This window comes from Nocardioides nematodiphilus, assembly GCF_020216525.1.
Lineage (GTDB): Bacteria > Actinomycetota > Actinomycetes > Propionibacteriales > Nocardioidaceae > Nocardioides > Nocardioides nematodiphilus.
On record NZ_JAIWOY010000015.1, the window covers coordinates 1 to 54,315 of the forward strand.

Below are 54,315 nucleotides of genomic sequence, written 5' to 3' on the forward strand. Positions count from 1 at the left end.
GGAGACCGCCGGGCGTCACCTGAAGAAGGTCGTCCTCGAGCTGGGTGGGTCGGATCCGTACATTATCTTGGACACCGACGACGTCGAGGACGCCGCCCAGACCGCGTGGGCCACCCGGATGGAGAACACCGGCCAGGCCTGCAACTCCAACAAGCGGATGATCGTGATGGACGAGGTCTACGACGACTTCGTCGCCGCGCTGACCAAGCGCGCCGCCGCGATGCGCCCGCGCCAGCCCGGTGAGGACGCCGACGACACCTACTCCCCGATGGTCTCGCGCAAGGCCGCCGAGGCCCTGGCCGCGCAGGTCCAAGACGCCGTCGAGAAGGGTGCGACCCTGCACGCCGGCGGGACCCTGGGCGAGGGCGCCTACTTCGCCCCCGCGGTCCTGACCGGGGTCACCCCCGAGATGCGGGCCTACTCCGAGGAGCTGTTCGGACCGGTCGCGGTGGTCTACCGGGTGTCCAGCGACGAGGAGGCCGTGGAGCTGGCCAACGGCGTCGAGTTCGGCCTGGGCGGTGCGGTGTTCTCCACCGACGAGTCCCGCGCAATCGCGGTCGCCGGCCAGCTCGAGGTCGGCATGGCCAACGTCAACACCCCCGCCGGGGAAGGCGCCGACCTGCCCTTCGGCGGCACCAAGCGCTCCGGCTTCGGCCGCGAGCTCGGCCCCCTGGGCATCGACGAGTTCCTCAACAAGCGCCTCTTCTACGTCCAGCAGTGACGCGCAGCGTCAGTCCGCCTCCGGACGCGACATCCGGAGCCAGGGACGCTCGAGACTGAACGCCCGACCGGTCAGAACGGTGGGCTGCAGTTCGACGACGTCGTACTTCTCGTTGCCGACCCAGGGACGCAACGGGACGAGCTCCGCGCGGTGGGCCTCGTCCTCCTCCAGGAGGCGGGCCCGCCCGCGGACGATGACGCTGCGGGCCTCGTCGTCGCTGAACTCGTCCACCTCGAAGGCGACCGGCGACCCCAGCACGACGGCCAGCAGCTTCTCACCGGGCGCAGTGCGGAAGAGCAGCGTCCGTCCGTCGACCGCATAGTTGATCGGGACGATGTGCACCTCGTCGTCGAGCCGGAAGCCCAGCCGGCCGAGCTCATGGGTCTTCAGGAACGCCCAGCACTCGTCGTCATCGAGGCGGTGCACGCGGTCGTCGTACGTCTCTTCCATGCTGACCTCCATCGGACCAGGACCTTCGTACACCGTAATGCGTCGACAGCGGGGGAGTAAGGGCCAAAGGCCCGGGCATCGCGTCGTTCGCTGGGCGCCGATGCGTGGGACGATGCCTCATGACCTACGACCTGGGCCGTACACGGCACAGCGCCCATCCCGCGATCCAGGCAGTGCGCGCGGCGCGCGCTGCGGACGTACAGCTCCGGCTGGCCGATGCAATCACCCGATTCGCCGGCTCGATGCAGTTCGTCTACGTCCACGTCGTGCTGTTCGCGGCCTGGATGGTGTGGATGGAGCACAACCCCTGGCCGACGCTGACGCTCGTGGTGTCGCTCGAGGCCATCTTCTTGTCGACATTCGTGATGATCGGCCAGAACCGCCAAGCGGAGGTCGCCGCGGCGAAGGCCGACCACGACTTCGTCGAGCAGGAGCTGGAGCTGAAGACGAACACGGAACTGACCCGGGCCATCCACCACCTGACCACCGAGCTCCACCGCCGCCTCATCGACGAGCCCACGACCCCGGCTGAGGACCAGAGCCGGTAGCGCGTCGCCTCGGGAGACGAGAATCGCTCCGCGCGCCCGTTGCGTGAAGCGGGCGGCGGAGCGACGTCGATGTACTCCGTTACCCGCTGTCCGCGCGTCCATGCGCGATCACACCACCATTTTCAGGGATCCGGTCGCGAAGCGCCGGACGAGCGCGCATGTGTGCCGCGCCACCGGGTATTCCGGAGGGATGAACGCACCGCCTTCTCGGCTGGCCGAGCTCGGTGCGGGGCCCGGTGCACCGGACACCGGCCTCCTCACGGTCGCCTCGGTGCCTGCCTCTCACGTGTACGTACGCCACATCGCCGCCGAGCGACCCGACGGTGTCGTGCGGCTCCCGGACCCCGACCCCGACTCGCCGCAGCGCTCGACGGAGCAGCGATGGTGGCCGCCGGTCATGCTCGATCCCCACTGGATCGAGACCCACGACTTCGACGTCTTCCACGTCCAGTTCGGCTTCGACGCCTGGACGCCGAACGACCTGCGCCAGATCGTGGACGCCGTGCACGCGCGTGGTCGTGCGTTCGTCTACACGGCGCACGACCTGCGCAACCCCCATCACGACACCCGGGACCTGCACGATGCGCAGCTGGCCGTCCTGATGGAGCGCGCCGACGCGGTGGTGACGCTGACGCCCGGTGCCGCCGACGAGATCGCGTCGCGGTGGGGCGTCACGCCGATCGTTCTGCCCCATCCGCACGTCGTGGACGTCGAGACGATGGCGCGCCACGCGTCGACCGAGGCGTCCGCCGGGTCGTCTGGCGGGTCGGCGCCGTTCCGGGTCGGCCTGCACGTGAAGAGCCTGCGAGCGAGCATGGATCCGCTGGCCATCCTGCCCGCGCTGGTCGAGGCCGTGCGCCTGCTCCCGGACGCCGTGCTGCAGGTCAACGGTCACTGCGACGTCCTGCAGCCCGACGGTGCCCGCTACGACGCGGCCCTCTCGTCCTTCCTGCGGGACGCGCACGAGCGCGGTGAGCTCGAGCTCCGGGTCCACGACTTCCTCAGCGACGCCGATCTGTGGAGGTACCTGGCCTCCCTCGACGCCTCGGTGCTGCCGTACCGCTTCGGGACGCACTCGGGGTGGCTGGAGGCGTGCCTTGACCTCGGCACCGCGGTCGTCGCGCCGACGTGCGGCTACTACGCCGACCAGGGCCCGGTGCACTCGTACGTCCTCGACGAGAACCGGTTCGAGCCGGCGAGCCTGATCGATGCGGTGCACGCGGCGTACGACGTCGGCCCACAGCCCGCCCTCACGGTCGAGGAGCGCCGTGGGCAGCGCGCGACGGTGGCGGCGGCGCACCGCACTCTCTACCGGTCGCTGACATGAGCCGGCCCCTCAACGTCTGCCTCGTCGCATCGTCGAGGTTCCCGGTGAAGGAACCGTTCGTGGGTGGCCTGGAGGCCCACACCTACGCGCTGGCCGACGCGCTGGTGCGCCGCGGGCACCACGTCAGCCTGTTCGCAGCGCCGGGATCCGATCCTGCGCTGCGCGCCACCGAGCTGCCTCGGTCCACCTTCTCGGTCAGTCCCGCGGCGCGTGCCGACATCGGTGCCGGCCCGGAGGCGTGGATGGAGGAGCACCACGCCTACCTCGACCTCATGCTCGGCATCGCCCGGGGCCGGTACGGACCCTTCGACGTCGTGCACAACAACAGCCTGCACCACCTGCCGATCGCCATGAGCGAGGCGATCGACGTGCCGGTCGTGACGACGCTGCACACCCCGCCCGTGCCGTGGCTGGAGTCCGCCGTACGGTTCGCGGCGCCGAGCAGTAGCTTCGTCGCGGTGAGCGCCTGCATGGCGCGGGAATGGGCGCACGCCGTCGACGCCCAGGTCGTGCACAACGGCGTCGATCTCGACCGCTGGCGTCCCGGCCCCGGCGGCCGCGGCGCGGTCTGGTCGGGCCGCATCGTGCCCGAGAAGGCGCCGCACGAGGCCTTGGACGCGGCTGCCCGAGCCGGGGTCCCGATCGACCTCGTCGGTCCGCTGCACGACCCGGCGTACTTCGAGCGCGAGATCGTCCCGCGCCTCGGGGACTCCGCGCGCTATCTCGGGCACCTGGACGGGTGGGCGCTGCAACGGCTCCTCGGACAGGCCTCGGTCGCGGTGGTGACGCCGCAGTGGGACGAGCCGTTCGGACTGGTCGCCATCGAGGCGATGGCGTGCGGAACGCCGGTCGCGGCCTACGACCGCGGCGCGCTGCGCGAGATCGTGGACGAGCGGGCCGGCGTGCTGGTGCCGCCTGGGGACATCGACGCGCTGGCTGCGGCACTGGTCGCGGCGGCACGTCGCGACCGCGGGGACACACGCGAGCACGCGGTGCGGCACTTCTCGCTGGAGCGGATGGTGGCGGCCTACGAGGCGATCTACTGCCGCTCCGGGGGATTGGTCGACGCCGCGTGATCGGCTACTACGTCCACCATCACGGACGGGGACATCTCCACCGGGCGCTCGCCCTCGCGAGCGCCGCGACCGAGCCGGTCACGGGTCTCTCGTCGATGCCTCGACCTGCAGGGTGGCCCGGGGACTGGGTCCAGCTGCCACGCGACGACGACCAGGAGTCCCCGCGGGACGTGACGGCCGGCGGGGTCCTGCACTGGGCGCCGCTCGATGATCCGGGGGTACGCGGCCGCTGCGCCGCGCTCTCGGCGTGGCTGGAGCGCGCCCATCCACGCCTCGTGGTGGTCGACGTCTCGGTCGAGACGGCGCTGCTGGTCCGGTTGCACGGTGTCCCGGTCGTATCGGTGGTGATGCCCGGCCGTCGTACGGATGCCGCCCACCTCATGGGCTACCGCGCCTCCTCGGCCCTGGTGGCGTTCTCGTCCGAGCCGGCCGGCCGGCTCGTTCCCGGGCTGCCCACCGACATCGCGGATCGCGTGGTCAGCGTGGGGGCGGTGTCCCGCTTCCGTCCGGTGCCGGAGCGTCCGCGTCCCGCCGGCCACGCCGGGCACGTGGTCGTGCTGGACGGCAACGGCGGGGAGGCGCTGACCGGACTGGACGAGGAGTCACTGCGTCGACTCGCCCCCGGATGGCGCTGGACGGCCGTCGGAGGCACCCGCCGGTGGGTCCGTGACGTGGAGGCTGTGCTGAGGGCGGCCGACGTGGTCGTGACCCGCGCCGGTCAGAGCGGCCTTGCCGACGTCGCCGCTCACCGCGTGCCGGCCATCGTCGTCCCGGGGGAGCGGCCCTTCGACGAGCAGCGGGTGACCGCGGACCTGCTCCGTACCGGCGCGTGGCCGGCGATCGTGCTGCCGCAGTTCCCGCACCAGGGCTGGCCCGAGCTGCTCGATCGGGCGGCACGACTGGACGGACAGCGGTGGGGGTCCTGGTGCGACGGTCGCGCGGCCGAGCGGTTCGCCGCGGTGCTCGCAGGCGTCGGCTCCACCGAGGTGTGGTCGGCGTGACCCGCCGCGCGGCGGTGGTGACCATCGCGCACGGGCGCCACGAGCACCTGCGGCGTCAGATCCGATCGCTGCGTGCCGGAGGACCAGGCGGGGCTACGACGCCGCACGTGGTGGTCGCGATGGCCGACACGGAGCTGCTCGACACACACTGGGGTGAGGACGTCCACGTCGTGGCGATGGAGGCGGATCCGGCTGCGCTACCCCTGGCGGCCGCCCGCAACCTCGGCGCCCGCCGCGCGCTGGATCTCGGCGCGCACACCCTGGTCTTCCTCGACGTGGACTGCCTGGCCGGGCCCGGACTCGTCGCCGGCTATGGGGAGGTCGTGGCCCGGTGGCCCGACACCGTCTGGTCCGGCCCCGTCACCTACCTCCCGAGCGGGCTGGGCGAGACACAGCTGGCCCGGCCGGATCTCCTGGACGCTCCCCATCCGGCTCGTCCCGCGCCGCGGCCCGGCGAGGTCGTGCACGGGGCCGAGCCCCACCTGTTCTGGTCGCTGTCGTTCGGGCTGGATCGCGAGGCGTGGCTACGCAGCGGCGGGTTCTGCGAGCGCTATGTCGGCTACGGAGGAGAGGACACCGACTTCGGCCTCCAGGTCACGGCCTGCGGGCTCGACCTCGGTTGGGTCGGCGACGCGCGTGCCTACCACCAGTACCACCCGACCCAGAACCCGCCGGTCCAGCACCTGCACGACATCCTGCGCAACGGCGCGATCTTCCACGAGCGGTGGGGTCGTTGGCCCATGGAGGGCTGGCTGGAGGCCTTCGAGCGGCAGGGTCTGGTCGAGCGCGTCGGCGACGGCTGGCAGAGGCGCTGTGCGTTGACGCAGCCCTGAGCGGGGATACCGGGTGTGCGCCGTACCTCCGCCGCACCCTAGGAGAGCCCGTGAGCGACCATCCCCGGCTGCTGCAGACCGTCATCGACGCCACCGACATCCGTGCCCTCGCGGAGTTCTACCGCGAGCTCCTCGGGCTGACCTATCGGCCGGGGGACGCACCGCCGGTGGACGGGGCGGACGAGGCCGACTGGCTCGTGCTGACCGACGCGAGCGGCACGCCCCAGCTGGCCTTCCAGCAGGTCGACGACCTGGCGCCGACGACCTGGCCGGACCCTGCGGTCCCGATGCAGCTCCACCTCGACTGCGCGGTCCCCGACATCGCGGCACTGCAGCGCCACCGCGAGCGCGCCGAGAAGCTGGGCGCGACGCTGAGGCTGGACCGGACGAGCGACCCCGACGAGCCGCTCTACGTGCTCGCCGACCCGGCCGGTCACCCCTTCTGCATCTTCGTCGCCCCCTAGTGCGAAGGTCCCTGGAAGAAGCGGGCCGAAAGACTCCGGTGTCAGGGACCCCTCCAGGGGCAGGATGGGCGCATGAGCACCGCGGCCCCGATGGTGATGTTCTCCGCCCGGAGCTACGACCGCGAGTCGTTCGAGACCGCTCCTCGTGACCACCGGGTCGCCGTCGAGGTCCAGTACGTCGATGCCCGGCTGACGGTCGACACCGCGCCGCTCGCCGCGGGCGCGACGGCCGTCTGTGCGTTCGTCAACGACGACCTCGGTGCGCCGGTCCTGGAGCTCCTGGCCGCCGGGGGCACCACGATCGTCGCCCTGCGCAGCGCGGGCTTCAACCACGTCGACCTGGGGGCAGCAGCCCGCCTCGGGCTCACCGTGGTGCGTGTGCCGGCGTACTCGCCGCACGCGGTCGCCGAGCACACGCTGGCGCTCATCCTCGCCCTCAACCGCCACATCCCGCGCGCCTACAACGCGTGCGCGACGGCAACTTCGCCCTCGACGGCCTGGTCGGATCCGACCTCGCCGGCACGACCGCGACCGTCGTCGGCACGGGCCAGATCGGGGCCCTGGTCGCGCGCATGCTGTGGCACCTGCGCTGCCGCGTCCTTGCGGTCGACCCGTGTCCCGACGCAGGCCTCGTCGACCTCGGCATCGAGTACGTCGACCTGGCGGCCGGGCTGGCGCAGGCCGACCTCATCTCCCTCAACTGCCCGCTCACCACGGAGACCACGCACCTCATCGATGCCGAGTCGATCGCCACCCTGCGACCCGGAGTGATGGTGGTGAACACCGGCCGCGGGGCGCTGATAGACGCCACGGCAGCCATCACAGGGCTCACGTCGCACCGGATCGGCTCGCTCGCGCTCGACGTCTACGAGGAGGAGGAGGCCCTCTTCTTCGAGGACCGCAGCGACCAGCTGCTCGACGACGACGTGTTCGCCCGGCTGCTCACCTTGCCCAACGTGATCATCACCGCGCACCAGGCGTTCCTGACCCACGACGCGCTCGCCGCGATCGCCGAGACCACCCTGCGTAACGTCCGCGACGTCGTGTCCGGTCGTCCCTTCGACAACACGATCCGTTGAAAGGCCCGACGACCGATGACTAGTCTCCAAGAGCAAGCCGGCTCAGTCCCATCGATGGCAGGAGTAGCCCGCGTGACGATCAGTGAGCCCATGACGACGGGAGTGTCCGCGGAGCTGGTCCAGCGCCTCGCCCATCCCAGCGACGACGACGTCGCGGCGGTCGACGCCTGGTGGCGTGCAAACAACTACCTCACCGTCGGGCAGATCTACCTGCTCGACAACCCTCTGCTCAAGAAGCCGCTGAGCGCCGAGCACATCAAGCCCCGCCTCCTCGGCCACTGGGGCACGAGCCCGGGCCTCGGATTCATCTACGCGCACGCCTCGCGGCTGATCAAGGAGACCGGCCAGGAGATGGTCTACATGGCCGGCCCCGGCCATGGTGGCCCGACGATGTACGGCGCGGCCTACCTCGAGGGCACGTACACCGAGACCTACCCCGAGGTGACCGTCGACGAGCGCGGGATGCAGCGCCTCTTCCGGCAGTTCTCCGCACCCGGTGGGGTGCCCAGCCACGTCTCCGTCCCGACGCCGGGCTCGATCCATGAGGGCGGCGAGCTCGGCTACGTCCTGGTCCACGCCTTCGGGTCGGTGATGGACAACCCGGACCTGATCACCCTGGCGGTCGTCGGCGACGGCGAGGCCGAGACGGGCCCGCTGCAGGGCTCCTGGACCGGCATCTCCTTCCTCAACCCCGCCCGTGACGGCGCCGTCCTGCCGATCCTGCACCTCAACGGCGCGAAGATCTCCGGCCCCACGCTGCTCTCGCGCAAGGACCCGGAGGAGGTACGGGCCCTCTTCGCCGGGCACGGCTACGAGGTGATCGAGGTCTCCGGTGGTGATCTGCCCGGCATGCACCACCGCTTCGCCGAGGCCCTCGCCACCGCCTGGGCCACGATCAAGGAGATCCAGGCCGCCGCCCGCGGTGGCGACTGGAACGGCGCCCGCCCGCGCTGGCCGATGATCATCCTGCGCAGCCCGAAGGGCTGGACCGGTCCTGCCGTCGTGGACGGAGTCCAGATCGAGGGCACGTACCGCGCCCACCAGGTCCCGCTCTCCGGGGTCAAGGAGGACCCCGACCACCTGCGGATCCTCGAGGAGTGGATGCGGTCCTACCGGCCGGAGGAGCTCTTCGACGACCAGGGCGTGCCGACCGAGATCGTCACCCGGATCAGCCCCCAGGGCCGGTTGCGGATGACGGGCACCCCGCACGCCAACGGCGGCCTGCTGACCACCGACCTGGACCTCCCCGACTTCCGCGACCTGGCGATCCCGCTCGAGGCGCCCGGGAGGCTGCTGGCGGAGTCGACCCGCAAGCTTGGCGAGCTGATGCGCGATACGTACGAGCGCAACCCGCACACCTTCCGGCTCTTCTGTCCCGACGAGACCAACAGCAACCGCCTCGGCGCGGTCTTCGAGGTCACCGAGCGGGCCTTCGCCGAGCGGGTCGAGCCCACCGATGTGCGGATCTCGCGCTACGGGCGGGTCATGGAGATCCTTTCCGAGCACGCCTGCCACGGCTGGCTGGAGGGCTACACCCTCACCGGGCGGCACGGCTGGTTCGCCACGTACGAGGCCTTCGCGATGGTCTCGGCCTCGCAGACCGTGCAGCACCTCAAGTGGCTCCAGGAGGCCCACCACCTCCCGTGGCGGGCGCCGGTCCCGAGTCTCAACATCCTGCTCACCTCGACCGCCTGGCGCCAGGACCACAACGGTTTCACCCATCAGGGTCCCGGCCTGATCCAGAACGTCATCGCCCACCATGGCAGCGTCAGCCGGGTCTACCTCCCGCCGGACGCGAACACCCTGCTCTCGGTCGCCGACCACTGCATGCGCTCGCGCTCGAAGGTCAACGTCGTGGTCATCGACAAGCAGCCGCAGCTGCAGTGGATGACGATCGACGAGGCCGTCACGCACTGCGAGGTCGGTGGCGGCGTGTGGGAGTGGGCCGGCAACGAGGCGGCGGCGAAGGCCGCGGGCACCGACCCCGACATCGTGCTGGCGTGCGCGGGTGACGTCGTCTCGATGGAGACGGTGGCCGCGGCCGAGATCCTCAAGGTCAAGCTGCCCGAGCTGTCGACACGGGTCGTCAACGTGGTCAATCTGATGTCGCTGCCGCTGCAGAAGGTCCACCCCAACGGCATGGACGAGACCGTCTTCAGCGAGATCTTCACCGACCAGACCGACGTGCTGTTCGCCTTCCACGGCTACCCGGGCGCGGTCCACCAGATGATCCACGGCCGCCCCAACCCGGGCCGGTTCCACGTGCGCGGCTTCATCGAGGAGGGCACCACCACGACCCCGTTCGACATGGTCGTGCGCAACCGCGCCTCGCGCTATCACCTGGTGATCGACGCGCTGAACAACGCGAAGCGCATGCCCGCCGGCTCGGCCGACCTCAAGGCGTGGTGCGAGGCGCAGATCGAACGCCACAAGGCGTACGTCGTCGAGCACCTGCAGGACATGCCGCAGGTGCGTGACTGGAGCCTGGGCGACCTGGCCGCGGAAGCCTGAGCCAGCACCGTGGATGCGACGGTGGGCGCGCCGGTCACGCGGGCGGACTTCGACGCGGTCCTCTTCGACCTGGACGGCGTGCTCACCACGACGGCGATGCTGCACGAGAGCGCGTGGCGGTCGACCTTCGACGCGTTCCTCGATGACTGGGACGCCGCTCACGCCACCCACACCCATCGCTTCGGCGCCGACGACTACACCGCCCACGTCGACGGCAAGCCCCGCCAGGACGGCGTCCGCGACTTCCTGGCCGCTCGGGGGATCACGCTGCCGCTCGGCGCCCCCGAGGACCCGGCCTCGACCGCGACGGTCTGGGGACTGAGCAACCTCAAGCAGGAGCGCGTCCTCGCGGAGCTGTCCGCCGGTCTCGCGGAGGCGTTCCCCGGCTCGATCGCGTGGGTGCGCGAGCTACGCGCTGCTGGTCTGCGCACCGGCGTGGTGTCCAGCAGCCAGAACGCTGCGGCGATCATGGCGCAGGTCGGCATCACCAACCTGTTCGACGTCCGCATCGACGGCCAGACGGCGCTCGACGAAGGCATCCCCGGCAAGCCGGCACCCGACATGTTCCTGGCCGCCGCTGCGCGTCTCGGCGTGCCACCGGCGCGCTGTGTCGTGATCGAGGACGCGCTGGCCGGCGTCGCCTCGGCTCGGGCCGGCCGCTTCGGGCTCATCATCGGCGTCGACCGCGCCGGCCACCGCGAGGAGCTCCTCGCCGCGGGCGCGGACGTCGTCGTCGACGACCTGAGCGCCCTCCTGGCCGACGTCACGGCCGGGGTCCACCGAGCGGGCCCACGCGCGCACCGTCTCCAGGCGGCGGCTCGCCGGATCCTGGCGGCCAGCACCGAGGACCTGATCGATCCCTGGCGCCTGGTCGAACGCGACCCCTCGCCGGCCGACGCCGGACGGACCGAGTCGCTCTTCGCGGTCTCCAACGGCTACCTCGGCATCCGTGGCGCGCACGAGGAGGGCGCGCCGGCGTACAGGCCCGCGACCCTGCTCAACGGCTTCCACGAGACCTGGCCGATCGTCTATCCCGAGGCGGCCTTTGGGCTCGCAGAGAACGGACAGACGATCGTGCCGGTCCCCGACGGCACCGGGATCCAGCTCCTCGTGGACGAGGAGGCCGTGGGGCTGGCGAGCACCGAGGTGGTCGCGTACGAGCGTGCGCTCGACATGGCCACCGGCACCCTGACGCGCAGCATCACCTATCAGCTGCCGCGTGGCGGTCGGGTGCGGATCGACTCCGAGCGGTTCGCGTCGCTGGCCCACCGCCACCTCGCCTGTCTGCGCTACCGGGTGACCGTGCTGGAGGAGCCCGGCCCGAGCGGGCCGATCGACCTGGTGCTCTCCTCCGAGCTGGTCCGGGATGCGCCCAGCATCGGCGACACCGGGGTCGACCCGCGGCGCACCCGCTCGCTCGGCGAGGACGTGCTGCGCCACGAGGGCGACCGGGTCGCGGGCGTCCATGTCGTCCGCACGTACGGGACCGCCCGCAGCGCGCTCGGGCTCGCCGCGGCGATGGACCACACCTTCGACGCCGACGACCTGACACACCTGCGCACGCAGGTGGAGGGTGACCGTGCGTTGGTGACCTTCGCGGTGCACGCGGTGCCCGGGCGCAGCGTGACGCTGACGAAGTGGCTCGCGTACCACTTCGGCGCTGTCGGCTCGGAGACTCTCGCGGACCGCGCCGAGACGACGCTGGACCGCGCGATCGCGGCCGGCTACGACGCAGCGCTCGCGCAGCACCGGCGCGAGGTGAGCGCCTTCTGGACGGTGAGTGACGTGGAGTGGGTCGGCTCCCGGGCCGCGCAGCAGGCGCTGCGCTTCGGGCTGTTCTCGATGCTGCAGGGGAGCGCGCGCTGCGAGGGTCACGGCGTCCCGGCCAAGGGCCTGACCGGCACCGGGTACGAGGGGCACTACTTCTGGGACACCGAGACCTACCTCCTGCCGTTCCTCATCCACAGCCGTCCCGAGATCGCACGCAGCCTGCTGATGCAGCGCATCGACGCGCTGCCCGCGGCCCGGGTCCGCGCCGGGCAGGTGGCGTGCGACGGCGCGCTCTTCCCGTGGCGCACCATCAACGGCTCGGAGGCCTCGCCCTACTACGCAGCGGGCACCGCGCAATACCACATCAACGCCGACATCTCCTACGCCCTGATGCAGTACGTCGAGCTCACCGGCGACCGTGAGCTGCTCTACCGCCACGGTGCCGAGCTGCTCGTCGAGACCGCCCGGATGTGGCTCAGTCTCGGATTCTTCTCCGAGCGCTCGGGCGGCGAGTTCGTCATCCACGGCGTCACCGGTCCCGACGAGTACTCCACCGTCGTCGACAACAACCTCTTCACCAACCTGATGGCCGCCGAGAACCTGCGCGCCGCCGCGGAGGCCGTCACCGAGCTGCGTGAGAACGACGCCAGCCTCTACGAGCGGCTGCGCGAGCGCATCGGGCTGCTCGTGGAGGAGCCGGACGTGTGGCGCCGCGCGGCGGCGAGGATGCACGTTCCGTACGACGAGCGTGCGGGTGTGCACGCCCAGGACGACGGCTTCCTCGACCGTGAGCCGTGGGACTGGGCGGGCACGCCCCCGGAGAAGTATCCGCTGCTGCTCAGCCACCACCCGCTGGTGATCTACCGCCACCAGGTGATCAAGCAGGCAGACGTGGTGCTCGCGACCGTGCTGCTGCCCGAGCGGTTCACCGTCGAGGAGCGCCGCCGGATCTTCGATCACTACGACGCGCTGACCACCGGCGACTCGTCGCTCTCCGAGTGCATCCAGGCGATCGCGGCCGCCGATGCCGGCAAGTACCGAAGCGCGGAGGAGTACTTCGTCGATGCCCTCGCCGTCGACCTGTCCGACACGGCCGGCAACCTGCCCGACGGGATCCATCTCGCCTCCGCGGCCGGCACCTGGATGGCCGTGGTCTACGGCTTCGGCGGCTACCGCTGGCGGACCCGCGAGTTCGCCCCGTTGCTGCCCACGCGTGCGCAGCGGATCCGCTTCTCGCTGACCCTGGCCGGCTCGGTGCTCGAGGTGACGATCGAGCCCACCTCGGTGACGTACACGCTGCGCAGCGGCGAGCCCCTCACCGCTCGCCACCACGGCCGGGAGTTCACCGTCACGGTCGCTGCGCCGGTCTCCTTCCCCGGTCAGTACCGCACCCACGACGGCGCGCCCGCCGCGCTCGCGGTCTAACGGCGGACGCCGCGCTCGTACGCGGCGAGGGAGATCCGATGGTTGGCGTGTGCGGTGACGGTGCCGCCCGCCGTGAGCTCGCCCCGTCCTGCGATCAGGTTGTGGCGCAGCACCCCGCGGGCGCCGGCGGCGAGGTTGACGAACGTCCCCGAGCCGAGCCGATTGACCAGGGTGTTGTGGACGACGCGCAGGGTGTGGGACGGCTGGGTCAGTCCTTCCGCGCCGTAGGAGACGAGCGCGGAGTTCTGTGAGTGCGGGCCCTGGATGATGACGTTGTCCTTGATCAGGGAGCGGCCGCCGTTGGGCAGGTCGATGGAGTAGCTGGCGGAGGCGTCGCCGTCGGTGATCCGGTTGCCGACGATGGTGTTGCGAGCCGCCCGCGACTTGAGCTCGTGCCCCACGTCCGCGGAAGCCAGGTAGCTGCGGGTGACGGTGAGCGAGCGGACCTCCCCGATGTAGAGGTTGTGCGTGTAGCCGTCACCGGCCCCGTTGGCCACGAACCGGGTCCGCCGGATGACGATGTCGCTGTCCGGGTCCGCGCCGCTGAGCAGGCCGTCCTGGTTGCCACGGAAGACGCTGCGGGTGAGGGTCAGCCCGGTGCCCTCCTGCCGGATCCCCGCGCCGTTCCCGTCCGGGACGACGGCTCCGCTGAACGCGATCCGGTCCACCCGGGCGCGGTCGCCGGCGATCACCCAGATCGCCTTGCCCTCGGCGCTTCGGCCGGCGGCCTGCAGCCGCGCCTTCCCGCCCGCGCCGCGCAGTGTCAGGTCGTCCTGGGTCCACACCGCCACGTCGCCGACGTACGTCCCGGCGTCGATGAGCACGGTGTCGCCGTCGCGCGCGACCGCCGCCGCGGCGCTGGGCGTGGCGAGGGCGCGATGCGGTCCGACGCGCCACGTGTGGTGCCCCGGCGCCGCTGCGGCGGGGACGTTGAGCGCGCCGGCCACGGGCAGAAGGAGGCTCACGGCGGCGATCCACCGGCGTCGGCGGGCGGGAGCGGGGCTGGTGAACATGGGCACTCGGACATTGTGCGCGATCGTCGCGTAAGGTGACTGCGCCAGTCGTACTCCACTCGTGGGGTCAGGGAACCCGGTGAGAATCCGGGACTGACGCGCAGCGGTATGGGTGACGGGCGGAGCACGTAGCGATACAGCCACTGGATCGAGTCTGATCTGGGAAGGCGCCCCGTCCGGTCGATCCCGAGTCCGAAGACCTGCTGGCCCAGGCGACGCCCGTCGCCCGGTCATCGCGGACCCCGCGCACGGGTCCCAGGCCCGAAGGACCCGGCAGGTGCCCACCCCATCGCGTGTACGCGCGGACCGCTGCCCCGGCGCGCTGCGCCCCTGGCCGGCCGACGACGGCATGCTCGTCCGGCTGCGCCTCATCGGTGGCCGCGTCGCCTCGAGCCAGCTGCGCGCCGTCGCCGAGGTCGCCGAGACGTACGGCGACGGGCACGTGCACCTCACCTCGCGCGCCAACCTGCAGGTACGTGGACTGCCCGGCCGCGACGGCGCGCTGGCTCCCGAGGCGCTCACCGCGCTGGCAGCCACCGGGCTGATCCCGGCTCCCAGCCACGAGCTGGTCCGCAACGTGCTCGTCTCGCCGCAGAGCGGACTCGACGGCGCGAGCGGCGGCGGCCGCGCCGACCTGCGTCCGATCGCCGCGGAGCTCGACCGGCTGCTGTGTGCCGAGCCGGTGCTCGCCGCCCTTCCGGGGCGCTTCCTGTTCGTCCTCGACGACGGGCGCGGTGATCTGGTCGCCCGCCCGTGCGACCTGGGCCTGGCCGTCCTGGACGCCGAGACCGCGCAGCTGCGGATCGGCGACGGCTGGGGACCGCTGACGCCCCTCGACACCGCCGCCGACACGATCGTCGCACTCGCGATCATGTTCGGCTGGAGGCGTGGCGAGGGCCCCGAGGCGCCGTGGCACGTCGGCGAGCTGTCCGAACCGCTGCTGCCGCCCACCCCAGCCGATCCGCGCCTGCCCACCGAGCGCGACCCGCTGCCGTACGGGCACGTGCCCGGCGGGCGCCACGTCGAGATCCCCGGCGGCCTCCTCGACCGCTCCTTGGTCGATGAGCTCACCGCCGCCGCTCCCACCCTCATCGTCACGCCCTGGCGTGGCGTGCTGATCCCGCAGGAGAACCGATGACGATCCAGCGCCCACCCCGCCGCTACGAGTACGTCGACAGCGGGCCCGCCATCTACGTCGACTCCTTCGCCACCATCCGGCGTGAGGCGGATCTGTCGCGGGTGCCCGCGGACGCCGAACGGCTCGCGGTCCGGATGATCCACGGCAGCGGCCAGGTCGACCTGGCCGACGACCTCGTCGTGCACCCGAGGATCGTCGCGGCGGCCCGCGGCGCGCTGGAGGCCGGCGCTCCGATCCTGTGCGACGCCACCATGGTCGCCACCGGCGTCACGAGGACACGGCTCCCCAAGGACAACGACGTGCTGTGCCTGCTGAACGACCCGCGCGTCCCGGAGCTGGCGCGGTCGATGGGCACGACCCGTACGGCCGCCGCGGTCTCGCTGTGGGCGCCGCTCCTGGAGGGCGCGGTCGTGGCGATCGGCAACGCTCCGACGGCGCTGTTCCACCTGCTCGAGATGATCCTCGACGGGGGACCGCGCCCGGCCGCGATCGTCGGCTGTCCGGTCGGCTTCATCGGCGCCGCCGAGTCCAAGCAGGCGCTCGTCGACCTCGCCGCCGAACACGGCATCGACATCCCGTACGTCACCGTGCGGGGCCGCCGGGGCGGCTCGGCGATGACCTCCTCGGCACTCAACGCGCTCGCCCAGGAGGTCGAGTGATGCGGGGCGGCTTCACCGTGGTCGGGATCGGCCCGGGCGACCCGGAGCTCATCACGATCAAGGCCGCCCGCCTCATCGGCGCGGCCGACGTGGTCGCCTTCCACGCCGGGGTGCGCAAGCAGTCGCACGCGCGCCGGATCGCGGCCGACCTCATCCCGGCCGGCGCGCTCGAGGAAGAGCTGCGCTACCCGGTCACCACGGGGACCACCGACCACCCGGGCGGCTATGTCGGTGCGCTGGCCGACTTCTACGAGGAGTGCGCCACGAGGCTCGGCGCGCACCTCGACGCGGGCCGCGACGTGGTCCTGCTGGCCGAGGGCGACCCCCTGTTCTACGGCTCCTCGATGTACCTGCACGATCGTTTCAAGGAGCGCTACCCGAGCGCCGTGGTCCCGGGCGTGCCCGCCTTCGCCGCCGCCACGGCGACGATCGCCGGCGCGGCGGGCCCGCTGGTGCGGCAGAGCGACGTGCTCACCGTCCTGGCCGGCACCCTGCCCGAGCCCGAGCTGGCCAGGCGCCTGGCCGACACCGACGGCGCGGTCATCATGAAGCTCGGCCGCACCTTCCCCGCCGTGCGCGCCGCGCTCGCCGCCGCCGGCCGGCTCGAGGGCGCCTGGTACGTCGAGCGTGCCTCCCAGCCCGAGGAGCGCTGGCTCCCGGTGGCCGAGGTCGACCCGGACTCGGTGCCGTACTTCTCCCTGATCGTGGTGCCCGGCGACAGCGGGCAGCAGACGAGCGCCGAACGGCTGCGAGCGGGGCTCGACACGTCCGGCGATACCGGTCGGGTGGCGAACGCGGGCGAGCGCATCGAGACCCCCGGGACCTCCGCCGAGGTCCTCGTAGTCGGCCTCGGCCCGGGGCCGGACGGCTGGCTGACGCCCGAGGCCGCCGAGGCGCTGGCCGGCGTCGACCACGTCGTGGGCTACGCGCCGTACGTCGCGCGCGTCCCGCAGCGGGCGGGACTCCAGCGGCACGCCTCGGGCAACACCGTCGAGGTCGACCGGGCCCGGCATGCCCTCGAGCTGGCGCGGTGCGGCGAGCGGGTCGCGGTGGTCTCCGGTGGCGACGCCGGCGTCTTCGGGATGGCGTCGGCCGTCTTCGAAGCCGCCGAGGACCCCGCGTACCGCGACGTGGCGGTCCGCGTCCTGCCGGGGGTCAGCGCCGTCCAAGCGGTCGCCGCCCGCGCCGGCGCGCCGATCGGCGCCGACTTCGCGGTGGTCTCCCTCTCGGACCGGCTCAAGCCCTGGTCGGTGGTCGAGGACCGGCTGCGCGCGATCGCGCAGGCCGACCTGGTGCTGGCGATCTACAACCCCCGCTCACGCTCGCGCACCACCCAGGTCGCCGAGATGCAGCAGCTGCTGCTCGAGCACAGGAAGCCGGACACGGTCGTCGTCGTGGGCCGCGACGTCGGGCGCGCCGAGGAGTCGCTGACCGTGACGACGCTCGCCGGGCTGGACCCGGAGTCGATCGACATGAAGTGCCTGCTCATCGTGGGCGCCTCGTCCACCCGCGTCACCGGATCAGGGCAGGTCTGGACGCCGAGGTTCGTCCGATGAGCAGCGCGCAGGTCTGTTTCGTCGGCGGCGGCCCGGGTGCGGCCGACCTGCTGACCGTACGGGCGACGCGTCTGCTGGCAGAGGCCGACGTGGTGCTCTATCCCGGCACCTACCTCGATCCCGAGGTGCTGGCGCACTGCAGCCCGGACGCGGAGCTGGTCGACACCCAGGACCTGGACCTGGATGCCATGGTCGTCGTGATGGTGGCCGCCGTCGCCGCGGGCCGATCAGTGGTCCGGCTGACCTCCGGCGACCCGTCGCTCTACTCGGCCCTGACCGAGCAGACCCGACGCCTGGACCTGGCCGGCGTGCCGTGGTCGGTCACCCCGGGCGTACCCGCCTACGCCGCCGCAGCGGCCCGGATCGGCAGCGAGTTGACCGTGCCGTTGGTGGCGCAGTCGGTCGTGCTCACCCGCACCCAGGCGCGGTCCACCGCCATGCCGGACACGGAGACGCTCGCCGCCTTCGCCGCCACCCGCGCGACGCTGGTCCTGCACCTGGCGATCACCCGGGTGCGCGAGCTGATGGACGAGATCGTGGGGGAGTACGGCGCCGACTGCCCGGTCGTGGTCGTCCACCGCGCCAGCCAGCCCGGTGAGCTGACCCTGCGCGGCACGGTCGGCACCATCGCCGACCTGGTCGACAGCGCGCGCCTGCGTCAGGCGGCGGTCATCCTCGTCGGTCGCGCCCTGGCGCGCGACGGTGGCGAGTCCTACCTCTACGACGCGGCCCGCGACAGGAGCGCCAAGCGATGAACGACCTCTACGACGTGATCAACCGGCGTCGCGACACCCGCCGTGAGTTCACCGGCGCGCCCATCGCGCCGGAGGTGCTCGAGCGGGTGCTGTCCGCGGCACACTGCGCGCCCAGCGTCGGGATGAGCCAGCCGTGGGACTTCGTGCTGGTCCGCTCGCCGCGGACCCTGGAGGCCTTCGCCGCCCACGTGGGCACCGAGCGCGACGCCTTCGGCGCGACGCTGTCGGGTGAGAGGGCGCAGACCTTCGACCGGATCAAGGTCGAGGGGATCCGCGAGTCCGGGCTCGGCATCGTGGTCGGCTACGACCCGACCCGCGGCGGCCCCCACGTGCTCGGCCGGCATGCGATCGCGGATGCCGGGCTCTATTCGGCGGTCTGTGCCATCCAGAACCTCTGGCTCGCCGCCACCGCGGAGGGCCTCGGCGTCGGCTGGGTCTCGTTCTACCGCGAGGAGTTCCTGCGCTCCCTGGTCGGGCTTCCGGAGCACGTACGGCCGGTGGCCTGGCTCTGCGTCGGCCACGTCTCCGAGCTGCCCGAGGTGCCGGACCTGGAGCGGTACGGCTGGCGGCACCGCTCACCGCTCGCCTCGGTCCTGCACGAGGAGACGTACGGCGTGCCCGTAGCCTGAGCCCGTCATGATCACCGTGCGCGGCCACACCGTCCCCGACGCCGAGCTGGCGTGGAAGTTCTCCCGTGCGTCCGGCCCGGGCGGGCAGCATGTCAACACCACCGACACGCGGGTCCAGCTGACCTATGACCTCGCCGCGTCCGACGTCTTCCCGGAGGCGCTCAAGCAGCGCCTGCTCGCGCGACTCGGCGAGCAGGTCGTGGTGGTCGCCTCCGAGCACCGATCCCAGCATCGCAACCGGCAGGCGGCCGAGGAGCGGCTGGCGGCAGTGCTCGGCGACGCGCTCAAGCCGCCGCCCGCGCGACGCGTGCCGACCAAGCCGTCGAAGGGCTCGCAGCGCCGTCGGGTGGATGCGAAGAAGCGCCGCTCGGAGACCAAGCGGTTGCGTGGTCGACCGACCGACTGACCCGCCGTCGCCCGACGGATCTGACAGTCCGCTGACAGTGTCGGCGTGGATTCCGGATCGACGCCGCCGGGCACGTACGGTCTTGCTCGCCCGTCCCGCGCCCGACCCGGAATGCCTTGTCTGTGAACCACTTCGTCTCGGTCGTCCGACGCCGTCTGATCGCCGGCCTCGCCACCCTCGTGGTCCTCGCCGCGACCTGCGCCCTCGTCTCCGGAGGCGACCTGCAGGCGGCCGGCACGCTGCTGCGCCCGGAGATCGCGACGGTCACCGTCAACGGCGTCCACGTGCGCGCGCGCAACGGCGGCGAGAGCACCGTCGCTCTGTGCCCGCGCGACACGACGATCGCGGCACGCCTGCGTGACCGCCGCACGAAGCTGCCCAAGGGCCGGAGCGACTACGCGGTCTACTGGCAGAGCGCGCGGAGCCCCGAGTGGCACGACCAGCGCGGCACGACCGGCCCGGCGGGGCGCATCCATCCCGTGCACCTGGCCCAGCGCCTGAGCGCGTTCGAGGTGAGCGGCGACGGCTTCAGCCACGTCTTCCACGTCCGCTACCGGCGCTGCGCCGCCACCGTCAGCGACATCACCACCTCCACGCCGTACGGTGTGCGCGGCGAGCGGCGTCCGTACGTGCGCGTCACCGGCACCCTGCACGCCCAGCGCAGCGACGGGACCACGCGGGTCTTCGGCGGCGGCCGGGTCGTCGTGCGCGACGCACGCTCCACGAAGGTCCTCACCACCCGCCAGACGAGCGCCGACGGCACGTTCGCGGCCGTGGTGCCGGTGACGGCCTCGACCCGGCTCGCGATCACGCCGGTGGCCGGTCCGGGCGTCTCGACGGCCCACCCGGTCACCTACGGGCGGACGTGGCGGCTGCGCACGGCGCTGAGCGCGCACATCGCCGTGCCGGCGTGGATGCGGCGACACGTGAGGTACACCCCGAGCGTGTCCTTCTCGCCGCGGCTCGACCGCTATACGGGCAACTTCGCCGACCCGACCGTGATCCGCATGGGGAAGCGCTACTACGCCGCCGCGACGACGAGCTCGAACCTCAACCTGCCCGTGCTGACCAGCACGAACCTGCGGGCGTGGCGACCGCGCGAGGCGCTGCCGAACTACTACGACTACACCAGCTGGCCGCACTACAACGACGCGCTCCCGTCCGCGCCGCGGTGGGCCGCGCGCACCCACACCCGGGAGAACGTCAAGCGGATCTCGCAGTGGGCGCCCTCGCTGGCCCGGCTCGGGAAGCACCGCTACCTCGCGGCGTTCAGCGCGGCGACGCGTGCCACCGCGGGACAGCACCGGCACTCGTGCATCGGGCTCGCGGTCGCGTCCGGTCCGGCAGGTCCGTACTGGCCGCTCGCCCGGCCGCTGCTGTGCGACCCCACGACCTTCTTCGGTGTGATCGACCCGAACATCTTCGTCGACCCGCGCACCCATCACGTCTATCTGACGTGGGCCGCGGAGGGGATCCCGCACCATCGCAAGGGCCGACTGGCGATGCGTCGGCTCAACGACCGGGGGACCGGCTGGGCGCGCGGCAGCCGCCGGCACGACCTGCTCACCTTCACGCAGCGGTGGGAGAGCGTGATCGTGGAGAACCCCTCGATGATCCGCTACCGAGGCACGCTCTACCTCTTCTACTCGGCGAACCACTTCAGCACCAGCCGTTATGCGACCGGCTACGCGATCTGCCGTACGCCCGCCGGGCCCTGCACCAAGCCGCGGCGTGGGCCGCTACTCGCCAGCAGGGGCCGGATCGCCGGTCCGGGCGGTGCGTCAGCCTTCACCGACGCGCGCGGCCGGCTGCGGTTGGCGTACGCCGCCTGGCAGCGCGGTCACGTCGGCACCGGCGGGCGCCGGCTCCACATCGCCACGCTGGCGCGCAGCACGCGCCACCACACGCTGAGCGTTCGGAGGATGTCTCAGTAGATCCCGTGCGTGCCACGCGTTGCGGCTGCGCCGAGGGGGAACCGAGGGGGACAGCCCGACGAGAGGGGGATCCCGTGGCCCGACCGTCGGGTGGTTCCGGTGATGTGGTCGCGCCGAAGGGCGCTCGCTCCGAGCCGGCGTTGGAGGAGGCGTACGAGCGTCTGCTCGACGAAGGGCACGAGCGCCTCGACCGGCCGTTGCTGCCGCTGCTGTCCACCGGCCTGCTCGGTGGCGTGGACGTCGGGATCGGTGTGCTCATCTACCTCGTGGTGGAGGCGAAGACCGGCAATCCGCTGCTGGCGTCGATGGCGTTCCCCATCGGATTCGCGGCCCTGCTGCTCGCCAGCAGCGAGTTGTTCACCGAGAACTTCCTGGTGCCGGTGACTGCCGTGGTCGCCAAGGTCGGCACGCTCACGCAGCTGATCAGGCTGTGGGTGGTGACCCTGGTGGCCAACCTCGTCGCGGGTCTCGCGATGGCGGCGATGACCGTGGTGGCGCTGCCCGAGGTGCGTGCGGTCGCGGTCGAGGCCGGATCTCACTATGCCCACCTCGGGATCTCCTGGCGATCGTTCTTCCTCGCCGTGCTGGCCGGCGCGGTGATCACCCTGCTGACCCGCATGCAGCACGCCACCGACAACCTCGGCGTGCGGCTGGTGGCGGCGGTGCTCATGTCGTTCGTGCTCGTCGGCGCCCAGCTCTTCCACTCCGTGCTGGACTCGATCCTGATGTTCGCCGGGCTTCTCACCGGCGATGCCGACTACGGCTATCTCGACTGGCTGCAGGCCTTGGGGTGGGCGACGTTCGGCAACCTGATCGGCGGGCTCGTCCTCGTCACGGGCATCCGTCTCCTGCGGGTGCCGCACCGGGTGGCCGAGAGCCGGGCGGAGAACGACGACGACTGAGTGGTGTCAGTGGTCCTCGCCCCAGTTGGCGACGATCACCGCGACCGGCGCCAACACGGCGGCGAACACCGACATCACGACGGCCGCGGTCGTCGACCACAGCCGCACGACGTTCCACGCCAGCACGATCAGGACCACACACGTGCCCATCAGGACGACGTACCAGCGCCGGCGCACGCGCAGGCGCTCGCTCTGCGCCCGCCGCACGCCGGTGACGGTGTAGGACCGCCGCGCTCGTGCCATCCGTCCACGATGGCACGAGCGTCAAGCGGTCAGGCCCGGCGCGATCAGGCCTTGTGAGCGAGGGCCTTCGTACCGGCCGCGGTGACGGTGTAGGCGACGTGCTTGTGCAGGTAGCGGTTGGTGCCGGTGATCCGGACGCCGCCGGCGATGGACCGGGTGCTGAAGTCCTTCGCCCCGATGGCCCTGTTCGCGAGCTTGGCACCCCGCTTGGCCGCGGTGCGGATGGCGTCCGCCGTCACGGCGTGGTGGTGCGCGCGTCGGGTCGCCTGCTTGGCGACCTGGGTCGCCGCGCCCTTCACCGCACGCGGCAGGTCCGCGAGGAAGGAGCCCTCGGTGAACAGCTGCATCGTGATGGTGCTCGCGGCCGACGGCAGCGTGACCTGCTGGGGCCCGTAGGTGAATCCGGCGGTGTCGGTCTCTGTCGCCGTCACCACCGTGAAGGCGGTGCAGACGCCGTCGGCGTCGATCGTCATGCTGACCGACCCGGAGTTCGCGTCATCCTTCAGGTCCTTCTGCACGAAGGAGTACGTCGTCGACCCGTCCGCGGCGACGGTCTTCGACGGGGTTCCGGTCACCCGCGTCCGAGCCGGATCGACGGCCTGCGCCAGCAGCAGATCGGGGGCGGCGCCCGCGATGACGCTGTCGCGTGCCGGATCCCGGAGATCGAGGCTGCGGTCCGGCACGAAGATCCAGGTGGCGTGCGGCTTCTTGACCGCCCTGAGCGACCGCATGACCACGCGCGGGGTGCCGAGGGTGCTGAGCGGCATGTAGGTCCCCGAGTGCTGGGCCTCGAGCATCGTGTAGTCGTCGACGTTCACCGAGCCCCGGTCGACCGCGTAGATCGCCTTGATGCTGACGCTCGGGCTGCCCTTCGCGGCGTCGGTGCCCTGAGCGACCCAGCCGCCCGTGGCCGCTCCGGCGGTGGGCGCCTCGGCGGCCTTCAGCGCATTGACGAGCTCGGTGGTGCTGATCGTCGTCGTCGCGGTGTCCGCGTACGCGCCGACGGGGACGAGAGCTGCGCCGAGAGCCAGGGCGGGGACGGCGAGCAGGGCGGAGCGGTACGAGCGCATGGTGGGACTCCGGAGGAAGGGCCGTCGGGACGTGCGTGTCCCGTCTGGCGTGGAGGTCAGGATGCTAGACGGTGAGCGCCAGGTTTGGATCAGGGTCGATCGGGCACTGGGTCCTCGCCCGTTACGCACGTGGCACAACACGCCGAGCGCCCCAGCGACCCCGAAGTCGCGGGGCGCTCGTGTGCGTCGGGGCACGGAGAGGGGCGCTAGCCCGCGGCGAGGACGGCCTTCGTGCCCGTACGGGCGTGGGCGCGTGTTGGTGAGGCGTCGGAACGGGGCACCTGCATCGCAGCCTCGCGAAAGGAGCGCACGATCATGCCGCACGGCGACATCGAGACCTTCCACCAGGACGACAGGTGGCACAACCGCGTCGAGGGGACCACGGAGGTCTTCGGCTCGCACGACCGCAAGGAGGACGCGGTCGCCGAAGGACGCGATCGGGCCCGTGACCTGAAGGTCGAGCACATCATCCGCAACCTCGACGGCACGATCGGGGAGCGCAGCACCCACGGTCACGACCCGCGCGACATCCGCGGTTGAGGGGCGGCGAGATGAGCGACGAGCAGCAGCAGGCCTCGGAGCGGGACGAGGCGTCCAAGCGTGACGAGATGGACGACGTCCAGGAGCGGCTCGACGCCGACTCCGAGGGCGACGGGCTGGCCGCGGAGGCGGACCGCGGAGAGGAGACCGGGCTCGCCGAGGGGTGAGCGTCAGCCCCGGGCGTGCGTGTAGACGATGTGCAGGTCGCACTGCGCCTTGCGGGCGACCTCGGTCGCGATGCTGCCGAGGATCCGCGACGCGCCCTGCACCCGCTTGTTGCCGACCACGATCATGTCGGCGTCGACGCTGGTCGCGACCTCGAGCAGCGCGTCGGCAGGCTTGCCGCCCGCTGCCTGCGCGGAGACGTCGAGGTTCGGGTAGACGTTGAGCAGGCGCGCGATCGTCTGCTCGGCCACCTGGGTGGCCGGCTCGACGGTCGTGAAGACCAGGTCGCGGTCCTCGGTGATGCGCTCGACCTCGTAGTTGCCGTAGGCACACACGACGCGGAGCTCGGCGTCCAGAGCCACCGCCAGACGTGCTGCCGCCAGAGCGGCCTGCGCGGCCGGCTCGCTTCCGTCGACTCCGACGACGATGACGCCCATGGTGTGCTCCCTCAGTGAGTCCGATGCGAACGCGCCGAGCCTAGCGCCATGCGTCAGCGGCTGTACTCCTCCTCGGTGACCGGGTCCAGCCAGGTGACGACCCGGCCCTGCTCGTCCGCCTCGTTGAGGGCGACGTGTGCCATGAACCGGTCCGGCGTGGCACCGTGCCAATGCTCCTCGCCGGGAGCGATGAACACGACGTCCCCGGGACGGATCTCCTGCACCGCCTCGCCGCGGGTGCCGACGTAGCCGATGCCGTCGGTGACGTACAGGGTCTGGCCCTTGGGATGGGTGTGCCAGACGGTACGGGCGCCCGGGGTGAATCGGACGTGGGCGCAGCTGAGTGGGGAGTCCTCACTCGGGCTCTGCACGCCGTCGATGTAGACGGCGCCGGTGAACCAGTCGGCGGGGCCGGTGGCGGTCGTTCCGCTGCTCTGGACGTACTTCATGGTGGCTTCTCCTGTGCTGTCGCGGTGGTGGTGTCAGCGGTCGCTGACTCGGATGAGGGCCTTGATCGCGCGGCGTTCGTCCATCGCGGCGTACGCCTCGGCGATGTGGTCCAGGTCGGTGGTGAGGTCGAAGACCCGGCCCGGGTCGATGGAGCCGTCGAGGACCGCCGCGAGCAGCTGCGGCTGGTAGGCGCGTGCCGGTGCAGGGCCGCCGCGCATGCCGACGTTGCGGTAGAACGTGCCCTCCGCGTCGACCACGGCGTCGTGCGGGACACCCACCCGCCCCACGATCGCGCCGGCCTTCGCGATGGCGAACGCGGTCTCGGTGGACTCCGTGGTCCCGACACACTCCAGCACGGCGTCCGCGCCGTAGCCATCGGTCAGGTCGTGGAGTGCCCTGACGGCGGCCTCGCCACGGACGGTGATGACGTCGGTGGCGCCCCACTCACGGGCCAGGGCGTGCCGGCTCTCGTGGGTGCTGGCCAGCACGATGATGCGCGCCGCGCCCAGCAGCCGAGCCGCGAGGACGCCGCAGAGGCCGACCGCTCCGTCGCCGACCACGGCGACGGTGTCGCCGGACGTGACCCCTGCGCTGACCGCCGCGTGGTAGCCGGTGCTCATCACGTCAGTCAGGGCGAGCAGCGACGCCATCGTCTTCTCGTCGAACGCTGCGCCCGGCACCGTGAGCAGGGTGCCGTCGGCATGGGGAACGCGGACGTACTCGGCCTGACCGCCATCGCCCTCACCGCCTTGGCCGAAGAAGCCGCCGTGGACGCAGGCGGTGTGGAAGCCGCTCTGGCAGTTCTTGCAGGTGCCGTCGCTCCAGGAGAACGGCGAGATGACGAAGTCGCCGACCGCCAGGTCGTCGACGCCGTCTCCGATCTGGTCGACCACGCCGATGAACTCGTGACCGACGCCGCCGTGGCTCAGCTCGGAGATCCCGCGATAGAACCACAGGTCGGATCCGCAGACGCACGCCATGACGACACGTACGACGGCGTCGGTCGGCTCGACGATCGTGGGCTTGGGGCGGTCCTCGACGACGATCTGTCGCTCGCCCTTGAAGATTGCTGCCTTCATCATTCGTCCTTCTGTTGTGGGGGCGCCCGGACCGCGGACCGGGGGTCCGCCGGGTCGTGCGCTCGGGTGGTGGGTGGCTGGTGGTTCAGCGCCTCGAGCCGCGCTTGAGCTCGTCGGCGAGGGTGCGAGCCTCGGTCGTGAGCAGTGCGGTGCGCGCGTCATCGCCTGCCCGCACCGCGTCCCAGTAGTCGATCTTCAAAGCGACGTACCGTCGGCGCAGCGCGATCTGCTCGGCCTCGGCAGCGAGCCGCAGCTCCTGTTCCCGCAGCAGCTGCATCTGCTCGGTGGCGGCCGCAGGTCCGAGCAGGCCGTTCTCGACGTACGTGCGCATGTCGCCGACGGACATGCCCGTGGCAGCGAGGCAGGCGACCCACATGATCTGGTCGAGGTCGTCCTCGTCGTAGACGCGGTGCTTGCTGCTGGCTCCGCGGCTGACAGGTGCGATGACGCCGATCGACTCGTAGTAGCGCAGCGTGCTCGCCGGGAGCCCCGTCAGGGCTGCCGCCTCCTTGATCGTGTAGCTGCGCTGCGTCGTCCTCGAAGTCACTCTGACGACCGTAGGAACTTCAAGTACTTGAAGTCAAAGGTCGTGCCGATCACACCTCAGAGTCGGGTGGCCGCGCGGACCAGGCCGGCCACGGCGGGCGAGGTGCTGTGGGGCGGCCACGCGATCACGGTGGTGACCTGCGGGGCGTCCGACAGGGGGACCACCGCCAGCCCCTCGCGCATGTTCGCGCGTGCGGAGTCGGGCAGCATGATCGCGGCGCGACCCAGTCGTACGAGCTGCAGCACCTGGGTCAGGTCGCGCAGCTCCGGACCGGGGCCGTCGGGGTAGCTGCCGTCCAGGTGCGGCCAGCGGGGGAGCGGCAGGCCGGGGATCGACGCCGCCTCGGCGGCGGTGATCGAGCTCCGGGCGCTGACGGGGTGTCCGGCCGGCAGGATCAGCACCTGGTCCTCGACGGTCAGGGTCTCGACGTCGAAGCCGCTCAGGTCGTCGAAGGGCCGGTGCAGGAGCGCGACGTCCGCGCGTCCGTCGCGCAGCATCAGCGCCTGGTGGCCGGGCGGGCTCAGCACCACCTCGACCTCGACGGCGTCGGGCTCGGCGGCGTACGCGTCGAGGAGCTTGGCCATCAGCTCGCTGGACGCGCCGGCCTTGGCCGTCAGCACGACCGAGGGGCGGCGGGCCGTCTCGACGGTACGGCGGGTGCGGCGCTCGGCGGCCTCGACCGCGGCGAGCGCTGCGCGTCCCTCGCGCAGGAGGGTCTCGCCCGCGCTCGTGAGCGTCACACCGCGTGGCGTCCGGTCGAACAGGCGCGCGCCGAGACGACGCTCGAGCTGGGCGATGGCGCGCGACAGCGGCGGCTGCGCCATACCGAGCCGCTCGGCCGCCCGTCCGATGTGCGACTCCTCGGCGACAGCGACGAAGTAGCGCAGCTCCCGGGTCTCCACGTCGCCGACACTACGCCGCTCACCTGGGTTCATACCGGCTAGGTATCCGATCCGACCTGATCGGTCTTGGAACCGTGCCCCTGCATCGACGCAGGATCGAGACATGGCACAGGACACCACTGACAAGAACATCGCGCTGGTCACCGGCGCGAACAAGGGCATCGGCTACGAGATCGCGGCCGGCCTGGCCCGGCGCGGGTTCCGGGTCGGCGTCGGCGCACGCGACGCCGGCCGGCGTGAGGATGCCGTGAGCAAGCTGCGGGCCGAGGGACTCGACGTCTTCGGCGTACCGCTGGACGTGACGGACGACGCCAGCGTCGCCGCCGCGGCCTCGCAGCTGGAGGAGGAGGGCGGGCTGGACGTGCTGGTCAACAACGCCGCCATCACCGGCGGCATGCCGCAGGAGCCGACCAGGGTCAGCGCCGAGCAGGTGCTCGCCGTCGTCGACACCAACGTGGTCGGCGTCATCCGGGTCACGAACGCGATGCTGCCGCTGCTGCGGCGGTCCGCGTCGCCGCGCATCGTCAACGTCTCGAGCACGGTCGGCTCGCTCACCCTCCAGACCGCCCAGGCGGAGGCGGTCGGACCGATCTCGGCGGCGTACTCCCCGACGAAGAGCTACCTCAACGCGATCACGATCCAGTACGCCAAGGAGCTCGCCGAGACCGGCATCCTGATCAACGCCGGCTGCCCCGGCTACGTCGCGACCGACCTCAACAACCACCAGGGGTTCCGGACGCCGGAGCAGGGTGCCGCGATCTTCCTCGAGCTCGCGACGCTGCCCGATGGCGGCCCGAGCGGGACCTTCCGCGACGAGACCGGCATCCAGCCCTGGTAGGAGGTCAGGCTCCGTCCTCGGTGAGACTGGCGGTCGGCAGCCAGTCGGCCCCGAGGAGCTGAGCGACGTCGGCGAGGCCGGTGGTGTCGCTGCCGACGGCGTCGGAGGCGGCGGCGATGCGCTCCACCATCACCTTGCCGACCTGCTCCTCGACGGTGCCTTCGGCGTAGGCGATGTGCCATGGCGAGACCTGGTGGTCACGGTGGGTGCGGCCGGTGACCTGGCGCCCGGCGATGCCGGAGAAGCGGGCCTGGTGGAAGACGCCGACGCGCGGCTCGGTGCTCGCCTGGCGGCCGTCGGCAAGGGTCTCGCCGGCGTGCAGACTGATCGAGGCGACGGTGGTGAAGACGCAGACCTTCGCCTGCCCGGTCTGGAAGCGGAGCCGCTCGGCCTCGGCGTCGAACCGGTCGCGGCCGTAGATGGTGGCGACCTCGATCCCGGAGTCACGCAACCGGTCGGCGATCGGGTCGGCGGCGGTCGCGACGAACTCCACCGAGCAGGCCACCTGTCGCTCGGCCTGGACCTGCTGGGCGATCCAGTCGACCGTCGAGTCGACGCGGATGAGGCCGGCCTTCTGCCGGAAGCGCAGCAGTGCGGCGCGTCCCTTGGCGACGTTGCGGCCGCGCCGGGCGATGTCCATCTCGCGACAGAACGCGCCCCACTCGGCCTCGTACGCCTCGCGCTCCTGCAGGCTGAGCGTCACGGGCATCCCGGCGATCGGCACCGGGCCCCAGGGGGCCGCACGGTGCAGCATCGCGGGCGGTCGCTCCTCGTCGAGCCAGCCGCGCACCAGCTTGAGGTCAGCGGCGCGGCGCGCAGGGTCGGTGGTCCACGACGCGCCGTACCGGCCCTGCTCCACCCCGACGCCGTGGCGCTCGAGCGCGGAGGCGAAGCTGTCGGCCGGCCGGGTCGCGGAGGTCCACTCCGTCATCGGCTCGCCGAGGATCTGCGCGTACGCCGGCGCGAGGTAGGGCAGCTCGAGGGGCGTGTGACCGGGCGTGGCGGTGGTGGCGATGACGAACGGCGCCCGGTCGTGCGGCTTCCCGTGCCCCGAGATCCGCGCCCAGAGCTTCCAGCGCTTCGTGGTCGTACGGCGGAGCGCGTGGGCCTCGTCGGCGATGATCACGTCCCAGGTGTGGTCCACGACCTTCTCGAGCCGGTCCCAGGTGATGACGACCCACTCGAGGCCGCCGTCGCCGAGTGCCGTGATCGTGCGGCACCAGTGGCCGATCGTGATCGCAGCGGGGCGATCGGCGACGACCAGCACGCGGCGCGCCCGGCGGAGGTCGCCGACGGCGGTCGCGCCGAGGACGGCCGAGATCGTCTTGCCGACACCGGGCTCGTCGGCCAGCAGGAACATCCGGCCCCCGGCCGCAGCGCGCTCCGCGATCGCATCGGCCGCCTCGAACTGGATCCGCCTCGGCTCGAGGCTCTCGGTCGCCGCGGGGCTCGGGGACGGGCTGTCGGGGTTGAGGATGTTCTCGATGAAGCGGCCGAGCGTGTGCGGGCCGGGCGCGTACGGCTGCAGATGACTCGGCAGCGCGCGACCCACGAAGAGGTGCGTCTTGACCGCCGGGTGCCAGCTCGCGCCGTCGACCTGCGTGCCGTACGGGACGTCGAGCACCCACAGGCGCTCACCCGGTCCGACGAACGGCAGCGGCCGCTGCGCCCCGCTCGTGCGCGCGCCCGAGCTGCGGCGGCGGGGGCTGGAACGGCGAGGAGGCACGCCCGGACGTTACAGGTGCCCGCGCGCTGGAGGGAGGCGCCTCGCCACGGTGCTCAGGAGACGGGGCCGGGGCCACCGGCTGCGGGCCGGCCGGGCGGCGCGGGGACGTCGTCGGGAACCTGCTGGGGTCCTGCCTCGGCCGGTCTGGCCTCGTCCTCGTGGTGGAGCCGGACGGCGAGGAGGGCGACGTCGTCGTCGGGACGTCCGGGCAGCATGCGGACCAACAGCTCGTCGCAGAGATCCTCGAGAGGCAGACCCTCGCCGACGAGCTCGGTCAGGGCCGCCGCAAGCCGCTCGATTCCCTCGTCGATGACCTCACCGCGACGCTCGATCAAGCCGTCGGTGTAGAAGAGCAGTGTGCTGCCTCGTCGCAGCGTCGCCACCTGTTCGTCGCGGGGAAGATCGAGGTCGAGCCCCAACAGCACGTTCGAACGGCGGCCCCACAGCACCTGGGTGCGTGGCGCGTCGTCGTCGCTGTCGGGATGCGCGACGACGATGGGCGGCGGGTGGCCCGCGTTGGACCAGCGCAGTCGCGTCCGGCCCTGGGCGCGCTCCTCGGGAGTCTGCTCGAGGCGTGCCACGGTGGTGGAGGCGGTGATCTTGATCATCAGCCGCGCCATCGCCTGGTCGACCTGGGTCAGCAGCGCGGCGGGTCCCGCATCGGTGACCGCCGCGATCCCGCGAAGCATGTTGCGCAGCTGTCCCATCGCAGCGGCAGCAGCGGTGTCGTGGCCGAGCACGTCGCCGATGACGACGACCGTGGCTCCTTCCGGCTGCATGAACGAGTCGTACCAGTCGCCGCCGACCTGGGCCACCTCGGCGGCAGGCAGGTAACGCACTGCGATCTGCAGGTGGTCGGGCTCGGGCGGCGGCGTCATCATGCTGCGCTGGAGCTCCTCGGCCAGATCACGTTGGCTCGCGTAGAGGCGCGCGTTGTCGAGTGCCAGGCCGGCGCGATCGCCGAGCTCCTTGAGAACGGCCACGGTCTCGGGAGTGAACGGACCGGTCTCGAGGTCGCGGAAGACCGTCATGAGACCGAGGGTGCGGCCGCGCGCCCGGAGCGGCACCACGACGGCGGCGCCGGGAGCCAGCTCCAGACACAGGTCCCTCGCCTCACCCGGCGCCAACACGGTGGCGATCGCCTCGTACGCGTTCTCGTTGATCACGATCGGGGCGGTCGCACGCAGCGCCCCGGCCAGGAACGAGGTCTCGCTCAGTGACGGCAGGCGCGTCTGCGCGTAGCGCTCGACCAGGTGCCGCTTCCCCTCCTCGGCGTGCCAGCAGCCGGCGTCGCGCAAGCCGCGCCGCCAGTCGTCGCTCGATGGCTTGCCGCGGTCGGCGAGGGTGACCACGCTCCACTGGCCGAGGGCAGGCACGACGATCCGGGCGAGACGACGCACTGCCGTGTCCGGCTCCCAGGTGTCCGCCATCGCGGCGCTGGCCTCCGCCAGCAGGGCGGCGCGGCTGCTCGCCCGATCGAGGGCCTCCTGAGCGGCGTGGCGAGCGGTGATGTCGACGAAGTAGACCGAGAGGCCCTCGGGGGTGGGCCACCCGCGGACCTCGTAGCGCGCGTCCAGGGGTGGCGGGTAGGAGGCCTCGAACGTCACGGGTTCGCCCGTGTCCATGGCGTGGCGGTACTGCTGCTCGAACTCGGTGCCCACCGCGGCCGGGAAGGCCTCCCAGATCACCCTGCCGACGAAGTCCACTCCGATGGCTCCCAGGAGCCGCTTCGCCTCGCCGTTCGCGTAGGTGAAGCGCCAGGTGCGATCGAGGCTGAAGAACGCCGTCGGCATCGACTCGAGCACCCTGGCGACGCGTGTCTCCTCCTGCTGCACCGCTGTCGTGTCGGAGGCCGCGCCGAGGAGCCGCACGGTCCGACCGTCGGGGCCGGCGAGTGCTCGGCCGCGGGCCGCGATCCACCGGACCTCGCCCGAGGGCAGCACGACCCGGTACTCCGCGTCGTAGGCGCCGGCCGTCTCGATGGCATGGGCGAGGGCGTCGGACACCCGCTGCCGGTCGTCCGGGTGCACGCAGGCCGTGAACGCCTCGATCGTCCCACCGAAGGTGTCGTGGTCGAGCCCGAACAGCCGCAGGAGCCGCTCGTCCCAGTGCAGCTTCCCGGTGACGAGATCCCAGTCGAAGGCCCCGACCCCGCCGGCGTCGATCGCCAGCTGCCAGATGATCCGCTCACCTTCATAGCTGGACTCCAGCGAGCTCAGCTCCAGCTCCACCGAGACCGACTGCGCGAGCGACTCGAGGACGCCCTCCTCCTCGACCGTCCAGGACCGAGGCGTCTCCTCGAAGACACACAGCGCGCCCACCACGACGCCGGCGACGCGCAGGGGCACGCCGAGGTAGGCGCCCAGCACGCCGTGCGTGACGGCCGGGAGATCGGCCACGCGGGGGTCGATCGCGGCATCCGCGATCCGCAGCGGCTCGCCGTCCGATGCGACGCGGGCGCACAGGGACTGCGTCACCGGGATCCTCCCCGGTAGCGTGACGGCACGGCCGGCAGCACCGACGACGTGCTGCTCCTCGTCGATCAGGGAGATCTGCGCTGCCGACGCGCTCATGATGCGAGCGGCGAGCTCACTCAGGCGGTCGAGCGCGGCGATGCGTCCGCGCCCCTGCTCGCGGCCCTCGTAGCCGAGAGTGTCCCAGCGCATCTCGTCGGCATCGCGCGCGTCAGCAGGGCCTGACCGGCCGTCGGCCGGATCCTCCGCCATGACGGACCTCGTTCCGACCTCGTACGGCTTGCCGCGCCCTGGCGCGGTACCCCTGGTGGACGTATCGTCGCACAGCCCTGGCAACGTCGTGGTCGCTTCGGCCACCAGGTAGCCGACGCGACGGCACACGGTCGCGGCGCCCGATGCTGGCGCCGAGGACAGCGAAGGAGGTGCGGATGGAGGAGCTGCTCACCGTGGGTCACGGTACGGCGGACGCCGAGGCGCTGGTCGACCTGCTGACGTCGGCTGGCGTCGGCCTGATCGTCGACGTACGCCGCTTCCCCGGGAGTCGACGCGATCCCAGCGTCGCTCGCGACGCGCTGCGTGAGCGACTGCCCGCCGCGGGCATCGCCTACCGGTGGGAGGAGCGCCTCGGCGGCCGGCGCCGCGTCCCGGCGGGTCGCGAGGGGGAGCTCGACGGCTGGTGGCGCGTGGAGGCATTCCGGGCGTACGCGGCGTACATGCGCACCGAGCCGTTCCGCGCCGGGCTCGACGAGCTGGTCGCCCACCCCGGCGACAGCCGCGTCGCGATCATGTGCAGCGAGACCCTCTGGTGGCGCTGCCATCGACGCCTGGTGAGCGACGCGGCGAGCCTGCTGCATCAGGTCCCCGTCCGGCACCTCGCCCACGATGGCAGCGAGACGCCGCACCCGCCCTCGGCGGGGGCACGGTCGATCGACGGCAGGCTCTACTACCCGGCGATCCCGGCGGGGGAGTAGCCCTCACCCGGTGGGGTCGCCGAGGAGGTCCCACTGGTTGCCCCAGGGATCGCGGAAGACGCAGACGCGCCCGTAGGGCTCCTCGCGGACCGGGCGGACGAGCTCGCAACCGGCGTCGCCGAGGCGCGCGAGTGTCGCGTCGAAGTCCCGGACGCGGAGGAAGAGGCCGACCCGGCCGGCGAACTGGTTGCCGATCGCGGCGACCTGCTCCGGCCCGTCCGCGCGGGCGAGCACGAGTCCCGCACCGCCGTCGGCCGGGCGTACGACCACCCAGCGCTTCGGGCGTCCGTCGGTGGTCAACGACGGCGCGTCCTCCGCGAGCTCGAAGCCAAGGGTCTCGTTGAAGAAGGCGATCGCCGCGTCGTAGTCGTCGATGATGAGTGAGAAGAGCTCCAAGGGCACCCCCGGACGCTATCGACCCTGGACGACAGGTCCTAGCCTCGGACCATGGCCACTGCAGAAGGAACGTTCGAGGTCCGCATCGAGCCCGTCGAGCACGACCAGGCCGGCATCGGCCGGATGAGCCTCGCCAAGACGTGGAGCGGCGATCTGTCGGGCACCGGAGTCGGCACCCTGCTCTCCGCCGGCGACCCGTCCGCGGGGGAGGCCGGCTACGTCGCGCTCGAGACCGTCGACGGGACGCTGGCCGGCAAGCGCGGCTCGTTCGCCTTCCAGCAGCTCGGCACCATGCACGCCGGCGACCAGGCACTCCAGTACGCGATCGTCCCCGGCTCGGGGACCGGCGCGCTCACCGGGATCACGGGCACCCTGCGCCTCGAGATCGTCGAGGGCGAGCACCGCTACGTGCTGACCTACGAGCTGGACTGAGCCGTACCGCCCGGCCGGTAGCGTGGAGCACGTGATGTCCACGTCTCTGGCCCTCCTGCTCGGCAACCGCTTCGCCAGCGAGCTGCCCGAGCTGGCCCTGCCCTGGCAGGCCGAGGAGGCGCCGGCTCCGCAGGTCCTGGCGCTCAACGAGGCGCTGGCCGCGGAGCTCGGCCTCGACCCGGAGGCCCTGCGGGGGCCCGATGGCCTCGGACTGCTCACCGGCACCGTCCTGCCGACCGGCGCCACGCCGGTCGCGCAGGCCTACGCGGGCCACCAGTTCGGCGGGTACGCGCCGCGTCTCGGCGACGGGCGCGCGCTGCTGCTCGGTGAGCTGACCGATGGCGAGGGCCGGCTCCGGGACGTGCACCTCAAGGGGTCGGGCCGTACGCCGTTCGCGCGGGGCGGTGACGGCCGGGCGGCGGTGGGTCCGATGCTGAGGGAGTACGTGATGAGCGAGGCGATGCATGGGCTCGGCGTACCGACGACCCGCTCGCTGGCGGTCCTCGCCACCGGGCGCGACGTGCAGCGCGAGACCGTCCTGCCCGGCGCGGTGCTCACCCGGGTCGCGAGCAGCCACCTGCGGGTGGGCACCTTCCAGTTCGCCGCCTCCACCGGGGACCTCGCGCTGCTCCGCCGGTTGGCGGACCACGCCATCGAGCGGCATTACCCGGCCGCAGCCGCCGCGGAGCATCCGCACCGCGCGCTGTTGGACGCCGTCGCCACGGCGCAGGCAGACCTCGTCGCGCAGTGGCTGCTGCTCGGCTTCGTCCACGGCGTGATGAACACCGACAACATGACGATCTCCGGCGAGACCATCGACTACGGGCCATGCGCTTTCATGGAGGCCTACGAGCCGGCCACCGTCTTCAGCTCGATCGACCGGGGCGGGCGCTACGCCTACGGCAACCAGCCGCTCATCGCCCAGTGGAACCTCGCACGGCTCGCCGAGACGCTGCTCCCGCTGCTCGCCGAGGACCAGGACGCGGCCGTGGCGATCGCGATGGAGGCGCTGTCCGGCTTCCGGCAGCGGCACGACGCCACGTACGCGGCGGGGCTCCCCGCGAAGCTCGGCCTGCCCGCGGGGCTGGACGACGAGATCGCGTCCGGTCTCAGCGAGGAGTGGCTGAAGATCCTCCACGTCAACCACGTCGACTGGACCAGCGGCTTCCGTACTCTCGGTGCAGCGGCCCGCGGCGACGCCGAACCGCTGCGCGGGCTGGTGCTCGATCTGGTGGCGGTCGACGAGTGGCTCGCCCGCTGGCAGGCGCTCGATCCCGACGCCGCCCTGATGGACCGGACCAACCCCGTCTACATCCCGCGCAACCACCTGGTGGAGGAGGCGCTCGACGCGGCCACCGCCGGCGACCTCGCGCCGTTCGAGCGGCTCGTCGACGTCGTCAGGCACCCGTACGAGGAGCGCTCAGGTCTGGAGCGCTACGCCACGCCGGCACCGGACGACTTCGGGCACTACGTGACCTACTGCGGCACCTGACCGAGCGTCGGCACGCGGCGCGTGCGCAGCAGCGTCATCGCCGACACCACCGCGACCACGACCTCCGCGGCCACGGCGGGATAGCCGAGCGGCTCGGACCAGTTGCCGACGTCATCGCCGATCAGCGGCAGGCCGATCGTGCGCGAGGCGACGAACGCGACCACCGCCGCGAGGGTGACGGCGCCGGCGACGGCCCAGACGAGGGGCGTGTCGGCGATCACCAGCGCCAGCGCCAGGACCAGTGCTGCCGCCGACAGGGCGATGAAGAGCCAGCCGACGTACGGCGCCTCCTCGAGGTGCTCGCCCACCAGCGGCAGGTGGGTGCCTGCGGTGACGACGAGACCGAGGATCGCGGCCCCGCGGTCGGGGCTGTGCAGAGCGTGTTGCTTCATGACACTCACCTCCGGTGCCGGGGTGGACGCGCCGCCACGCGCCCACCCCGGCCGGCCCTCACTTGACGGAGAAGAACAGGAACAGGTTGGTCGGGATGGCCGCCGTGGTCCGGCCGGCCTTGATCTCCTTCTTGAGGAAGGCGGCCGAGCGGTGGTGGTTGATCTTCTTGTACTCGGCCTTGTCGGTCACGCCGACGACCTTCACGTCCCACCACTCCGGCTTGCCGTGGTTGCGGTCGGTGATGAAGTGGCTGTGGCCGGGGGTGGCCGCGTCCTTCAGCGCGTCGGTCAGCTGGGCGTCGCTCAGCTGCGGGTAGAGCGGCTTCAGGGCCGGCTCGAGCCGGGTGAGGTCGATGGTGCCGGGGTGGTCGACGCAGACCAGGCCCGACGGGCAGTCCATCGCGCGCTTCTTCACGTCGAAGCCGAGCGGGACGGTGATGAAGAGCGGGTCGTGGTGCTTCGAGGGAGCCGTCTTCCACTTGGCGCCGGCCTCGCAGCCGGTTGTCGCCGACGACGACACCGACGTGTCGCAGAAGTAGCCCTTGCTGTACGTGAAGCTCAGCGCCTTGCCGTCGTAGAACGCCTTGGTCATGCCGAACTCGTTGGTGCCGTGGCCCGACCCCATCGCCATCGCGGGGCTGGTCGCCGCCACGGTGGCACCGATGCCTCCCGCGAGCGCCATCACCGTGGCCGCAGCCGCGAGACGGGTCTTGCCGCTTCCGAACTTGCTCATCGCAATCTCCTCCGTCGTACTGGTTGGTGGATCTTCGGAAGTGGTTCGGAGCCGCGCGCCGGACGGATGGGTGTCAGTTTCGGCTGCTTGGTCGCCGGGGCAGGATGGAGGCCGGGGCCGGTACGCGATCGGGCCCGCCCAGACGAGAGAAGGCAGTGGATGCGCGCCATCGTGCACGAGTCGTTCGGAGACCCCTCCGAGGTCCTCACCGTCCAGGAGGTCCCGACCCCGGAGCCGGGCCCGCGCGAGGTCCGGGTCCGGCTGCTCGCCTCGCCGATCCACAACCACGACCTGTGGACGATCCGCGGCAGCTACGGCTACAAGCCCGACCTGCCGGCCCGTGCCGGCACCGAGGCCGTGGGCGTCGTTGACGCGCTGGGCGCGGAGGTCACCGGCCTCGAGGTGGGCCAGCGAGTCGTGACGGGCGGGACGTTCGGCGTGTGGGCGGAGTACTTCCTGGCGAAGGCCGGCGCGGTGCTGCCGGTGCCTGACGGACTCCCGGACGACACCGCCGCCCAGCTCGTCTCGATGCCGTTCAGCGCCATCAGCCTGCTCGACACCCTCGACCTGCAGCCCGGCGACTGGCTCGCGCAGAACGCCGCGAACGGGGCGGTCGGCCGCCTGGTCGCGCAGCTGGCGACCGCGCGCGGGGTCAACGTCCTCGGCCTGGTGCGCCGTGCCGACGGCGTCGACGAGCTCGCCGCCCTCGGCATCGGCAACGTGGTGGCGACCGACTCGGCCGGCTGGCGCGAACGCGCCGCCGAGGTCACCGCCGGCGCGCCCGTCCGGGTGGCGGTCGACTCGGTCGGCGGCAGCGCCAGCGGCGACCTGGTCTCCGTCCTCGCGGAGGAGGGCACGCTGGTGGTCTTCGGCGCGATGGCCTCACCGATCATGGAGATCCCCTCCGGTGACGTGATCTTCAAGCACGTCACGATCAAGGGCTTCTGGGGCAGCAAGGTCAGCGCCGAGATGGCCGCCGACAAGCGCGCCGCGCTGATGGGCGAGCTGTACGAGCGGGTCAGCGGCGGCTCACTCACGCTCCCCGTCGAGGCCTCCTACGGGTTCGACCAGATCAGCGTCGCGGCCCGTGCCAACGGCGCACCCGGCCGGACCGGGAAGATCCTGCTGCACCCGTAGCGCTGGCGGGGACGCTCAGGCCCCGGCACGCCACGCTGAGCGACGGAGCAGCCGCAGGCCGTTGAGTCCGACGACGACCGTCGAGCCCTCATGGCCGGCCACCCCGAGCGGCAGCGGGAGATGGCCCACGACGTCCCAGGTGACCAGCACCGCGATGACGCAGGCCGCGAACACGATGTTGGCCACGACGACCCGGTGCGCGCGCTCGGCCAGTGCCATCGCGGCGGGGATGGCGGTGATGTCGTCGTGGACGAGGATCACGTCGGAGGTGTCGACGGCCAGGTCGGATCCGCCGCGTCCCATGGCGACGGCGACGTCCGCGGTCGCCATCGCCGGCGCGTCGTTGATGCCGTCGCCGACGAGCATGACGCGCTGACCGGCGTCCTTCAGTGCCGCGACCTCGGCGGCCTTCTGGTGGGGGAGCAGGCCGCCGCGGGTCTCGCCGATGCCGACGATCGCCCCGACCTGGCGCGCGGCGACGTCGTGGTCACCGGTCAGCAGCACCGTGCGGGCGCCGGCGTGCGTCAGCCGGGCCGTCGTGGCCGCGGCCGCCCGACGGACCTCGTCCGCGAGCGCGATCAGCCCGATCGGCCGGTCGTCGAGAAGGACGACGACGATCGTGTGCCCGGCCTGCTCACGGGAGTCGATCTGCTCGGTCACCGGGCCGGCGGCGACGCCGATCTCCGCCAGCACGGCCGGCGAGGCGACCCGTACGGTGGCCTCACCGTGGCGCGCGATCACGCCGTGTCCCGGGATGGCGTGGAAGTCGGTGACGAGGGGGACGGCGAGGCTGCTCGCCCGTGCGTGGGCCACGATGGCCCGCGCGATCGGGTGCTCGCTGGGCTGCTCCGCGCCTGCGGCGAGCGCGAGGAGCTCGTGCTCGCTGATGTCGCCGAGCGCGACGACCTCGGTCACGACCGGGGTGCCGTGGGTGAGGGTCCCGGTCTTGTCGAAGACGACGGTGTCCACGGTGCGCAGGCTCTCCATCGCGACCGCCGACTTGATCAGCACACCGTGCCGCCCCGCGTTGGCGATCGCCGCGAGCAGCGGCGGCATGGTGGCCAGCACGACGGCGCAGGGAGAGGCGACGATCATGAACGTCATCGCCCGCAGCAGCGAGGGCTGGAAGGAAGCACCGGCGAGGAGCGGCACGCCCACGATGAGGAGGGTCGCGGCGACGACAACCAGCGAGTAGCGCTCCTCGACCTTCTCGATGAAGAGCTGGGTCTTCGCCTTGGTCTCGGAGGCCTCCTCGACCAGCGCCACGATGCGGGCCACGACAGAGTCGTGGGCCGTGGCGCTCACCTGCACCGTCAGGGAGCCGGTGCCGTTCGCGGTACCGGCATAGACCTCGGCTCCGACCTGCTTGGACACGGGCAGGGGCTCGCCGGTGATGGTCGCCTGGTCGACCTCGCTGGCACCGTCGACGACGACCCCATCGGCGCCGATCCGCTCGCCGGGACGCACCAGGATCAGGTCGCCGACGCACAGGTCCGCGACGTCGACCTCGACCTCGTCGCGGGCTCCGTACTGGTCCCGGACGCGGGTGGCACGCTCGGGCGCGAACTCCAGCAGCGCGCCCACGGAGTCCGCCGTACGCCGGGTCACGAACGCCTCGAGCGCCCCCGACGTGGAGAAGATGACGATCAGCAGCGCGCCGTCGAGGACCTGGCCGATGGCAGCGGCGGCGAGCGCCGCGACGATCATCAGCACGTCGACGTCGAGGGTCCGCTCCCGCAGCGCCTGCACCCCGGCGAGGGCCGGCTCCCAGCCACCCGCCGCGTAGCAGGCGAGGTAGAGCGCCCACCACATCGGCGCGGGCGCACCGGCGAGCTGGGCGGCACCGCCGAGTGAGAACAGGATCAGCGCCAGACCCGCCCAGCGGACCTCCGGCAGCTCGAGCGCCGTCGCGATCAGGGCGCGCCGAGGAGCGCTCGGACGGGATGCGGCGGCGGGTGCCGAGGCAGGGCTCTGGAGGGCGGTCACCGCAAAGAGTAAACACATGCACATGTATGCACCCAAATGCCCCTAGAGTGTGCCCGTGGGACACATCGGGGGAGACGGCGGCGAAGGCCGCGCGGCGCTCGACGCGTCATCGGCGAAGGTGCTCGCCGCGACCCTCCAGGCGCTCGCCACTCCGAGCCGACTGCTCATCCTGGACCGGCTGCGCCGATCGGCGGCCACCGTGGGCGACCTGGCACAGTCGATCGGGATGGAGCAGCCGGCCGTCTCCCAGCAGCTGCGGATCCTGCGCAACCTCCGCCTGGTGACCGGCGAGCGCAACGGGCGCTCCATCGTATACGAGCTCTACGACGACCACGTCGCCGAGCTCCTCGACCAGGCGCTCTATCACGCCGAGCACCTCCGTACGGGCGACGCGGGCCGCAGCGGCGAGGAAGCCGGCTCGGCGCGCGATCACTGATCCGGACGCGACACGCGACCGGTGCGGGACGTTCTGCCATGCTCGGCCCATGAGCGATGTGACGGCCAAGGCGAGCGAGCTCCTGCGACTGCACCACACGGGCGAGACGCTCGTACTGCCGACGGCGTGGGACGCCTGGTCGGCGCGCACCATCGTCGAGGCCGGCTTCACCGCGGTGAGCGTCGGCAGTCACCCGCTGGCCGACTCCCGTGGGCAGCAGGACAACGAGGGGATGACCCTCTCCGACGCCCTCGACAGCATCCGTCGCATCACGGCCGCCGTCGACGTGCCGGTCACCGCCGACATGGAGTCCGGCTACGACACCCCCGCCGCCGAGCTGGTCGAGCGCGTGCTCGAGGCCGGCGTGGCCGGCATCAACATCGAGGACACCGTGCACAGCCAGGGCCGGTTGCGCGAGGTCCAGGAGCACGCCGACTACATCGGCGCCATCCGCGCCGCCGCGGACGAGGCCGGCGTCGAGCTGGTCATCAACGCCCGCACGGATGCCTTCCTGGGCGTCCACACCACCTTCGAGGACCCGTTGGCCGAGGCCGTCCGCCGACTGCGCGCCTGCGAGGAGGCCGGTGCGCGGTGCGTCTACCCGGTGCGGATCCCGGACAACGCCACGCTGCGCTCGGTCCTCGATCAGCTCTCCGGGCCGGTCAACGTCACCGCGCACCCGATCGATGGGGCGATGTCGGGCTCGCTCGAGGAGCTGCGGGCGGCCGGCGTCCAGCGCATTACCTTCGGCCCGCTGTTGATGATGGCGCTGACCCCGAAGCTGACGGAGCTCGTCACGCCCTGGTTGTGACCGGCCCGGACGGGGTAATGCCGCTCATGACTTCGAACATGAGCAGTGGGAGCGGCGAATGAGCGGCCCCGACGGAGCGCACCGCCGGCCCGAGGGTCTGGACGACGCGACCGTGGACGCCCTCGGCAAGCTGTCCGAGGCGCTCGAGGCCGTCGAGGAGGCGCGCGGACACCTGTACGCCTTCCACCGCCGCACCGGGACCGCCGACCTGATGCTCGGTGACGCGGTGGCGATGCTTCGCGACGCCGGCCACGACGAGCTCGCCGATCGGGTGGACACCGAGCTGGTGGGGCGCAACGTCATCCCCGGCCATTGGACGTTCCAGATCGTCGAGGGCTACGACGACACCTATTACGCGGTGTTCCGGGACCTCGAGAAGCTGGCTCGGGACCAGCTCGCCGAGGGCAAGCGCCATCTCTACGAGGCGGAGATGAAGGAGGATCGGCGTACCCACGGACGCCGTGGCCACGAGGCCCGGCCGGCGGATCTGTGAGGTGTCAGCGGTCGAGCTGCTGGAGCGCCCAGGAGTTGCCGTCGGGGTCGCTGAGGTAGGCGTACTTCACGCCCCCCATGTCCTGCACCTCGGAGACCTGGACGCCCTTGGTCACCAGGTGGCCGCGCACCAGCTCGATGTCGTCGACCACGAGGTGCAGGCCGAGCACCGGGGGAGCCTCGGGGTTGCTCATCCCGACGCCGATGACGATCGAGCAGGCCGACCCCGGGGGAGTCAGCTGCACGACCCGGAACCCGTTGCCGGGCTCGACGTCGTGGTCGAGGTGGAACCCCATCCGCTCGACGTAGAACTCCTTGCTCAGGTCGACGTCGCGGGTCGGGAGGGGGACGAGCTCGAGTCGCATGTCCAACGGGGCGCTCCTAGGTAGGGGAGCTCTGACACTAGAGGGTCACCCGGTGGGCGGGCGCTCCTGGACGGGTCGCAGCTCCGTGTCGTAGCACCAGCGCAGCTCCACGAGCGAGCCCGCGCGTGAGAACGCCACCAGCGCCTGCCACCGCCCGGGCTTCGGGGGATCCGGCGGCGTCTTCCGCCAGGCCAGCAGCAGGCCCGGCCAGGCCGGGAGCGGAACGCTCCCCGGGCCGCCGCGCAGCAGCCAGACGAGCCGTGGCTCCGACTCGCGCAGGCTCGACTCCATGATGAAAGAATAGAACAGATGTTCGATTGGCGCGTACTTCGGCGGCGACCCGACTCGGCGTCAGATCGAAACGCACATGGTCCTCCGGTCGCCGAACTCGATCACCGGCGGGATTCTATGGCCCTTCGGCCCCGCGCGCCGGGGTCCTATTGCGGGCACCTCACCGACAGGACCTGTCGATAGGAGCCGGACCCGTACGGGCGGGTCCTCCGTTTCGGGGCGGTGCCATCATGGACACGTGAACTCGCGAGGGATCGGCGCCGCGCTGGAGCGGCCGGTCGACGTGGTGAGGCGACGGGCCGGGGCGGCGTTGCGGCACCGGATCGCTGGGCCGGACGCCGAGGCGAGGGCGCAGCAGATCTGGGGTGCGGCAGGGGAGCGCTGGTTCACTCCCGCCGATCCGATCTGGTGGGTCCATTCCGACGCCTCGATGTTCGCCGGCGGACTGCGGGCGCTGCTGTTGCAGTCACTTCACCCATTGGCGCTGGCCGGTGTGGAGGACCACTCGGACTACCGGATGGATCCCTGGGCGCGGGTGGCCAACACGAGCGCGTTCATCGCGGCCACCACGTTCGGGCCGATCACGTACGCCGAGGAGGCGATCGCGCGGGTGCGGCGCATCCACGCGTCGGTGCGTGGGATCGCGCCCGACGGACGCCCGTACGCGGCCGACGACCCGCATCTCCTGCGGTGGATCCACCTCGCGGAGGTCGAGAGCTTCCTGACCACGTATCAGCGCTACGGGGTACGGCGGCTCAGTCAGCCGGACGCGGACCGGTACGTCGCCCAGACGGGCCTGGTCGCCGCCCGCCTCGGCGTCGTCGAGCCGCCTGTCAGTGAAGCCCAGCTCCGCGAGGAGCTGGCCGGGTTCCGCAGCGAGTTGGAGGGCTCACCTGCGGCGAGGAACGTCGCCCGCTACCTGCTGGTGCGCCCGCCGTTGCCCTGGCCGGCGCGCCCGGGGTACGCGCTGATCGCCGCGGGCGCTGTCGCCACGCTGCCCGGCTGGGCGCGTCGGATGCTGGGCGTGCCGCATCCGCCGGTGGCCGGTGCGCTGGTCGACGCGCTGATCGCACGGCCCATCGGGTCCGCCGGCACCGCGGCGGCGCGATGGGTCATCGCGGACCCACCTCGGTCCGCCGGCACGGCTACCGGCGGACCGCGATAGACCGTTAGGAGCTCTGGCGCTTGGCCTTCTTGGCCTCGGTGAGGTCCTCGAGGCGGTCGGCGTCCTTGCGCGCGTCGGCGGCGGCGTCCCTGTTGTTGCGGGCCGCTTCGAGCTCAGCGGTGGCCCGACGCTGCGCGGCCTTCTCCTTGGCGGCAGCGGCCTGGTCGGTGCGCTCGCGGCGCTGGTCGGCGGCGGCCTTCTTCACCGACGCCTCCCGGTCGGCGGCCGCCTTCTTCTTCGCCGCGGCCTTCCTGGCCTGAGCGCGCGCGTCGCGCTTGGCCTGGGCCTCGACGGCGTCGGCCTCCTCGAGACCACGCTCGAGCTTCTCCTGCGCGGCGTCGCGTCGAGCCTCGGCCCTCTGCCGGCCGGTGGCCTGGGTCACGCGTGCCTTCTCGCGCTTGACCTCGGCCCTGCGCTCCAGGGTGGCGGCCTCGGCGAGTCCGGCAGAGCGCTCGAGCCGCTCGGCACCGCGTAGGGCGATCTCGCCGTTGCGCAGCAGGTTCCCGGCGAGCTGGTCGGCGGTGCCGATCGCCTTGTCGAAGTAGCGGCGCGCCGCAGCGTCCTCGCGCAGGCGGCCGGTGAGCCCGTCGCCGACCGCCACCACGGGGCGACGGGTGAGCTCATAGGGCAGGGAGATGAGCGTGCTGATCATGAGTGCCTCCTCAGATCTCGTTCTCGGCGCGCAGCTGCGCTGCGCGGTGTTCGGCGTCGGCGGCCTCACGCTCGAGGCGGGCGCGCTCGTCGGCGGCACGCTCCTCGGTGGCGTCGGCGGCCCGGTCGATGCTGTCGGCCTCGTCGGCGCGGTGGGCGGCGACGTCGTCGGCTCGTTCCTCGGCGGCTTCGAGGCCCTGGGCCTCGCGCTGGTCCGCCTCGCGCGAGGCGGCGGCCTGTTCGGAGGCGCGCTGGCGCTCGGCGGCGGCCTCCTCCTGGCGGGCCTGGGCGTCGGCGGTCTGGCGTTGGGAGGCGGTCTCCTGCCGGGTCTCGCGGAGCTCCTCGACGGCCTCCTGCTGCTTGGCGTCCGCGACGGCCGACTCGGCCACCGCTTCGCGGCGGTGCCGGGCCTCGGCCTGCTGGAGCTGGCCCTCCTCGACGAGATCGTCCTTGCCTGTCACGGCTCCGGCGACCTCCTTGGCCTTGCCGGCCACGGTGTCGAGGAGCCCTTCACGTGCTTCTGATGCGTGGTCGTTGGTCATGCTTTCCGGTGCCCGAGGCGTGCGCGCGGACACCCCGGATGCGTGTGACCTGAGTTGCACGGCCGTTGGATCCGATGACACTCGGTCGAGCATCCGGGGCGGGGGTGCGGGTACCGACCCGGCATGACGACGACACCGAGTGAGCCGAGTCCCGACCCGACCGTGGTCCCTAGCGGCGATCCTGGCCCGGGATCGACACCCGATCCTGAGCCGACGGCCGACCCCGGTGCGGTGCCCGCGCCCGAGGTGGACCCTGACTTGGTGTAGCCACTCGGCCGCGTAGGTCGATGTCGAACCAGACGGCCGCCCCCGTGGCGGTGGTCGTGCTGCCCCAGCGGGTGCTCAACGCGTCGAGGATCTGAAGCCCTCGTCCGTGGACGGCGGTGGGCTCGACGCCACGTACCGGCTGTGGCGCCTGCCCGAGGAGGCCGCCGCGGTCCCGGACGGTGACACGCAGCAGCCGGTCGGACCTCTCGACGTGAACGTCCGCTGACGCGCCTGCGTGCATGACGGCGTTCGCCAGCAGCTCGGAGAGGCAGATGACGGCGTCGTCGACCGTGTCCTCCTCCACGCCGTGCCGGGTGAGGAGCCGCCGCAGGTGCTGTCGTGCGGCGGGGACGTCCCTGGCCGCAGCGATCGTGAAGGACGGCTCGTCCGGATCGGGCTGCGGCGGGTGTCCCGTGCTGCGCCGTCGGAGCGCATCCAGCTCGGCCGCCGTGGTCGAGGCGATCGACGTGACCGCGTCGTTCAGCGGGGCCAGCGGTACGACGTCGTGGACGAAGGCGACCACGCCGCCGAGGAGCATGCCGTCGTGCTCCAGCGTGGTGGCGATCACGGCCGTCGTCGGCGTGCCGGCCTGATTGGCCACGAACACCGGGAACCGGTCGGCGAGCTCGCTCAGCGCGCCGCTGACCGGCAGGCGCGATCGCAGCGTCCAGGTCAGCGGAACGTCGTCGTACGCGTCGATGTGGCACCAGTCGACGACCGGTCCGCTCCGGTCCGAGGCGGTGAAGAGCAGTCGCCGGCCGGCGCCTTCGCTCAGGGCGATGCCCGCGCGGCCGACCGCGGGCAGCTCGGTCAGCTCCTGGAGTGCGTGCGTGATGACGGCGTCGACGCCCCGTGTCGGTCGCACCTCCATACGCCGAAGCGTAGGCCCATCGGGCGCCGGGAGCGCTAGAGCAGCGAGTCGGCGACGAAGGATGTCGCCGCGTCCTCGAAAGCGCGCCGGTGGCGCAGCATGGCATGCGTGCCGCCGGAGACCTCGCGGAAGTCGACGGCCGTACGGCGCGCAAGGTTCCGCGCGACGGCGCGGGCGCGTCCGACCAGGGCGACGCGGTCCTCGGACCCGTGGACGATGAGGACCCGACGACCCGTCAGGTCGGCGTCATCGGAGGGGTAGACCCATGGGTTCAGCGCGACGACGCTCCGCACCGGGTCCGAGCCGCCAGCGAGCAGTGCGGCGCGGCCGCCGAGCGAGTGACCGACGAGTGCGGTGGGCAGGTCGCCGTGGCGGGCGGCGATCTGTCCGAGCGCCCATCGGACGTCGTCGACCGGCGTGTGCGAGGTGTCCCAGCCGCGGGTGGAGTTCAGGAGCCGGTAGACCGCCAGGCGCCCGCGGCCGACCGCCGCGATCCGGCGTGCGATGGGGATCATCCGGAGGACGGAGAGCTGGGTGGGGCTGACCTCGGCGCGGCCGGCGCGGGTGGCGCCCCCGTGAAGGACGAGGACGGCTGCCTTCGGTGAGGCGGGCGTGTGGGTCGGCACGAGCCGCGCTCGGATCGAAGGGTTCGGATTCACGCGATCCACGGTAAGGCCGAGCATCCTGACTCCTTGCACGGGTACCTTCGAGCATGATGACAACGCCGAGTGAGTCGCGCCCGGACCCGATCGTGGTGCCGCGGGCTGCTCCCGTACCGGGGGGCGGCCCTGTCGCGGCATAGCCTCCCGGCGCGATCTTGCGGGCTGGGGGCGCGTTGACATGGGCGTCGACCGGGAGTCAGCTGCCTCCGCAGCGAGCGCCTATCTGGACTGCTGGGGGGTCGCGGAGGATCTGACCGAGCTGTGCGAGGTCGCCGCTCAGCTGTGCGAGGCTCCCGTCGCCGCGATCGAGATCGTCCACGAGGGTGGCGCGTACCTCGTCGCCTGCCATGGGGCTGACACCGCGGCGTGGGACGCGCGGCTGCTCGAGGACGAGGACCCGTTGAGCGCCGCGATCGTCGCGGGCGGGGAGGATCTCTACCTCGAGAACATCGCCGAAGATCCACGCCTCGCCGCACGGCTGCGCGCTGATGGCCGGGTCGGCGACGGCCACATGTTCGCCGCGGCGGTGCTCCGCGATCCCGACGGTGTCGCGGTGGGGACGTTGAGCGTCGCTGATCCGCGCGTGGCGCGCAGCCCGGAGCGACGGCGGAACACGGTGGCCCATCGCCGCCGCATGCTCGCCCTGCTCGCGCACCAGGCGGTGAACCTGTTCGAGCTCAGCGTGCGCAGCGACGAGCTCGCTCGGACCAACGCCGAGCTCGCCCGCTCGCAGGAGCACCTGGCCGCCTTCGCCGGCCAGGTCAGTCACGACCTGAAGACACCGCTGTCCGGCCTGCTCGCCTGGGCCGAGCTCCTCGGCGACCTTCCGGCCGTCCGCGACCACGCCGGTGTCGCCGCGTACGTGCAGCGCTGTGAGGCGTCGGGCCGTCAGATGATGACGCTGATCGAGGGCCTGCTCCAGTACGCCGGGATCGGCGGCACCCTGACCCCGCGACGGGTTCCGCTCGACGAGGCGATGGGTGGGGTGATCGGGGATCTCGCTGAGCTGGTCGCGCACGGCAAGCTCCGCTGGTCAGGCGTCGACGTGATCGCCGACCCGGTGCAGCTGCGGGCGCTGCTGCAGAACCTCATCCAGAACGCCTTCACCTTCACGCGTGCTGGGACCGAGCCGGAGGTGGTCGTGACCGCCCGCGAGACCCCGCTCGGGGTGGAGGTGCAGGTGGCCGACAACGGCTCGGGCATCCCGCCGGAGCGGCGGGAGGAGGTGCTGCATCCCCTGGCCCGATACCGCACCGACGTGCCGGGCAACGGCATCGGGCTGGCGAGCTGTCAGCGCATCGTCGCCGACCACGGAGGCACCCTCGACATCCGCGCTCGACCGGGCGGCGGCACCATCGTGGTCGCCACCTTCCCGCATCGCCTCCCTCCTCAGTAGACCGTGAGCCTGCGATCGGCCTGGATCGTCTGGCTGCCGCGCTGGAACAGGTGGCTGCCGCTGCGTCGGTAGTCGATGTCGAAGCTCTCGAGGTGGGCCGAGCCGGGCCTGGTGGGGGTGATGGTCACGAACACGTAGTCGCGGCCGCGGCTACTGCCTGACGAGGGTCCCGACCGTCACGTGGGGCCAATGGATACCGTTGAAGTCGAGCATCACCAGCTGCGTGTACTGCAGCTGGTGAGTGTCCGGACGGCCCCCGGTGCCGGCGATCGTCTCGATCCAGAACGTCGCCTCGGCCCGCGCGGCGAGGGCGTTGCCTCCCGGAGGGCTGCTGCTCGTAGCCAGGAACGCCGTGTTGGCGGTACCGCCTCCGGCCTTGATGACGCTGTGATCGGTGGCCACGTGCAAGGTCGCCACGTGCTTCAAGGAGGTGCCCTGTAGTGCAGACCGGAGGGCGGCCTGCAGCACGCTGTTGGGGTTCTTGACGACGGCGTGCGTCACCCCGGGTGCGGTGAAGCGGAACGGGGTCGGTCGGGCCAGGTCCAGCTCCTCGAACGTCGCGGCCACGTTGTGGAACTGGGTGTTCGCGGGTGCCGCCTGGCCGAAGAAGAACGGCAGGATGTTGTTGTCCGGGATGTGCAGCGTGCCGCCCTGCTGGAGCGAGACGATGCCCTGGGCGAGGATGACCGTGCCGTGTGGGATCGACGCCATCCGGACCACCGAGTCCGGTTCATGGGGATCAGCCGTGGCAGGCACCTTGGCCCAGATCCCGGGTTCGATGTGGAGTCCCGCGCCGGTGCTCGACTCGCTGATCTGCTGCATGTAGGTCACGCCGTGCATCTCGATGTCGTGCATCGCGAGACCGCGGTTCGGGATGGCGCCGTTGATCCGGCTGAACACCAGCGTCTCGTCGGTCCTGTTCAGCTCCAGGAAGCGATCGTGCTGAGTGGCCCGATGTGGCCGCCAGATGGCATTGAAGCCATGGCCCTTCCACGTCCCGAGGAGGCCCGCCAGGGCCCCGAGCGGGTGAGGCTTCGCCGTGCCGGCCTCCGCTCGCCCCGCGTCTCCCGCGTCTCCCGCGCCTGCCGTGTCGTGCAGGTCTCCCACGTCCGGGGTGGCGAGCCCCGCGAACGTGAAGTCGGGGTCCGTCTCCGTACGTGCCGTCATCGTGCCTCCAGCAGCTTCTGGTCGGAGCCGACTCCAGACGCCGGCCGTGTGGACCGTATGCACCGCTGGACCACCGCCGGCGTCCGGCGCGCGGAGATCGCCACAATGAGGTACCGGCCCCGAGGAGTGCTGGGCGGTCGCTCGCTCAGGCGCAGTCGCGGCACCGATCGGGATCTGCCGCCGCACGGCGGGACGTGTGCTGGACGAGGAAGCACGAGGCGCAGACGAACTCGTCGGCCTGCTTCGGCGTGACCTCGATCTCGAGGGTCTCGTGGGAGAGATCGGCGCCGGGAAGCTCGTAGGTCTCGGCCAGCTCGGTCTCGTCCTCGTCGACCTTCCCGGAGTTCTTGTCCTGGTCGCCGGAGGCGAGGCGACGAGCCTCGAGGCTCTCCTCCTTCTGCTCCTCTTCGGTCTTGCGCGATGCGTCGTAATCGGTGGCCATGTGGAGGATCCTCTCGAAGGGGAGCGCGAAGGCTAGCCGCAAGCAGGGCCGCTTCCGTCATCCCGAGCGCGAGGGTACGCCGCGGAAGGTCGCGGCGGTCGACGGATCAGGGCTTCAGGAGACGCCGCGGTGGCTCCTCCACCGTCGGAGGCCGATGACCACCACGACGACCGCGATGGTCAGGAACACGGAGTAGTGCTCGAGCCGGTCGACCACGTCGACGGCCGGCTTGCCGATCGCGTACCCCAGCACGACGATCGGCGCGACCCACAGGAGGGTGCCGAGCAGGTCGAGGAGCAGGAAGGTGCGCAGTCGCATGCCCGACAGGCCGGCCGCGACGTAGATCAGCAGTGACGGCAGAGGCAGGTAGTAGGCGAGGACGACTGCGGCCGGCCCGAAGCGCCCGGCCCACCGCTCCAACCGGACGATGCGCACCTCGCGTCTGGCAGCGCCTCGCGCCGAGGTGTCGCGGCCGAGGAGCGTGTGCAGCGCACGGTCGCCCCATCGTCGACCCGCCCACCAGAAGACCCAGTCGAACATCATCGTGCTCGGCACCCCGAGCGCGATCGCGGCCCACAGCGGCAGCTCGCCCAGCCGGCTGTGCGCGCCGACCGTCACCTCTGCCAAGGTCGAGCTGCCGACGATCTCGAGCAGCACGGGGTGCGGGCCGATCAGAGCGGGCACGAGCGGCCAAGTCGCGAACGAGTACGCGACGTACAGCCCGATCAACAGGATGATCACGAGGTCGGATCGTTCGGCGCGCTCGCCCCACGGAGCCGGGGCCGGGTGTGGGGCCGGCGTCTCCGGGCGGTGCGAGGCGTACGTCATCGGGACGAGTCTCGCACCCACCCGGTTGGCCGGATCCGCCCGCGGCATGACTCAGATCGGCGCCAGCACGGGTCGCTTCGCGGTGATGCCGTCTCCCAGGGAGCGGCCTGTCAGCCGACGGTGGATCCACGGGCCCGCGAAGTTCCTGGCCCACTCGACGTCGGCGAGCAGGCGCTGTCGGCGGGTGAGGGCTGCTGGATCGGGCAGAGCCAACGGCTCGTTGTCGTGCCGGACCCCGAGCGTGTTCAGCACGTGCACGGCAGCGAGGTGGTGGCCGAAGGGCGACGGATGGATGCGGTCGACGTCCCAGTAGCGCGGGTCCGTGGCCTCGTGCAGTCGCCAGTTGTCGACGAGCACCGCGCCGCGGTTGTCGACGACTTCGCGCAGGAGCTGGTTGAAGACCGCGATCCGGCCACGGAGGGCACGGAACGGGCCGGCGGCCGGGACCCCGTGGGTGAACAGCACCACGCGCGCGCCGACATCGTTGGCCTTAGCGACGGCCGCATCGATCGACTCCACGAGGGCGTCGATGTCGACCCGGAGGTGCAGCAGGTCGTTACCGGCCCCTTGGAGACTGAGGAGGTCTGGTCCGAGGTCCAGTGCCGGCGCCAGCTGCTGGTCGATGATCTCCTCGATGGTGCGTCCGCGGATGGCGAGGTTGGCGTACCGGAAGTCATCGCGGCCGGCCGCCAGCCCCTCAGCGACGCGGTCCGCCCACCCTCTGAGCCCGTTCGGTCGGTGCTGGTCCGGGTCACCCAGGCCCTCGGTCCACGAGTCGCCGATCGCAACGTAGCGGCTGTACGACGGGGTCAGCACGATGGATCCGGCGTCGATGCGGGACGCGCGTGGAGCGTCATGTCCATGATGGTCACCTGTCGACCCTGCCACGCGGGGTCGATCCGATGCGACCCGGATGACGGCACCGACGCCGAGACGCGATGTGAGACGGCTGCGCACGAGTCGGTGAAGTAGCCGGTCGGCGGTTAGGTTTTTCCGGTGCCCGACTCCCGCCCCCGCCGTACGTTCGCCGTCATCAGCCACCCCGACGCGGGCAAGTCGACCCTGACCGAGGCCCTCGCCCTGCACGCCCGGGCGATCAACGAGGCCGGAGCGGTCCACGGCAAGGGCGACCGGCGCGGCACGGTGTCCGACTGGATGGCGATGGAGAAGGCCCGCGGGATCTCGATCACTTCGGCCGCGCTCCAGTTCGTCTATCGCGACCACGTGGTCAACCTGGTCGACACTCCCGGCCACAGCGACTTCTCCGAGGACACCTACCGGGTCCTGTCCGCCGTCGACTCCGCGGTGATGCTGGTCGACGCCGGCAAGGGGCTCGAGCCTCAGACGCTCAAGCTGTTCCGGGTCTGTGCGCTGCGCGGCATCCCGGTGATCACCGTGATCAACAAGTGGGACCGCCCGGGCCTGTCCGCGCTGGAGCTGATGGACCTGATCCAGGAGAAGATCGGACTCCGTCCGACACCGCTGACCTGGCCGGTCGGCGAGGCCGGCGACTTCCGCGGGGTGCTGGACCGTCGTACGGGCGAGTTCGTGAAGTACACCCGTACGGCCGGTGGCGCGACCCGCGCTCCCGAGCGACGGATGGGGCCCGACGAGGTGGAGGAGCCCGACGCCCGGGTCTGGGCGGCCGCGGTCGAGGAGCACGAGCTGCTCGAGCTCGACGAGGCCGACCACGACCAGGCACGCTTCCTGGCCGGCAAGACCACGCCGGTGATGTTCGCCTCGGCGCTGCAGAACTTCGGTGTCGCCCAGCTCCTCGACCTGCTGCTCGACATCGCCCCGGCGCCCGGCGCGACCGACGGGGTCGACGGCACGGTCCGCCAGCCCACCGACGACTTCAGCGCCTTCGTGTTCAAGGTGCAGTCCGGGATGAACACCGCCCACCGCGACCGGCTCGCGTACGCGCGGGTGGTGTCGGGCTCGTTCGAGCGCGGGATGATCGTGACCCACGCCGCCACCGGCCGGCCCTTCGCCACCAAGTTCGCCCAGGCGGTCTTCGGGCGCGAGACGACGTCGGTGGAGACCGCCGAGGCCGGCGACATCATCGGGTTGGTCAACGCGACGGCGTTGCGGGTGGGCGACACCGTGTACGTCGGCCCGCCGATCGAGTACCCGCCCGTCCCCACCTTCGCCCCCGAGCACTTCGTGACCGCCAGCGCCGGTGACATCAGCCGCTACAAGCAGTTCCGCCGCGGCATCGAGCAGCTGGACCAGGAGGGCGTCGTCCAGGTGCTGCGCTCGGACCTGCGCGGTGACCAGAACCCGGTCCTCGCGGCGGTCGGTCCGATGCAGTTCGAGGTGGTCGAGGACCGGATGACGAACGAGTTCAACGCCCCCATCCGCTTCTCGCGGCTCGACTACCAGGTCGCCCGACGTACCGATGCCGACGGCGCCGCCGCGCTGGCCGGCCTCCGGGGTGTGGAGGTCCTGCAGCGCAGCGACGGCACCCATCTGGCCCTCTTCGTGGACCAGTGGCGGGCCAGCAAGACCGCGCGGGAGATGCCCGACATCATGCTCGAGGCGCTCCCGGCCGGCGGGGCCTGACCGATGCACGACCGTTCAGACGCCTCCGAAGCACTCGGCACGCCGCCCCGGCGGACGCTGTCGCTGCGCTCGGTGGTCGTGCGCACGTACGTCCCGGCTGTGGTCGGGAGCGTGTTGTCGCTGGTGGTCCTTGCTGTCGTCGCCTTGGTGCTGAGTGTCTCCGTGCGGCCGCACCTGTCGCAGCTGCGGCAGGCGGCGACCGCGGCCGGACAGGCCCACGACGCGATGCTTGACGAGGAGACGGGCGTACGGGGCTATCTGGCGACCGGCGAGAAGGACTTCCTGCAGCCCTACCTGTCGGGCCAGGCGCTGCGCACCGCCGCCGATGGTGAGCTGGTGACTGCGGTGGGCGGCCGGCCCGGTCTGCTGCGCGACGCGGTGTCGGTCGTGCAGTCCCAACAGGCCTGGCAGGACCAGTGGGCGACGCCGTCGACCGACGGCTCCTGGAACCCGTTGTCCCACGGGGGAGGAGCGGCCGGCGCGACGAGCCTCGCCGTCCACCTCAACGAGGGCAAGGCGCTGTTCGACAGCTACCGGGCTGTCGACGCGCACCTCCAATCGGCGCTGGCGGACGAGGTGGCCAGCGCCGAGGGGTCCTATCAGCGCGCGTTGCTGGCCGCGGTGCTCGCACTCGCCGTCATCGGGGTCGTGTCACTGCTCGGACTCGTGCGGGGCAGCCGCCGTCTGCAGCGTCAGGTGGTGGCGCCGGTGCGTGACCTCACCGCGACGGTGGGACAGGTGGCCCGAGGAGACCTGAGCCCACGGCCCGGCGTGCCGTCCATCGTCGACGAGGTCGCCGCGCTGTCCCACGACGTGGCCGGGATGACGACGGCACTCGCCGACCGGATGAAGCTCGCCGCGGACCGCGAGGACGCGCTCGTACGTCACGGCGCCCGGCTCGAGCTCGTCCTGGAGCTCAGCCGAGGGCTCAGCGAGTCGCTGAGCCTGCGCTACACGAGCCTCCATCTTCTCAGCGCCGTGCGTCGCCTCGCCGGTGCAGACCGGTCGGACCTGTGGCTGCGGAGCCAGGACCGCGACGAGCTGGTGCGTTACGACGTGGCGGGTGCGGACGACCGTACGCCGGCGGCGGACTCCGACGCCGACGCCGGCTCCGCGGAGCCGATCGACGTGGGCATCGGCGCCATCGGCCGTGCGGCACG

Annotated in this window: 58 protein-coding genes, 1 pseudogene and 1 riboswitch (1 of these 60 only partly in view); of the genes and pseudogenes, 33 read left to right on the plus strand and 26 right to left on the minus strand. The window is 71.9% G+C overall.

What is annotated here, in order from left to right; translation table 11 throughout:
- Positions 1 to 721: aldehyde dehydrogenase family protein (locus tag KSO98_RS17490; RefSeq protein WP_225287026.1), on the plus strand; the 721-nt coding region annotated here is incomplete at its 5' end.
- 9 nt (positions 722 to 730) lie between these two features.
- On the opposite strand, the gene KSO98_RS17495 is transcribed toward KSO98_RS17490, so the two are convergent.
- On the minus strand, positions 731 to 1,171 hold the full coding sequence (locus KSO98_RS17495) for a pyridoxamine 5'-phosphate oxidase family protein (RefSeq protein WP_225287027.1): 441 nt from the start codon (positions 1,169 to 1,171) through the stop codon (positions 731 to 733).
- Positions 1,172 to 1,290: 119 nt separating this feature from the next.
- On the opposite strand from KSO98_RS17495, the gene KSO98_RS17500 reads away from it, so the two are divergent.
- The 10 genes and pseudogenes from KSO98_RS17500 to KSO98_RS17545 all read left to right on the plus strand — a co-directional run bounded on the left by KSO98_RS17500 (position 1,291) and on the right by KSO98_RS17545 (position 13,205).
- Positions 1,291 to 1,719 (plus strand): DUF1003 domain-containing protein, encoded by a 429-nt coding sequence (locus KSO98_RS17500; protein ID WP_225287028.1) that lies wholly within the window; start codon positions 1,291 to 1,293, stop codon positions 1,717 to 1,719.
- A 190-nt stretch (positions 1,720 to 1,909) separates the two neighbouring features.
- On the plus strand, positions 1,910 to 3,046 hold the full coding sequence (locus KSO98_RS17505; RefSeq protein ID WP_225287029.1) for a glycosyltransferase: 1,137 nt from the start codon (positions 1,910 to 1,912) through the stop codon (positions 3,044 to 3,046).
- Between the two features lie 59 nt (positions 3,047 to 3,105).
- Positions 3,106 to 4,122, plus strand: coding sequence for a glycosyltransferase (locus KSO98_RS17510; RefSeq protein WP_225287030.1), 1,017 nt, complete (start codon positions 3,106 to 3,108; stop codon positions 4,120 to 4,122).
- A 95-nt stretch (positions 4,123 to 4,217) separates the two neighbouring features.
- Complete coding sequence (locus tag KSO98_RS17515) at positions 4,218 to 5,123, plus strand: glycosyltransferase (protein WP_225287031.1); 906 nt, start codon at positions 4,218 to 4,220, stop codon at positions 5,121 to 5,123.
- A complete protein-coding gene (locus tag KSO98_RS17520) occupies positions 5,120 to 5,956 on the plus strand; it encodes a glycosyltransferase family 2 protein (RefSeq protein ID WP_225287032.1) in 837 nt (278 codons plus the stop codon). Before KSO98_RS17515 ends, KSO98_RS17520 begins: the two co-directional genes overlap by 4 nt.
- A 50-nt stretch (positions 5,957 to 6,006) precedes the next feature.
- Positions 6,007 to 6,420 carry a VOC family protein gene (locus tag KSO98_RS17525; RefSeq protein WP_225287033.1) on the plus strand — a complete coding sequence of 138 codons (414 nt, stop codon included), beginning with the start codon at positions 6,007 to 6,009 and terminating at the stop codon, positions 6,418 to 6,420.
- A gap of 96 nt (positions 6,421 to 6,516) precedes the next feature.
- Positions 6,517 to 6,954: pseudogene (locus KSO98_RS19080) on the plus strand (Rossmann-fold NAD(P)-binding domain-containing protein); the annotation flags it as partial.
- Positions 6,888 to 7,499 carry an NAD(P)-dependent oxidoreductase gene (locus tag KSO98_RS17535; protein ID WP_225287034.1) on the plus strand — a complete coding sequence of 204 codons (612 nt, stop codon included), beginning with the start codon at positions 6,888 to 6,890 and terminating at the stop codon, positions 7,497 to 7,499. The pseudogene KSO98_RS19080 and the gene KSO98_RS17535, both read left to right, overlap by 67 nt.
- A gap of 90 nt (positions 7,500 to 7,589) precedes the next feature.
- Positions 7,590 to 10,010: a phosphoketolase family protein gene (locus KSO98_RS17540; protein WP_225287036.1), complete on the plus strand. Its 2,421-nt coding sequence runs from the start codon at positions 7,590 to 7,592 to the stop codon at positions 10,008 to 10,010.
- A 21-nt stretch (positions 10,011 to 10,031) separates the two neighbouring features.
- Positions 10,032 to 13,205: an HAD-IA family hydrolase gene (locus KSO98_RS17545; RefSeq protein WP_225287037.1), complete on the plus strand. Its 3,174-nt coding sequence runs from the start codon at positions 10,032 to 10,034 to the stop codon at positions 13,203 to 13,205.
- Here the strand turns inward: KSO98_RS17545 and KSO98_RS17550 are convergent.
- Positions 13,202 to 14,170, minus strand: coding sequence for a right-handed parallel beta-helix repeat-containing protein (locus KSO98_RS17550; RefSeq protein ID WP_225287038.1), 969 nt, complete (start codon positions 14,168 to 14,170; stop codon positions 13,202 to 13,204). The two genes, KSO98_RS17545 and KSO98_RS17550, sit on opposite strands and share 4 nt — an antisense overlap.
- A 76-nt stretch (positions 14,171 to 14,246) precedes the next feature.
- Positions 14,247 to 14,440: riboswitch (cobalamin riboswitch) on the plus strand.
- A gap of 55 nt (positions 14,441 to 14,495) precedes the next feature.
- On the opposite strand from KSO98_RS17550, the gene KSO98_RS17555 reads away from it, so the two are divergent.
- The 8 genes from KSO98_RS17555 to KSO98_RS17590 all read left to right on the plus strand — a co-directional run bounded on the left by KSO98_RS17555 (position 14,496) and on the right by KSO98_RS17590 (position 22,197).
- Positions 14,496 to 15,356: a ferredoxin-like domain-containing protein gene (locus tag KSO98_RS17555; protein WP_225287039.1), complete on the plus strand. Its 861-nt coding sequence runs from the start codon at positions 14,496 to 14,498 to the stop codon at positions 15,354 to 15,356.
- Positions 15,353 to 16,015 (plus strand): precorrin-8X methylmutase, encoded by a 663-nt coding sequence (locus KSO98_RS17560; RefSeq protein WP_225287040.1) that lies wholly within the window; start codon positions 15,353 to 15,355, stop codon positions 16,013 to 16,015. The genes KSO98_RS17555 and KSO98_RS17560 overlap by 4 nt, the downstream gene beginning before the upstream one ends.
- Positions 16,015 to 17,571, plus strand: coding sequence for a precorrin-3B C(17)-methyltransferase (cobJ, locus tag KSO98_RS17565; RefSeq protein ID WP_225287041.1), 1,557 nt, complete (start codon positions 16,015 to 16,017; stop codon positions 17,569 to 17,571). Before KSO98_RS17560 ends, cobJ begins: the two co-directional genes overlap by 1 nt.
- On the plus strand, positions 17,568 to 18,326 hold the full coding sequence (locus KSO98_RS17570) for a cobalt-precorrin-4/precorrin-4 C(11)-methyltransferase (protein ID WP_225287042.1): 759 nt from the start codon (positions 17,568 to 17,570) through the stop codon (positions 18,324 to 18,326). Before cobJ ends, KSO98_RS17570 begins: the two co-directional genes overlap by 4 nt.
- Positions 18,323 to 18,955: a 5,6-dimethylbenzimidazole synthase gene (gene bluB / locus KSO98_RS17575; RefSeq protein ID WP_225287043.1), complete on the plus strand. Its 633-nt coding sequence runs from the start codon at positions 18,323 to 18,325 to the stop codon at positions 18,953 to 18,955. Before KSO98_RS17570 ends, bluB begins: the two co-directional genes overlap by 4 nt.
- A 7-nt stretch (positions 18,956 to 18,962) precedes the next feature.
- A complete protein-coding gene (gene arfB, locus KSO98_RS17580; RefSeq protein WP_225287044.1) occupies positions 18,963 to 19,361 on the plus strand; it encodes an alternative ribosome rescue aminoacyl-tRNA hydrolase ArfB in 399 nt (132 codons plus the stop codon).
- 122 nt (positions 19,362 to 19,483) lie between these two features.
- Positions 19,484 to 21,295: a glycoside hydrolase family 43 protein gene (locus KSO98_RS19005; protein ID WP_225287046.1), complete on the plus strand. Its 1,812-nt coding sequence runs from the start codon at positions 19,484 to 19,486 to the stop codon at positions 21,293 to 21,295.
- Between the two features lie 74 nt (positions 21,296 to 21,369).
- Positions 21,370 to 22,197, plus strand: a complete 828-nt coding sequence (locus KSO98_RS17590) for a formate/nitrite transporter family protein (protein WP_225287047.1) — start codon at positions 21,370 to 21,372, stop codon at positions 22,195 to 22,197.
- Between the two features lie 6 nt (positions 22,198 to 22,203).
- Here the strand turns inward: KSO98_RS17590 and KSO98_RS17595 are convergent, their stop codons facing one another.
- Both KSO98_RS17595 and KSO98_RS17600 read right to left on the minus strand, forming a co-directional pair.
- On the minus strand, positions 22,204 to 22,440 hold the full coding sequence (locus tag KSO98_RS17595; protein ID WP_225287048.1) for a DUF3099 domain-containing protein: 237 nt from the start codon (positions 22,438 to 22,440) through the stop codon (positions 22,204 to 22,206).
- A gap of 44 nt (positions 22,441 to 22,484) precedes the next feature.
- Positions 22,485 to 23,510 carry a hypothetical protein gene (locus KSO98_RS17600; RefSeq protein WP_225287049.1) on the minus strand — a complete coding sequence of 342 codons (1,026 nt, stop codon included), beginning with the start codon at positions 23,508 to 23,510 and terminating at the stop codon, positions 22,485 to 22,487.
- Positions 23,511 to 23,825: 315 nt separating this feature from the next.
- Here KSO98_RS17600 and KSO98_RS17605 point away from each other — a divergent pair, with 315 nt between their 5' ends.
- Positions 23,826 to 24,050, plus strand: a complete 225-nt coding sequence (locus KSO98_RS17605; protein WP_225287050.1) for a DUF2188 domain-containing protein — start codon at positions 23,826 to 23,828, stop codon at positions 24,048 to 24,050.
- Between the two features lie 11 nt (positions 24,051 to 24,061).
- Positions 24,062 to 24,217: a hypothetical protein gene (locus KSO98_RS17610; protein WP_225287051.1), complete on the plus strand. Its 156-nt coding sequence runs from the start codon at positions 24,062 to 24,064 to the stop codon at positions 24,215 to 24,217.
- A 3-nt stretch (positions 24,218 to 24,220) separates the two neighbouring features.
- On the opposite strand, the gene KSO98_RS17615 is transcribed toward KSO98_RS17610, so the two are convergent.
- From KSO98_RS17615 to KSO98_RS17635, 5 genes are all read right to left on the minus strand, one after another.
- A complete protein-coding gene (locus KSO98_RS17615) occupies positions 24,221 to 24,652 on the minus strand; it encodes a universal stress protein (protein WP_225287052.1) in 432 nt (143 codons plus the stop codon).
- Positions 24,653 to 24,705: 53 nt separating this feature from the next.
- The gene (locus tag KSO98_RS17620; protein WP_225287053.1) at positions 24,706 to 25,101 is read right to left on the minus strand and encodes a (R)-mandelonitrile lyase; all 396 of its coding nucleotides are present in this window, start codon (positions 25,099 to 25,101) and stop codon (positions 24,706 to 24,708) included.
- Positions 25,102 to 25,134: 33 nt separating this feature from the next.
- A complete protein-coding gene (locus tag KSO98_RS17625; RefSeq protein WP_225287054.1) occupies positions 25,135 to 26,181 on the minus strand; it encodes an alcohol dehydrogenase catalytic domain-containing protein in 1,047 nt (348 codons plus the stop codon).
- Between the two features lie 85 nt (positions 26,182 to 26,266).
- Positions 26,267 to 26,728 carry a MerR family transcriptional regulator gene (locus KSO98_RS17630; RefSeq protein WP_225287055.1) on the minus strand — a complete coding sequence of 154 codons (462 nt, stop codon included), beginning with the start codon at positions 26,726 to 26,728 and terminating at the stop codon, positions 26,267 to 26,269.
- Positions 26,729 to 26,784: 56 nt separating this feature from the next.
- Positions 26,785 to 27,630 (minus strand): LysR family transcriptional regulator, encoded by an 846-nt coding sequence (locus KSO98_RS17635; RefSeq protein WP_308012789.1) that lies wholly within the window; start codon positions 27,628 to 27,630, stop codon positions 26,785 to 26,787.
- Positions 27,631 to 27,733: 103 nt separating this feature from the next.
- Here KSO98_RS17635 and KSO98_RS17645 point away from each other — a divergent pair, with 103 nt between their 5' ends.
- Positions 27,734 to 28,468 carry an SDR family NAD(P)-dependent oxidoreductase gene (locus KSO98_RS17645; RefSeq protein WP_225287057.1) on the plus strand — a complete coding sequence of 245 codons (735 nt, stop codon included), beginning with the start codon at positions 27,734 to 27,736 and terminating at the stop codon, positions 28,466 to 28,468.
- 4 nt (positions 28,469 to 28,472) lie between these two features.
- Here KSO98_RS17645 and KSO98_RS17650 read toward each other — a convergent pair whose 3' ends face one another.
- Positions 28,473 to 30,194 carry a DEAD/DEAH box helicase gene (locus KSO98_RS17650; protein WP_225287058.1) on the minus strand — a complete coding sequence of 574 codons (1,722 nt, stop codon included), beginning with the start codon at positions 30,192 to 30,194 and terminating at the stop codon, positions 28,473 to 28,475.
- A 53-nt stretch (positions 30,195 to 30,247) separates the two neighbouring features.
- Positions 30,248 to 32,920: a SpoIIE family protein phosphatase gene (locus KSO98_RS17655; protein ID WP_225287059.1), complete on the minus strand. Its 2,673-nt coding sequence runs from the start codon at positions 32,918 to 32,920 to the stop codon at positions 30,248 to 30,250.
- Positions 32,921 to 33,096: 176 nt separating this feature from the next.
- On the opposite strand from KSO98_RS17655, the gene KSO98_RS17660 reads away from it, so the two are divergent.
- A complete protein-coding gene (locus tag KSO98_RS17660; RefSeq protein WP_225287060.1) occupies positions 33,097 to 33,639 on the plus strand; it encodes a DUF488 domain-containing protein in 543 nt (180 codons plus the stop codon).
- Positions 33,640 to 33,642: 3 nt separating this feature from the next.
- Here KSO98_RS17660 and KSO98_RS17665 read toward each other — a convergent pair whose 3' ends face one another.
- Complete coding sequence (locus KSO98_RS17665) at positions 33,643 to 34,041, minus strand: VOC family protein (protein WP_225287061.1); 399 nt, start codon at positions 34,039 to 34,041, stop codon at positions 33,643 to 33,645.
- 45 nt (positions 34,042 to 34,086) lie between these two features.
- Between KSO98_RS17665 and KSO98_RS17670 the strand changes: the two genes are divergently transcribed.
- Entirely contained in the window at positions 34,087 to 34,467 is a 381-nt protein-coding gene (locus tag KSO98_RS17670) for a DUF3224 domain-containing protein (RefSeq protein ID WP_225287062.1), read from the plus strand.
- 34 nt (positions 34,468 to 34,501) lie between these two features.
- Entirely contained in the window at positions 34,502 to 35,959 is a 1,458-nt protein-coding gene (locus KSO98_RS17675; protein ID WP_225287097.1) for a protein adenylyltransferase SelO, read from the plus strand.
- Here the strand turns inward: KSO98_RS17675 and KSO98_RS17680 are convergent.
- A complete protein-coding gene (locus KSO98_RS17680; protein WP_225287063.1) occupies positions 35,944 to 36,351 on the minus strand; it encodes a hypothetical protein in 408 nt (135 codons plus the stop codon). The two genes, KSO98_RS17675 and KSO98_RS17680, sit on opposite strands and share 16 nt — an antisense overlap.
- A gap of 58 nt (positions 36,352 to 36,409) precedes the next feature.
- Positions 36,410 to 37,084 carry a hypothetical protein gene (locus tag KSO98_RS17685; RefSeq protein ID WP_225287064.1) on the minus strand — a complete coding sequence of 225 codons (675 nt, stop codon included), beginning with the start codon at positions 37,082 to 37,084 and terminating at the stop codon, positions 36,410 to 36,412.
- 159 nt (positions 37,085 to 37,243) lie between these two features.
- Between KSO98_RS17685 and KSO98_RS17690 the strand changes: the two genes are divergently transcribed.
- Positions 37,244 to 38,221, plus strand: a complete 978-nt coding sequence (locus KSO98_RS17690; RefSeq protein ID WP_225287065.1) for a zinc-binding dehydrogenase — start codon at positions 37,244 to 37,246, stop codon at positions 38,219 to 38,221.
- A 15-nt stretch (positions 38,222 to 38,236) separates the two neighbouring features.
- Here the strand turns inward: KSO98_RS17690 and KSO98_RS17695 are convergent, their stop codons facing one another.
- Positions 38,237 to 40,207: a heavy metal translocating P-type ATPase gene (locus KSO98_RS17695; RefSeq protein ID WP_225287066.1), complete on the minus strand. Its 1,971-nt coding sequence runs from the start codon at positions 40,205 to 40,207 to the stop codon at positions 38,237 to 38,239.
- Positions 40,208 to 40,262: 55 nt separating this feature from the next.
- Between KSO98_RS17695 and KSO98_RS17700 the strand changes: the two genes are divergently transcribed.
- The 3 genes from KSO98_RS17700 to KSO98_RS17710 are packed head-to-tail and all read left to right on the plus strand — an operon-like array spanning position 40,263 to position 41,947.
- Positions 40,263 to 40,643 (plus strand): ArsR/SmtB family transcription factor, encoded by a 381-nt coding sequence (locus KSO98_RS17700; protein ID WP_225287067.1) that lies wholly within the window; start codon positions 40,263 to 40,265, stop codon positions 40,641 to 40,643.
- Positions 40,644 to 40,692: 49 nt separating this feature from the next.
- Positions 40,693 to 41,454, plus strand: a complete 762-nt coding sequence (locus KSO98_RS17705) for an isocitrate lyase/PEP mutase family protein (protein WP_225287068.1) — start codon at positions 40,693 to 40,695, stop codon at positions 41,452 to 41,454.
- Between the two features lie 58 nt (positions 41,455 to 41,512).
- The gene (locus KSO98_RS17710) at positions 41,513 to 41,947 is read left to right on the plus strand and encodes a hypothetical protein (protein ID WP_225287069.1); all 435 of its coding nucleotides are present in this window, start codon (positions 41,513 to 41,515) and stop codon (positions 41,945 to 41,947) included.
- A 4-nt stretch (positions 41,948 to 41,951) separates the two neighbouring features.
- On the opposite strand, the gene KSO98_RS17715 is transcribed toward KSO98_RS17710, so the two are convergent.
- Together KSO98_RS17715 and KSO98_RS17720 are read right to left on the minus strand one after the other, a co-directional pair.
- Complete coding sequence (locus KSO98_RS17715; protein WP_225287098.1) at positions 41,952 to 42,311, minus strand: VOC family protein; 360 nt, start codon at positions 42,309 to 42,311, stop codon at positions 41,952 to 41,954.
- Positions 42,312 to 42,356: 45 nt separating this feature from the next.
- A complete protein-coding gene (locus tag KSO98_RS17720) occupies positions 42,357 to 42,602 on the minus strand; it encodes a hypothetical protein (protein ID WP_225287070.1) in 246 nt (81 codons plus the stop codon).
- A gap of 238 nt (positions 42,603 to 42,840) precedes the next feature.
- Here KSO98_RS17720 and KSO98_RS17725 point away from each other — a divergent pair, with 238 nt between their 5' ends.
- Positions 42,841 to 43,767 (plus strand): oxygenase MpaB family protein, encoded by a 927-nt coding sequence (locus tag KSO98_RS17725; protein ID WP_225287071.1) that lies wholly within the window; start codon positions 42,841 to 42,843, stop codon positions 43,765 to 43,767.
- A 4-nt stretch (positions 43,768 to 43,771) separates the two neighbouring features.
- Here the strand turns inward: KSO98_RS17725 and KSO98_RS17730 are convergent, their stop codons facing one another.
- The 4 genes from KSO98_RS17730 to KSO98_RS17745 all read right to left on the minus strand — a co-directional run bounded on the left by KSO98_RS17730 (position 43,772) and on the right by KSO98_RS17745 (position 46,757).
- A complete protein-coding gene (locus tag KSO98_RS17730; protein WP_225287072.1) occupies positions 43,772 to 44,419 on the minus strand; it encodes a hypothetical protein in 648 nt (215 codons plus the stop codon).
- Between the two features lie 10 nt (positions 44,420 to 44,429).
- Positions 44,430 to 44,960: a hypothetical protein gene (locus KSO98_RS17735; RefSeq protein WP_225287073.1), complete on the minus strand. Its 531-nt coding sequence runs from the start codon at positions 44,958 to 44,960 to the stop codon at positions 44,430 to 44,432.
- Positions 44,961 to 45,129: 169 nt separating this feature from the next.
- Entirely contained in the window at positions 45,130 to 46,098 is a 969-nt protein-coding gene (locus KSO98_RS17740) for an ATP-binding protein (RefSeq protein WP_225287074.1), read from the minus strand.
- Positions 46,099 to 46,133: 35 nt separating this feature from the next.
- The gene (locus KSO98_RS17745; protein ID WP_225287075.1) at positions 46,134 to 46,757 is read right to left on the minus strand and encodes an alpha/beta hydrolase; all 624 of its coding nucleotides are present in this window, start codon (positions 46,755 to 46,757) and stop codon (positions 46,134 to 46,136) included.
- A 181-nt stretch (positions 46,758 to 46,938) separates the two neighbouring features.
- On the opposite strand from KSO98_RS17745, the gene KSO98_RS17750 reads away from it, so the two are divergent.
- Entirely contained in the window at positions 46,939 to 48,156 is a 1,218-nt protein-coding gene (locus tag KSO98_RS17750; protein WP_225287077.1) for a sensor histidine kinase, read from the plus strand.
- Here the strand turns inward: KSO98_RS17750 and KSO98_RS18740 are convergent.
- The 5 genes from KSO98_RS18740 to KSO98_RS17770 form a co-directional block, all read right to left on the minus strand.
- On the minus strand, positions 48,150 to 48,284 hold the full coding sequence (locus KSO98_RS18740; RefSeq protein WP_263642953.1) for a hypothetical protein: 135 nt from the start codon (positions 48,282 to 48,284) through the stop codon (positions 48,150 to 48,152). The two genes, KSO98_RS17750 and KSO98_RS18740, sit on opposite strands and share 7 nt — an antisense overlap.
- 22 nt (positions 48,285 to 48,306) lie before the next feature.
- Positions 48,307 to 49,323 (minus strand): heme-binding protein, encoded by a 1,017-nt coding sequence (locus tag KSO98_RS17755; protein ID WP_225287078.1) that lies wholly within the window; start codon positions 49,321 to 49,323, stop codon positions 48,307 to 48,309.
- Between the two features lie 145 nt (positions 49,324 to 49,468).
- Complete coding sequence (locus KSO98_RS17760) at positions 49,469 to 49,765, minus strand: DUF4193 family protein (protein WP_225287079.1); 297 nt, start codon at positions 49,763 to 49,765, stop codon at positions 49,469 to 49,471.
- Positions 49,766 to 49,879: 114 nt separating this feature from the next.
- Positions 49,880 to 50,593 carry a DedA family protein gene (locus KSO98_RS17765; protein WP_225287080.1) on the minus strand — a complete coding sequence of 238 codons (714 nt, stop codon included), beginning with the start codon at positions 50,591 to 50,593 and terminating at the stop codon, positions 49,880 to 49,882.
- Between the two features lie 51 nt (positions 50,594 to 50,644).
- Positions 50,645 to 51,409 carry an SGNH/GDSL hydrolase family protein gene (locus KSO98_RS17770; protein ID WP_225287081.1) on the minus strand — a complete coding sequence of 255 codons (765 nt, stop codon included), beginning with the start codon at positions 51,407 to 51,409 and terminating at the stop codon, positions 50,645 to 50,647.
- A 180-nt stretch (positions 51,410 to 51,589) separates the two neighbouring features.
- On the opposite strand from KSO98_RS17770, the gene KSO98_RS17775 reads away from it, so the two are divergent.
- The gene (locus KSO98_RS17775) at positions 51,590 to 53,155 is read left to right on the plus strand and encodes a peptide chain release factor 3 (RefSeq protein WP_225287082.1); all 1,566 of its coding nucleotides are present in this window, start codon (positions 51,590 to 51,592) and stop codon (positions 53,153 to 53,155) included.
- Positions 53,156 to 53,158: 3 nt separating this feature from the next.
- Positions 53,159 to 54,315, plus strand: the 5' portion of a protein-coding gene (locus tag KSO98_RS17780; protein ID WP_225287083.1) for a sensor domain-containing diguanylate cyclase. The gene runs 727 nt beyond the window's last position; the window shows 1,157 of its 1,884 coding nt (coding positions 1–1,157); it begins with the start codon at positions 53,159 to 53,161; the stop codon falls past the right edge of the window.

Excerpts from the sequence above, each read along its gene's own strand:
- KSO98_RS17495 (WP_225287027.1), bottom strand. The coding sequence starts at position 1,171 with ATGGAAGAGACGTACGACGACCGCGTGCACCGCCTCGATGACGACGAG.
- KSO98_RS17500 (WP_225287028.1), top strand. The coding sequence starts at position 1,291 with ATGACCTACGACCTGGGCCGTACACGGCACAGCGCCCATCCCGCGATC.
- KSO98_RS17505 (WP_225287029.1), top strand. The coding sequence starts at position 1,910 with ATGAACGCACCGCCTTCTCGGCTGGCCGAGCTCGGTGCGGGGCCCGGT.
- KSO98_RS17515 (WP_225287031.1), top strand. The coding sequence starts at position 4,218 with ATGCCTCGACCTGCAGGGTGGCCCGGGGACTGGGTCCAGCTGCCACGC.
- KSO98_RS17540 (WP_225287036.1), top strand. The coding sequence starts at position 7,590 with ATGACGACGGGAGTGTCCGCGGAGCTGGTCCAGCGCCTCGCCCATCCC.
- KSO98_RS17560 (WP_225287040.1), top strand. The coding sequence starts at position 15,353 with ATGACGATCCAGCGCCCACCCCGCCGCTACGAGTACGTCGACAGCGGG.
- cobJ (WP_225287041.1), top strand. The coding sequence starts at position 16,015 with ATGCGGGGCGGCTTCACCGTGGTCGGGATCGGCCCGGGCGACCCGGAG.
- KSO98_RS17570 (WP_225287042.1), top strand. The coding sequence starts at position 17,568 with ATGAGCAGCGCGCAGGTCTGTTTCGTCGGCGGCGGCCCGGGTGCGGCC.
- bluB (WP_225287043.1), top strand. The coding sequence starts at position 18,323 with ATGAACGACCTCTACGACGTGATCAACCGGCGTCGCGACACCCGCCGT.
- arfB (WP_225287044.1), top strand. The coding sequence starts at position 18,963 with ATGATCACCGTGCGCGGCCACACCGTCCCCGACGCCGAGCTGGCGTGG.
- KSO98_RS17595 (WP_225287048.1), bottom strand. The coding sequence starts at position 22,440 with ATGGCACGAGCGCGGCGGTCCTACACCGTCACCGGCGTGCGGCGGGCG.
- KSO98_RS17600 (WP_225287049.1), bottom strand. The coding sequence starts at position 23,510 with ATGCGCTCGTACCGCTCCGCCCTGCTCGCCGTCCCCGCCCTGGCTCTC.
- KSO98_RS17605 (WP_225287050.1), top strand. The coding sequence starts at position 23,826 with ATGCCGCACGGCGACATCGAGACCTTCCACCAGGACGACAGGTGGCAC.
- KSO98_RS17610 (WP_225287051.1), top strand. The coding sequence starts at position 24,062 with ATGAGCGACGAGCAGCAGCAGGCCTCGGAGCGGGACGAGGCGTCCAAG.
- KSO98_RS17615 (WP_225287052.1), bottom strand. The coding sequence starts at position 24,652 with ATGGGCGTCATCGTCGTCGGAGTCGACGGAAGCGAGCCGGCCGCGCAG.
- KSO98_RS17620 (WP_225287053.1), bottom strand. The coding sequence starts at position 25,101 with ATGAAGTACGTCCAGAGCAGCGGAACGACCGCCACCGGCCCCGCCGAC.
- KSO98_RS17625 (WP_225287054.1), bottom strand. The coding sequence starts at position 26,181 with ATGAAGGCAGCAATCTTCAAGGGCGAGCGACAGATCGTCGTCGAGGAC.
- KSO98_RS17645 (WP_225287057.1), top strand. The coding sequence starts at position 27,734 with ATGGCACAGGACACCACTGACAAGAACATCGCGCTGGTCACCGGCGCG.
- KSO98_RS17655 (WP_225287059.1), bottom strand. The coding sequence starts at position 32,920 with ATGGCGGAGGATCCGGCCGACGGCCGGTCAGGCCCTGCTGACGCGCGC.
- KSO98_RS17660 (WP_225287060.1), top strand. The coding sequence starts at position 33,097 with ATGGAGGAGCTGCTCACCGTGGGTCACGGTACGGCGGACGCCGAGGCG.
- KSO98_RS17670 (WP_225287062.1), top strand. The coding sequence starts at position 34,087 with ATGGCCACTGCAGAAGGAACGTTCGAGGTCCGCATCGAGCCCGTCGAG.
- KSO98_RS17675 (WP_225287097.1), top strand. The coding sequence starts at position 34,502 with ATGTCCACGTCTCTGGCCCTCCTGCTCGGCAACCGCTTCGCCAGCGAG.
- KSO98_RS17680 (WP_225287063.1), bottom strand. The coding sequence starts at position 36,351 with ATGAAGCAACACGCTCTGCACAGCCCCGACCGCGGGGCCGCGATCCTC.
- KSO98_RS17685 (WP_225287064.1), bottom strand. The coding sequence starts at position 37,084 with ATGAGCAAGTTCGGAAGCGGCAAGACCCGTCTCGCGGCTGCGGCCACG.
- KSO98_RS17690 (WP_225287065.1), top strand. The coding sequence starts at position 37,244 with ATGCGCGCCATCGTGCACGAGTCGTTCGGAGACCCCTCCGAGGTCCTC.
- KSO98_RS17705 (WP_225287068.1), top strand. The coding sequence starts at position 40,693 with ATGAGCGATGTGACGGCCAAGGCGAGCGAGCTCCTGCGACTGCACCAC.
- KSO98_RS17710 (WP_225287069.1), top strand. The coding sequence starts at position 41,513 with ATGAGCGGCCCCGACGGAGCGCACCGCCGGCCCGAGGGTCTGGACGAC.
- KSO98_RS17715 (WP_225287098.1), bottom strand. The coding sequence starts at position 42,311 with ATGCGACTCGAGCTCGTCCCCCTCCCGACCCGCGACGTCGACCTGAGC.
- KSO98_RS17720 (WP_225287070.1), bottom strand. The coding sequence starts at position 42,602 with ATGGAGTCGAGCCTGCGCGAGTCGGAGCCACGGCTCGTCTGGCTGCTG.
- KSO98_RS17730 (WP_225287072.1), bottom strand. The coding sequence starts at position 44,419 with ATGATCAGCACGCTCATCTCCCTGCCCTATGAGCTCACCCGTCGCCCC.
- KSO98_RS17735 (WP_225287073.1), bottom strand. The coding sequence starts at position 44,960 with ATGACCAACGACCACGCATCAGAAGCACGTGAAGGGCTCCTCGACACC.
- KSO98_RS17740 (WP_225287074.1), bottom strand. The coding sequence starts at position 46,098 with ATGGAGGTGCGACCGACACGGGGCGTCGACGCCGTCATCACGCACGCA.
- KSO98_RS17750 (WP_225287077.1), top strand. The coding sequence starts at position 46,939 with ATGGGCGTCGACCGGGAGTCAGCTGCCTCCGCAGCGAGCGCCTATCTG.
- KSO98_RS17755 (WP_225287078.1), bottom strand. The coding sequence starts at position 49,323 with ATGACGGCACGTACGGAGACGGACCCCGACTTCACGTTCGCGGGGCTC.
- KSO98_RS17760 (WP_225287079.1), bottom strand. The coding sequence starts at position 49,765 with ATGGCCACCGATTACGACGCATCGCGCAAGACCGAAGAGGAGCAGAAG.
- KSO98_RS17765 (WP_225287080.1), bottom strand. The coding sequence starts at position 50,593 with ATGACGTACGCCTCGCACCGCCCGGAGACGCCGGCCCCACACCCGGCC.